This window comes from Novosphingobium profundi, assembly GCF_018491765.1.
GTDB lineage: Bacteria > Pseudomonadota > Alphaproteobacteria > Sphingomonadales > Sphingomonadaceae > Novosphingobium > Novosphingobium profundi.
Map to the genome: position 1 here is coordinate 57,672 of NZ_JABWCU010000019.1, position 57,671 is coordinate 115,342.

Annotated in this window: 44 protein-coding genes and 1 pseudogene (2 of these 45 cut by a window edge); 21 read left to right on the forward strand and 24 right to left on the reverse strand. The window is 67.2% G+C overall.

From position 1 onward, the window contains the following. Nucleotides 1–1,447, forward strand: partial view of a hydantoinase B/oxoprolinase family protein gene (locus HT136_RS20385; RefSeq protein ID WP_214201696.1) — the 3' portion only. 275 nt of this gene lie to the left of the window's left edge; only the last 1,447 of its 1,722 coding nucleotides appear in the window; the start codon falls outside the window, past its left edge; its stop codon occupies nt 1,445–1,447. A 79-nt stretch (nt 1,448–1,526) separates the two neighbouring features. Here HT136_RS20385 and HT136_RS20390 read toward each other — a convergent pair whose 3' ends face one another. After that, nucleotides 1,527–3,296 (reverse strand): M14 family metallopeptidase, encoded by a 1,770-nt coding sequence (locus HT136_RS20390; RefSeq protein ID WP_214201697.1) that lies wholly within the window; start codon nt 3,294–3,296, stop codon nt 1,527–1,529. A 52-nt stretch (nt 3,297–3,348) separates the two neighbouring features. Then, nucleotides 3,349–4,278: a LysR family transcriptional regulator gene (locus HT136_RS20395; protein WP_246544000.1), complete on the reverse strand. Its 930-nt coding sequence runs from the start codon at nt 4,276–4,278 to the stop codon at nt 3,349–3,351. 313 nt (nt 4,279–4,591) lie between these two features. Here HT136_RS20395 and HT136_RS26660 point away from each other — a divergent pair, with 313 nt between their 5' ends. Further along, nucleotides 4,592–7,183, forward strand: a complete 2,592-nt coding sequence (locus HT136_RS26660; protein ID WP_214201698.1) for a LuxR C-terminal-related transcriptional regulator — start codon at nt 4,592–4,594, stop codon at nt 7,181–7,183. A gap of 68 nt (nt 7,184–7,251) precedes the next feature. Here the strand turns inward: HT136_RS26660 and HT136_RS20405 are convergent, their stop codons facing one another. Genes HT136_RS20405 through HT136_RS20415 form a run of 3 tightly spaced genes read right to left on the reverse strand, consistent with a single transcriptional unit; the run spans nt 7,252 to nt 8,942 of the window. Continuing rightward, entirely contained in the window at nt 7,252–7,977 is a 726-nt protein-coding gene (locus HT136_RS20405; protein WP_214201699.1) for a hypothetical protein, read from the reverse strand. A 59-nt stretch (nt 7,978–8,036) separates the two neighbouring features. Next, nucleotides 8,037–8,441 carry a RidA family protein gene (locus tag HT136_RS20410; RefSeq protein WP_214201700.1) on the reverse strand — a complete coding sequence of 135 codons (405 nt, stop codon included), beginning with the start codon at nt 8,439–8,441 and terminating at the stop codon, nt 8,037–8,039. A gap of 12 nt (nt 8,442–8,453) precedes the next feature. Then, complete coding sequence (locus HT136_RS20415) at nt 8,454–8,942, reverse strand: VOC family protein (RefSeq protein WP_214201701.1); 489 nt, start codon at nt 8,940–8,942, stop codon at nt 8,454–8,456. A 294-nt stretch (nt 8,943–9,236) separates the two neighbouring features. Here HT136_RS20415 and HT136_RS20420 point away from each other — a divergent pair, with 294 nt between their 5' ends. Next, nucleotides 9,237–10,154 carry a LysR family transcriptional regulator gene (locus HT136_RS20420; protein ID WP_214201702.1) on the forward strand — a complete coding sequence of 306 codons (918 nt, stop codon included), beginning with the start codon at nt 9,237–9,239 and terminating at the stop codon, nt 10,152–10,154. Here the strand turns inward: HT136_RS20420 and HT136_RS20425 are convergent. From HT136_RS20425 to HT136_RS20435, 3 genes are read right to left on the reverse strand one after another with little or no spacing between them, the layout of a single operon-like run. Next, a complete protein-coding gene (locus HT136_RS20425) occupies nt 10,117–11,577 on the reverse strand; it encodes a sodium:solute symporter family protein (RefSeq protein ID WP_246544001.1) in 1,461 nt (486 codons plus the stop codon). The genes HT136_RS20420 and HT136_RS20425 overlap by 38 nt on opposite strands. After that, nucleotides 11,574–11,816: a DUF3311 domain-containing protein gene (locus HT136_RS20430; RefSeq protein ID WP_214201703.1), complete on the reverse strand. Its 243-nt coding sequence runs from the start codon at nt 11,814–11,816 to the stop codon at nt 11,574–11,576. The genes HT136_RS20425 and HT136_RS20430 overlap by 4 nt, the downstream gene beginning before the upstream one ends. Beyond that, nucleotides 11,813–13,666: a DUF885 domain-containing protein gene (locus HT136_RS20435; protein ID WP_214201704.1), complete on the reverse strand. Its 1,854-nt coding sequence runs from the start codon at nt 13,664–13,666 to the stop codon at nt 11,813–11,815. Before HT136_RS20435 ends, HT136_RS20430 begins: the two co-directional genes overlap by 4 nt. 430 nt (nt 13,667–14,096) lie before the next feature. On the opposite strand from HT136_RS20435, the gene HT136_RS20440 reads away from it, so the two are divergent. The 8 genes from HT136_RS20440 (at nt 14,097) to HT136_RS20475 (ending at nt 24,325) form a co-directional block, all read left to right on the forward strand. Beyond that, entirely contained in the window at nt 14,097–14,615 is a 519-nt protein-coding gene (locus tag HT136_RS20440; protein WP_246544002.1) for a hypothetical protein, read from the forward strand. Nucleotides 14,616–14,710: 95 nt separating this feature from the next. Further along, on the forward strand, nt 14,711–16,999 hold the full coding sequence (locus HT136_RS20445) for a TonB-dependent receptor (protein WP_214201705.1): 2,289 nt from the start codon (nt 14,711–14,713) through the stop codon (nt 16,997–16,999). 85 nt (nt 17,000–17,084) lie between these two features. Continuing rightward, nucleotides 17,085–18,926: a DUF885 domain-containing protein gene (locus tag HT136_RS20450; RefSeq protein WP_246544003.1), complete on the forward strand. Its 1,842-nt coding sequence runs from the start codon at nt 17,085–17,087 to the stop codon at nt 18,924–18,926. A 34-nt stretch (nt 18,927–18,960) separates the two neighbouring features. Further along, nucleotides 18,961–20,283, forward strand: coding sequence for an amidohydrolase family protein (locus HT136_RS20455; RefSeq protein ID WP_214201706.1), 1,323 nt, complete (start codon nt 18,961–18,963; stop codon nt 20,281–20,283). 185 nt (nt 20,284–20,468) lie between these two features. After that, on the forward strand, nt 20,469–22,745 hold the full coding sequence (locus HT136_RS20460; protein ID WP_214201707.1) for a bifunctional salicylyl-CoA 5-hydroxylase/oxidoreductase: 2,277 nt from the start codon (nt 20,469–20,471) through the stop codon (nt 22,743–22,745). Next, complete coding sequence (locus HT136_RS20465; RefSeq protein WP_343222260.1) at nt 22,742–23,500, forward strand: SDR family NAD(P)-dependent oxidoreductase; 759 nt, start codon at nt 22,742–22,744, stop codon at nt 23,498–23,500. Before HT136_RS20460 ends, HT136_RS20465 begins: the two co-directional genes overlap by 4 nt. Nucleotides 23,501–23,516: 16 nt before the next feature. Further along, a complete protein-coding gene (locus tag HT136_RS20470) occupies nt 23,517–23,939 on the forward strand; it encodes a RidA family protein (protein WP_214201708.1) in 423 nt (140 codons plus the stop codon). Beyond that, nucleotides 23,936–24,325 carry an acyl-CoA thioesterase gene (locus HT136_RS20475; protein WP_214201709.1) on the forward strand — a complete coding sequence of 130 codons (390 nt, stop codon included), beginning with the start codon at nt 23,936–23,938 and terminating at the stop codon, nt 24,323–24,325. The genes HT136_RS20470 and HT136_RS20475 overlap by 4 nt, the downstream gene beginning before the upstream one ends. An 84-nt stretch (nt 24,326–24,409) precedes the next feature. On the opposite strand, the gene HT136_RS20480 is transcribed toward HT136_RS20475, so the two are convergent. From HT136_RS20480 to HT136_RS20505, 6 genes are all read right to left on the reverse strand, one after another. Further along, nucleotides 24,410–24,820: an acyl-CoA thioesterase gene (locus HT136_RS20480; RefSeq protein ID WP_214201710.1), complete on the reverse strand. Its 411-nt coding sequence runs from the start codon at nt 24,818–24,820 to the stop codon at nt 24,410–24,412. Between the two features lie 21 nt (nt 24,821–24,841). Next, complete coding sequence (locus HT136_RS20485) at nt 24,842–25,333, reverse strand: MarR family winged helix-turn-helix transcriptional regulator (protein ID WP_214201711.1); 492 nt, start codon at nt 25,331–25,333, stop codon at nt 24,842–24,844. Nucleotides 25,334–25,523: 190 nt separating this feature from the next. Next, the gene (locus HT136_RS20490) at nt 25,524–26,693 is read right to left on the reverse strand and encodes a pyridoxal phosphate-dependent aminotransferase (RefSeq protein WP_343222261.1); all 1,170 of its coding nucleotides are present in this window, start codon (nt 26,691–26,693) and stop codon (nt 25,524–25,526) included. Nucleotides 26,694–26,734: 41 nt separating this feature from the next. Then, nucleotides 26,735–27,103, reverse strand: a complete 369-nt coding sequence (locus HT136_RS20495; protein ID WP_214201712.1) for a hypothetical protein — start codon at nt 27,101–27,103, stop codon at nt 26,735–26,737. Nucleotides 27,104–27,120: 17 nt separating this feature from the next. Then, nucleotides 27,121–28,404, reverse strand: coding sequence for an NAD(P)/FAD-dependent oxidoreductase (locus HT136_RS20500; RefSeq protein WP_214201713.1), 1,284 nt, complete (start codon nt 28,402–28,404; stop codon nt 27,121–27,123). A gap of 69 nt (nt 28,405–28,473) precedes the next feature. Next, nucleotides 28,474–30,714, reverse strand: a complete 2,241-nt coding sequence (locus tag HT136_RS20505; RefSeq protein ID WP_214201714.1) for a TonB-dependent receptor — start codon at nt 30,712–30,714, stop codon at nt 28,474–28,476. A 216-nt stretch (nt 30,715–30,930) separates the two neighbouring features. Between HT136_RS20505 and HT136_RS20510 the strand changes: the two genes are divergently transcribed. From HT136_RS20510 to HT136_RS20530, 5 genes are read left to right on the forward strand one after another with little or no spacing between them, the layout of a single operon-like run. Continuing rightward, nucleotides 30,931–32,985: a hydantoinase/oxoprolinase family protein gene (locus HT136_RS20510; RefSeq protein WP_214201715.1), complete on the forward strand. Its 2,055-nt coding sequence runs from the start codon at nt 30,931–30,933 to the stop codon at nt 32,983–32,985. Next, entirely contained in the window at nt 32,982–34,631 is a 1,650-nt protein-coding gene (locus tag HT136_RS20515; RefSeq protein ID WP_214201716.1) for a hydantoinase B/oxoprolinase family protein, read from the forward strand. Before HT136_RS20510 ends, HT136_RS20515 begins: the two co-directional genes overlap by 4 nt. A gap of 23 nt (nt 34,632–34,654) precedes the next feature. Then, the gene (locus HT136_RS20520; RefSeq protein WP_214201717.1) at nt 34,655–35,860 is read left to right on the forward strand and encodes an MFS transporter; all 1,206 of its coding nucleotides are present in this window, start codon (nt 34,655–34,657) and stop codon (nt 35,858–35,860) included. Beyond that, nucleotides 35,857–37,086, forward strand: a complete 1,230-nt coding sequence (locus HT136_RS20525; RefSeq protein WP_214201718.1) for a metal-dependent hydrolase family protein — start codon at nt 35,857–35,859, stop codon at nt 37,084–37,086. Before HT136_RS20520 ends, HT136_RS20525 begins: the two co-directional genes overlap by 4 nt. A gap of 16 nt (nt 37,087–37,102) precedes the next feature. Then, nucleotides 37,103–37,768, forward strand: coding sequence for a GntR family transcriptional regulator (locus HT136_RS20530; RefSeq protein ID WP_214201719.1), 666 nt, complete (start codon nt 37,103–37,105; stop codon nt 37,766–37,768). 33 nt (nt 37,769–37,801) lie between these two features. On the opposite strand, the gene HT136_RS20535 is transcribed toward HT136_RS20530, so the two are convergent. From HT136_RS20535 to HT136_RS20545, 3 genes and pseudogenes are all read right to left on the reverse strand, one after another. Continuing rightward, nucleotides 37,802–38,188, reverse strand: coding sequence for a Rid family hydrolase (locus HT136_RS20535; protein ID WP_214201720.1), 387 nt, complete (start codon nt 38,186–38,188; stop codon nt 37,802–37,804). Between the two features lie 81 nt (nt 38,189–38,269). Beyond that, nucleotides 38,270–39,421 (reverse strand): annotated as a pseudogene (locus tag HT136_RS20540) (pyridoxal phosphate-dependent aminotransferase); the annotation flags it as partial. A gap of 42 nt (nt 39,422–39,463) precedes the next feature. Then, on the reverse strand, nt 39,464–39,940 hold the full coding sequence (locus tag HT136_RS20545) for a MarR family winged helix-turn-helix transcriptional regulator (RefSeq protein ID WP_246544004.1): 477 nt from the start codon (nt 39,938–39,940) through the stop codon (nt 39,464–39,466). A gap of 85 nt (nt 39,941–40,025) precedes the next feature. Between HT136_RS20545 and HT136_RS20550 the strand changes: the two genes are divergently transcribed. From HT136_RS20550 to HT136_RS20560, 3 genes are read left to right on the forward strand one after another with little or no spacing between them, the layout of a single operon-like run. Continuing rightward, on the forward strand, nt 40,026–40,808 hold the full coding sequence (locus tag HT136_RS20550) for a cyclase family protein (RefSeq protein ID WP_214201722.1): 783 nt from the start codon (nt 40,026–40,028) through the stop codon (nt 40,806–40,808). Nucleotides 40,809–40,814: 6 nt separating this feature from the next. Then, nucleotides 40,815–42,959, forward strand: coding sequence for a ferredoxin family protein (locus HT136_RS20555; RefSeq protein WP_214201723.1), 2,145 nt, complete (start codon nt 40,815–40,817; stop codon nt 42,957–42,959). Between the two features lie 26 nt (nt 42,960–42,985). Beyond that, nucleotides 42,986–44,497: an indolepyruvate oxidoreductase subunit beta family protein gene (locus HT136_RS20560; protein ID WP_214201724.1), complete on the forward strand. Its 1,512-nt coding sequence runs from the start codon at nt 42,986–42,988 to the stop codon at nt 44,495–44,497. A 35-nt stretch (nt 44,498–44,532) separates the two neighbouring features. Here the strand turns inward: HT136_RS20560 and HT136_RS20565 are convergent, their stop codons facing one another. The 6 genes from HT136_RS20565 to HT136_RS20590 form a co-directional block, all read right to left on the reverse strand. Next, nucleotides 44,533–44,838 (reverse strand): type II toxin-antitoxin system RelE/ParE family toxin, encoded by a 306-nt coding sequence (locus tag HT136_RS20565; RefSeq protein ID WP_214201725.1) that lies wholly within the window; start codon nt 44,836–44,838, stop codon nt 44,533–44,535. Next, complete coding sequence (locus tag HT136_RS20570; protein WP_246544006.1) at nt 44,835–45,083, reverse strand: ribbon-helix-helix domain-containing protein; 249 nt, start codon at nt 45,081–45,083, stop codon at nt 44,835–44,837. Before HT136_RS20570 ends, HT136_RS20565 begins: the two co-directional genes overlap by 4 nt. Nucleotides 45,084–45,189: 106 nt before the next feature. Further along, entirely contained in the window at nt 45,190–46,449 is a 1,260-nt protein-coding gene (locus HT136_RS20575; RefSeq protein ID WP_214201727.1) for a glycoside hydrolase family 27 protein, read from the reverse strand. Beyond that, complete coding sequence (locus HT136_RS20580; RefSeq protein ID WP_214201728.1) at nt 46,446–48,923, reverse strand: glycoside hydrolase family 3 protein; 2,478 nt, start codon at nt 48,921–48,923, stop codon at nt 46,446–46,448. The genes HT136_RS20575 and HT136_RS20580 overlap by 4 nt, the downstream gene beginning before the upstream one ends. Before the next feature lie 28 nt (nt 48,924–48,951). Next, nucleotides 48,952–50,484, reverse strand: a complete 1,533-nt coding sequence (locus tag HT136_RS20585; RefSeq protein WP_214201729.1) for a tryptophan halogenase family protein — start codon at nt 50,482–50,484, stop codon at nt 48,952–48,954. A 104-nt stretch (nt 50,485–50,588) separates the two neighbouring features. After that, nucleotides 50,589–53,669, reverse strand: a complete 3,081-nt coding sequence (locus HT136_RS20590) for a TonB-dependent receptor (RefSeq protein ID WP_214201730.1) — start codon at nt 53,667–53,669, stop codon at nt 50,589–50,591. Nucleotides 53,670–54,050: 381 nt separating this feature from the next. Between HT136_RS20590 and HT136_RS20595 the strand changes: the two genes are divergently transcribed. Together HT136_RS20595 and HT136_RS20600 are read left to right on the forward strand one after the other, a co-directional pair. Next, entirely contained in the window at nt 54,051–55,226 is a 1,176-nt protein-coding gene (locus HT136_RS20595) for an ROK family transcriptional regulator (protein WP_246544008.1), read from the forward strand. Nucleotides 55,227–55,435: 209 nt separating this feature from the next. Next, nucleotides 55,436–56,356, forward strand: coding sequence for an ROK family protein (locus HT136_RS20600; RefSeq protein WP_214201732.1), 921 nt, complete (start codon nt 55,436–55,438; stop codon nt 56,354–56,356). 15 nt (nt 56,357–56,371) lie between these two features. On the opposite strand, the gene HT136_RS20605 is transcribed toward HT136_RS20600, so the two are convergent. Beyond that, on the reverse strand, nt 56,372–57,671 hold the 3' portion of the coding sequence (locus HT136_RS20605; RefSeq protein ID WP_214201733.1) for a carboxylesterase/lipase family protein. 200 nt of this gene lie beyond the right edge of the window; 1,300 of the gene's 1,500 nt are visible here — the last part of the coding sequence; its start codon lies off the right edge, out of view; its stop codon occupies nt 56,372–56,374.

A 57,671-nucleotide genomic window follows, 5' to 3' on the forward strand; every position in this document is an offset into this window, starting at 1 on the left:
CATCATGAACTACCCCTACTGGAACTCGGCGCACGCGCTCGACGCGACGCTGTTCGCGCCGGTCTTCGCCGAAGGGGAGGACAGGCCCTTCGCCTACACCTGCATCCGCGCGCACTGGATGGACCTGGGCGCGAAGGACCCGGGCTACGTGCTCGATTCGACCGACATGCACCAGGAAGGCCTGATCTTCCCCGGCACGCGCATCTACAAGGATGGCAAGCCGGTGAAGGACATCGTCGACATCATCAAGTTCAACTCGCGCATGCCCGGCCCGGTGATGGGCGACCTCGATGCGCAAGTCGCCGCGACGCGCACCGGCGTCGAGCGCCTGAACGCGATCCTGGCCAAGTTCGGCCGTCCTTCGTTCGACGAGGCGATCGGGCGTATCAAGACCGCGAGCGACAGCCTCGTGCGCCGCGCGCTCGCCGAACTGCCGCGCGGGACCTGGGAGGCGGGCGATCTCGTCGACGATGATGGGCTGACCGACGATCCGGTGCCGATCCACGTCAAGGTGACGATCGACGAGGAGGGCCTGACCTGCGATTTCTCGGGATCCTCGGACGCGGTGCGCGGCCCCATCAACATCCCGATCGGGCTCACCGAGACGATCTGCAAGTTCGTGCTCAAGTCGCTCACGTCGGCGCAGCAGCGCAACAACGCGGGCTCGTTCCGCGCGCTCAAGGTGATCGCGCCCGAGGGTAACCTGTTCCACGCGGTCTATCCCGCGGCGACCTTCACCCAGTGGCCCGCGCACCTCGCGCTCGAACTGGTCTACAAGGCGCTGGCGCAAGGCATGCCCGAGCGCATCGCGGCCTGCTCGGGCGGGGACACGCTGGGCTTCATGATGATCGGTACCGATCCCCAGACCCGCGCGATGTATGCGGTCTCGAACAACGAGCCGGTGGGCTGGGGCGGCAGCCAGGGGCTCGACGGCATCAACGCCACCAACCACATCTCGGGCAGCCTCGTGCGCAATACGCCGACCGAAGTGATCGAGATGAAGACCGGCATGATGATGGAGAGCTTCGAGATCGAGACCGATTCGGGCGGTGCGGGCGAACAGCGCGGCGGGGCCGGGACCCGACGCCTGATCCGCTTCACACAGGACGGCGAATTCCTCTCGATCACCAAGCGCTCCAAGGAAAAGCCCTGGTCGCTCGGCGGTGGGCAACGCCCGGAGACCAACGAGATGATCGTGCACCTGGGCGAGCCCGACGAGAAGCGCGTGGGTACCTACCGTATGGGCGTGAAGGTCGGGGACAAGGCCATCGCACGCGGCGCGGGCGGGGCGGGCTATGGCCGTCCCGAGCACCGCGATCCCGCCGCCGTGCTGGGCGACGTGCTGGACGGCTACGTCTCGCGCGAGGCGGCACGCGAGGTCTACAAGGTGGTGCTTGCCGGCGACGCGCTCGACCTGGCCGCGACGGTGGCGCTGCGCGCGGCCTGAGCGGGCGGCGCAGGCCGCGAAAGGGCCCGCCGGAGCGATCCGGCGGGCCCTTTTCGTTTCTCCGAGTCCGGCGCTGCGCTCAGGCGGGCACGCGGCCGATCGGGTAGAGCATGTGGCGCTCGTCGGCATAGGGCGAGCGCAGGTAGAACCACTTCAGCCGCGCCATCGGATCGGCGGCGAAGGCGTTGTCGCTTGCCAGCCTGGCGGTGAATTCGGCGCGCAGGACGGGATCGGTTTCCAGCATCTCGTCGGCCATCGGCGCGATGACGTAGGCCTCCATGTACTCGACCGGATCGAGCATGCCTGTAACGTACCCTTGCGCGAAGAAGGAGTCGGCGCAGACCGGCTCGAGCATGAGGATGGCAAGGTCGCCGAGGCGCTGGTCGGTCGGGACCCAGGCCGAGCCGGGCGCGAAGCGTTCGGTGCGTCGCTCGATCCCGGCGACGCGCGCCGACATCTTCACGCAGCGCTCGGAGACGGTGTCGGCCATGGTGAGTTCGCACAGTCGCTGGAGTTCGACCTCGACTTCGTGCCAGTCGGTCGTGATCTGCCGTTCGATGCCGTGCGCGGCAAGCCGGTCGAGCACTTCGCGCTCGCTGGCGGGCACCCAGTAGCCCCGTGGACGCTCGATCGTGATCGCGGGGGTCGAGCCGAGCACGGGGGCCTCGATCGCGGGCAGCGGCGTGCCCAGCCAGCGCACCTCGCGCGCGCCCGAGGCCGCAGAATCGTAGAACTCGCTGGCGATCGGGTGGAAGGTCTGCGTGCGGACCGGCTCTTCGGCCATGTCCCAGGTCAGCACGGCCGTCTCGGCACGGCGCGCGCGGTCGGCGCGCGAGGCGGTCCGCAAGGTCTCGGCGTGCTCCACCGCGGCGCGCAGCGAGGCCTCGATCAGCACGTACGTGCCTAGAATTCGCTGGCGTACGGGCTTGAGCGAGTGGTTCTCGACCAGCACCGTTGCAATGTGGCGGATGTCGCCCTGCCCGTGCGAGAAGCGCGGCGGGAAGGCGGGAAGCATGAGGCCGAGTTCGGGCCGGCGATCGTCCGCGGCCAGGATCAGCGGTCCGGGGATGTGGTCCTGCGCCGTCATCGCGGCGTTGACGCAGGGGCGATAGACCTCCTCCAGCCAGGTGCTGAGGGCGGGCGAGGTCGAATAGAGCGCATCCTGGAAGCCGAAGGTGATGTCGTACTGGTAGTCGAGCCCGTCGGTGACGTGGATGTCGAGGAACAGGTCGGGGTCGATCGTGCCCAGGAGGCTGAGCACCGCGCGCACTTCGGGTGAATGGGCCTTCACGAAGTCGCGGTTGAGATTGAGCCCCTGCGCCGAGGCGCGCCAGCCCTGTTCGAGCGGGCCGCGCTGGTTGGGGCGGCTGTAGACCGAGCGGCGTTCGTGCCCGTCGGGGTTGAGCACGGGCACAAAGTACCAGTCGCAGCCCGCGAGCAGATCGTCCTTGCCGCCCACCGCGATGTCGCGCAGCAGCATGAGCCCGGCGTCCTTGCCGTCGATCTCGCCCGGATGGATGCCGCATTCGACGTAGACGCGCACCGGTGCCCCTTCGCGCGGGCAGGCCATCGCGGCCTCATGGTCGCGGCTGGCAACGACGAGCGTGATCGCCCGGCCCTCGACCGAGGTGCCGCAGGCGTGGAGGCGGATCAGTGGCGAAGCGGCGGCGAGCCGTTCGAGGAAGGCACAGGTCTCGGCGTAGGTCGGGGTGGTCTCGAGCCCGTCGATCTCGGCGGGGGTGACGAAGGGATCATCGCTCGCGCGGATCAGCGCCTGGCTGCGCCCGTCCCAGGGCTGTACAGGGGGAAGCGGAGCGCGGCGCTCGGGTGGCCAGAAGGCGGGCGTCATTGTCGTCCTTTTCGATCGGTCGTGGGCAAGGACGCAGGAACCTAGCCGGGCTTCATTGCACCTGCGCAGTGATCATGTTGCGGGCCGAGGCTTCGAACGGAGAGGCCCAGCAGCGCATCTTGGCCTCGAGCACCGAGAGCATGCGCCCCGGTGCGCCTTCGAGCTGGCGGCCCAGTCGCGTGATGAGGTGGACCGAGAGGGGCTCGGCCTCGGTGTCGGCGAAGGGGATCGCGACGAGCCGCCGCGCGGCGATCTCGCCCAAGGCCGCGATCTGGGGCAGGACGGTGACGAAACGCCCCTCGGAGGCGAGGTCGCGCATCATCACGATCGAGGACGTGGTCTGCGCGGGTTCGAGGAAGGTGCCGGTCTCGGCCTCCATGTCGGCAAGGATCTGGCGGATGCGGAAACCCTTGGGGGGCAGGCACAGTTCGTGCTGCGCGAGATCGGCCAGCGTGACCTCGCTCTTGCGTGTGAGCGGATGCGAGGGGTGGACAAGGACCATCAGCGCCTGCGCGAGCGAGAGGCGCACGCGCACCTTGGGCTCGGGCTGGATCTGCAGGACGAGGCCCATGTGGACGTCGTCGTCCTCCACCATGCGCACGATCTCGCTGGTCGAACCCACCAGTGTCTCGATGTGCAGGCCAGGGTTCTTCTTGTGGAAGCCGTCGATCGCCTGGAAGAAGGCGCTCGACAGGAAGCCTTCGCCCACCGCGAGCCGGATCGAGCCCTTGCGCACACCGCGCAGGTCCTGGATCTTGCTGCGCAGGGTATCGAGCTCGGCGACGTGCCTGCGGTGGAAATCGTAAGTCAGGTGCCCGGCCTCGGTGAGCTTGACCGAGCGGCGTCCCTTCTCGACCAGGTTGACCCCGAGGTAGCCTTCGAGCTGGCCGATCTGCCGGCTGATCGAGGAGACCGCGACCCCCAGCTTCTCGCTCGCGAGGCGCATCGAACCCTGGTTCGCCGCTTCGTAAAAGTAGCGCATGGCTACGTCCATCAGCATATCGACAATCCCCGATCAGCGTCCCTGATGCATCGCAGCATAACGGACAGGCGGGGCGGCGCAGGCGGGAAAAACGGATAGGGTGGTGCAGAATTGGCCAGTCGGGGGAACGCGAACGGCTTGTGTTCGGCGCCCTTGGCGCGCTATCGCGTTCGCCCATGCAGCAGACCTTGGGCCCGCGTTCGAGATACTCGCTTCGGGGCGCGGCGATTCGCGCGGGGCACCCGTGCGCATGAGCGAGGGAAGCGGCAAACTCTCCCTAGCCTGCTTCGATGAAGGATCGAAGACAAAGAGTGTGCAAGCGGCGCAAATTGCTCCGGGGCAGGCGCGTCTGCGCTTCGCGTTGCCACCTTCGCTGACCCCCGACGTGCGGCTTGATCGCCTCACGTCCGAGCTGGTGCCGCAAGGGCCCGCGCGCCTCGTCCAGGTCTGCGGGCCAAGCGGTCTGGGCAAGACCACGCTGATGATCGCGCACGCCCACGCGCTGGTGGAACAGGGCATCGACGTGCGCTGGCTCGACCTGGCGCTCGGCGACGTGGCGGGCGAAGTGGCCCTGCGGTCGGTGCTCGAAGCGGCGCTTGCCGGTCGCAGCGGGACCTGCGTGCTGGTGATCGACGCAGGCGAATGCGAACTGGGCCCGCTCGGTGCCACGCTGGCGGATCTGCTCGCGGGCAGCGACGGGGACATCCACATCCGCCTCGTCGCGCGGCGCAGCAACGCCGCGCTGCTCGGAAGGCTGCGTTCGGCGCACCGGGTGCGCACGCTCGATCCCGCCTCGTTGCTGCTGACGGCCGGGGAAGTCGCGCGCTACCACCACCTGCACGCCCCGGCCGATGCGCTTGCGCCCGGCCTGACGGACTGGCCGCTCGCGCAGGACATCGCGCTGGGCGGCCGCAAGGCAGGGGTCTCGCTGGATGTCGGGAGCTTGCTCGATCTGGATGGCGGTCTGCTGGAGGCGGCGCTGGAAGAGGGGGTGTGGCGCCCGCTGGCCGAGCCGGTGCGCCGGGTCCTGGCCCAGACGGCGATCTTCGACCTGGTCGAGCATGGCTTCCTCGCGCGCCAGATGGAGCCGGGCGCGCTGCGCGGCCTGCTGCGCGAGATCGGGCAGCTTGCGCCGTTGGCCGAAGTTCGCAGCGGAACGGAAGGAGGCTTTTCGCTGCATCCGCTGCTTCGCGGCTTCGTTGCGCGCAAGTGGGAAATACTCGCGCCCGAAACGCGTGAGGCGATCTACCGCGAGGCCCTGCTCCATTACGCCGAGCGCGACGCGCCCGAGGCGGCGGTGGCGCTGGTCGGGCGGGCCGGCGACCAGGTCCTGGCGCAGATGGCGGTGGAGATCTTCACCAGCACCGACTTCCTGCGCACCGCAGGTGCCAGCGGTCTGCGCGCGGCGATGGCGCAGATCGCACCCGGCTCCCGTCCCGAATCCGCGCAAGTGCGCGTCAGCGAGGCGACGGTGGCGATGAAGGAAGGGCGCTTCGTCGATGCCCGGCGTACACTGGAGGAGGTGCGCGCGAGCTTGAGCGAGGAACTGGCCTTCCGCTCCCCGACCGTATCGCGGGTCTTCGCCGATTTCGTCATCGCGCAACACGTCCTCGCGTTTCACTCGCACACCAAGCTGACCGAGGAGGACCTCGCGCAAGGTTACTTCTGGTCGACCTACACCAACGATCGGGGCAACGCGGCCTTCGTGAACGCCTTGCGCAGCCTGCACTACTTGCGCCGAGACGAGCTCGAACTGGCCGTCCAGCAGGCAGATATCTCCAAGCGCGAGTTCACCGCGGCGCATTCGTATTACGGGCTGATCTCGGTGGTGCTGGTCGAAGGCCTGATTGCGCTTGCGGCGGGACGTCTCGACGATGCGGGGCGCGATGTCGGTACGGCGCGTGCGCTGCTGGCCGAGCACATGCCGCTCGAGACCGGACTTTTCGCGGTGGCGCAATGCATCGAGTGCGCGATCGATCTCGAGCAGGGGCGCACCGAAGGGCTGCTCGGGCGGGTCGATGGGGCCTTGCGCGATCTGGAGGCGAGCGATGGTTGGCCGGACGCCTTCACCATCGGCTATCGGGTCGGGGCCTGCGCGGCGCTGGCGGGAGAGGATGTGGGCCGCTCGCTGGCGCTGCTCGACCGGGCGCGCCGGCTGATGCGCGGACGAGGCCTGCTCGACCTCGCGCGCTTCTGCGCGATCCTCCAGGCCAAGGTCCGCGTGCAGGTCGGCGGGGCGTGCGAGGGCGACTGGCGCGGCGCGGCGGGGTTGCCCCTGCATGGCGAGGGGGGCACGGACACGCAGGAGGAGGCCTGGCCCGAAACCGACGAGACCCAGGCCCTCGACGCCTGGCAGGCGTTGCAGGCGGGCGACCATGCGCATGCCTCGAGGCTCGCGCGCCGGCTCCATGACCGCGCTCGCGCGGCGCAACGAACGCCGGGCGAAGTGCGCGGGCTCGTGCTGCTCGCACGCGCGCACTTCGCGGCGAAGGACCTGCCCGGCGCTCTCGTCGAATTCGGCACGGCGGTTTCGCTTGCCGAGCCGCAAGGGCTCGCTTTCGTGTTCCTCGAGCAGGGACCTGCGATCCTGCCGCTGCTCGAGGCCTTTCGGCACTGCGAGGCCTATCGGGGCGAGACGCGCCGCGTGCGCAGCTTCTGCAGCGGCTTGGCGCGCACGTTCGCGAGCGAACTCCAGAAGGAGGTCGCCGGTATCGACCTGACCTTGCGCGAACTGCAGATCCTGCACGGGCTGAGCCTGCGCATGGCGAACAAGGAAATCGCGCGCAGCGTCGATCTCTCGGTGAGCGCGATCAAGTTCCATCTCGGCAATCTCTACGCCAAGCTGGGGGTCAACAAGCGCTCCGACGCGGTTCTCGCCGCGCGGCGGCTGGGGATCGCACTCTGATCGCTCCAGGCCCTATTTTGGGCGCATTTTCTGAACCGTCAGGTGATCCCACCTGACTGGAAAATGCTTTAAGGCACCACGGTGAAGCGGTGCCCGTCACCAAGGTCGAGGGTCGTTCCGTCGAAGCGGGCGGTGATCAGCGCATCGGCACGGATCTCGGCGCTTGCTTCATCGCTTACGGCCCAGCGCTTGGCGTGGAGCGTGAGCGTATCGCCGGTGCGGTCGTAGAGGCCGTAGCCGCTGACCGAACCTTCGGGCGTTCCTGCGACAAGCAGGAAGCGCGTGTCGGCGAGCACCAGGCGTCCTTCGGCGAAGGCATAGGCGCGCAGGTGTCGCACCGGGATGCGGGTGAAGGTCTGGACGGTTCCGCTGCCGAAGGTCAGCGTGAGATGGTCGCCCGTGTTTTCGGCCTTCAGGAGATGGTGCTGGTCGGCGCGAAACGCGTTTGCCGTGGCGGTTGCGGGGGCAAGCGCGATCTGTTGTTCGGCGGTCAGCGCCACGCCCTCGGCGGTCTTCGTGAAAGGTCCGGTGTGGGCCATGGCCTCGGTTCCCGGGGACCCCGGCGTGCCCATCACGGCCTGCTCGATGAAGACGCCGTCGTGAAACAGGAACAGACCGTCGAGTGGGATGTCCTTGCCGTTCGAGGCGACCAGCGTGTCGTGGTTCCAAAGGCCCTCGACTTCGTGGCTGGCGTGCGCAGGTGCCACCTCGCGCATTTGCGCCTGCGAAAGTCCGGGCACGATCGCCGCCGCGAAGGCCAGCAGGAAAGCGAAGGAAACGGTCGTGCGCGGCATTGGGGCCTCCGGGTCTGGCCGGGGGCGGCGTTCCGGCCACGCCCCCGGCGAATGCTGTCTCAGTCGATCGCGGCGGTGGCCTCGATCTCGATCAGGAACTCGGGCATTGCCAGCGCGGCGACGCCGATGAAGGTGTTGGGCGCGGGCTCGGCCCCCTCGAAGAAGGCCCCCACTTCGGGCAGGACGATGCCGAGCTTATCCGGGCTATGGTTTACCACGTAGGTGCGCAGCCGCAGGATGTCGGCGGGGGTCGCCCCGGCCGCGGCGAGCACCGCCTTGAGGTTGGCGAGCACCTGGCGCGTCTGTGCGCCGAGGTCGTCGCCGCCCACCACGTTGCAGGCGCTGTCCCAGGCGACCTGTCCGGCCAGGTGCAGGGTCTTGCCGCCGTCCTGGAGGGTGGCGTGCGAGAAGCCGAAGGCGAGCGAATCGTAAAGTTCGGAGGGATTGATGCGAGTAGTGGTCATGGCGTTGCTTTCTTAGTCCACGATTTCGAGGCTGTGGCCGAACGGATCGGTCATGTAGACGTTCTTCTTGCCCGCCAGCGGCCCCTCAGGGATGACGATGGTCTCCATCGCGGTGCAACCGTGCGCGGTCAGGTAGGCGATCGCCTTGTCGACGTCGTCGACCCGCAGGCCCAGGTGGTGGCCGCCGCGATCGCAATTGCGCGGCAGGTCCTGGCGGCGATCGTCGGGCTTGTCGTACTGGACGAGCTGGAAGTTCATGGTTTCGGTGAGCTTGAGCATGACCAGCGTCAGCCGCGCGCCCGCCACGTTGACGTGCGTTTCCATCCAGTCGCGTCCCTGCGCGTCGCGCGGCATGTCGGCGGCGTCGAGCGGGCCCATGCGGAAGAGCTCCTCGGCGCCGATGACCCCGCAATAGAATGCGAGCGCCTCCTCGAGGTCGGGCACCGTCCACGAGATGTGGTCGACGGCCAGAAAGTTCGGCTTTTCGGGGACTTCGCTCATGTCGGGGGGTACTCCGCTGGCTCCGGCAAAGCAAAAATGTGCCCAAGCCAATGGGTGTTTACAATGCGCCGGACACAACGATTGCGTTGCGGTGAGCGCAAGATAGCCCTTGCGAGAAGACCCTGCCGTCCAACGCTTCCTGGTAGGAACACGCCTGGGGCACCCGAGGCTCTCCCTGCAAGATTGACAATGAAGTTACACTTTTGTTGCGCTTACCGCAAAAAGAGTGTGTAGTTCTTCGGGGGCTATCGTGAACACCCCTCTCTGACCCTGGTAGCCGGGAGGTGTCTTTTCGTGTGGGACAACGCTCTTAACTATTTCTACGAGGCCGCGAAACTGGGATCGATGCGGCTGGCGAGCGAAAAGATCGGGGTCGCGGTGTCCTCGATCAGCCGACAGATCAGCCAGCTCGAGGCGACGCTGGGCACCGCGCTGATCGAGCCGGGACGCCGCTCGATCCGTCTGACGGCGGCGGGCCAGCACGTGCTCGATTACCACCGCAAGCAGCTTTCGGACCGTGAGAGCCTGATGACCCGCCTCCAGGAGCTGCGCGAGGTCAAGACCGGGCGCGTGGTCATGGCGATCGGGGAGGGCTTCATCGGCGATGCCTTCGCGCGCACCATCGAGTATTTCCAGGTGCGCAATCCGGGCATCGAGATAGCGCTCGAGATCAGTTCCTCGACCGAGATCGTGCGCAAGGTGCTCGAGGACGAGGTGCACATCGGCATGATCCTCAATCTGACCGACGAACCCAAGATCCGCACCCGGCTGAGCGTCGAGCAGCCGCTTGCGGTGCTCTGCGCGCCCGACCATCCCGCAGCCCGGCTCGAAGCGGTGACGATCGAGGACCTGATGGGCTTTGCGCTGTGCCTGCCACCCAAGGGCTTTCGCATTCGTGCCTCGCTCGCCGCCGCCGAACGCCGCGCGCGCCTGACGCTCGAGCCGATGCTGGTGACGACCTCGATCCAGCTCATGCGCGACATTGCGCGCGCGGGTCGGGCGGTCTGCGTCCTGCCGCGCATTTCCGCGCTCAGCGAACTCACCGAGGGCACGCTGGTGGCGCGCCCCTTGCACGATCCCGAGCTCGACGATGCGACGGTAAGCCTGATCTACCGACTCGGGCGGCAACTGGAAGGCGCGCCCGCGCGGCTGCTTTCGCTGCTTGAGAACAACCTCAAGTCGTGGTCGCACGTGCCCGAGGTCGCGCGCTGAGCCGTTCCGCGAGGAGGCAGGCAGGCACGGCGACCGCGACGTTGACGATCATCGCGACGAGCCCGGTCTCCCAGCCTGGCAAGAGCCCGCCCCACATCGTGGCAAAGGCGGGCAACAGCGCGAGGTAGCCCGCGACCATTCCGGCGAAGACGCCCAGCGCATTGGCGCGCTTCCACAGGAAGGCGAGGTAGACGCCCGGAGCCAGCATGCCCACTGCGGCGTAGGCGGAGAGGCCGATCTCGACCAGCGAGCGCGATGCACCCAGCGTCAGCCACACCGCGACCGCGGCGAACACGACCAGCGAAAGCCGCGAGGCGAGCAACTCTCCGCGCGCCGAGAGGTGCGGGACGAAGGGCTTGAGCACGTTTCGGGCGAACAGCGAACCGGCGGTGAGCAGCAGCACCGATCCCGGGACGAGCGCGAGCAGGCAGGCGGTCCCGGCGAAGAGCCCGACGATCCAGGCGGGGTAGTGCTGCGAGACGAAGCTGATCAGCACCGCGTTGCCGTCACCGCCGGGTGGCCGGGTGTCGGCGAGGAGAGCCGCGAAGCCCAGCATGATGATGAAGATGTAGGAGAGCGAGTAAAGCGGCTGGAGCACTGCGTTGCGGCGGATGGTCTTGCGCGAACCGGCCGAATAGCAAAGCTGGAACAGGTGCGGCAGAACCCAGTTTCCGAGCGCGACGTTGAGCGAGGAGGTCATCAGCCAGACGGTGCCAAGGCCCGCCTGCGGGTCGCGCCCGGGCAGGCTGCCGATGCCGGGATGGAGGTCCTGCACCCGCGCGAAGATGTCGAGCATGGAGCTGGCCCCGATCCGCGAGGCGGCGCTCGCGCACAGCAGCACGACGACGACGAGCATGAGCACGTCCTTGACCCCGGCTGCGAAGGCCGCCGAGCGCAGGCCGGCGAGAAAGACGAAGGCGACCATCAGCAGCGCCGCGAGCCCCGAGGACCAGGTGGGCGAGATGTCGTGGCCCAGCGTCAGGCGCAGGATCAGGCCGAGCGCGGTGATCTGGATCTGGACATAGACGATCAGCGCCAGAATTCCGGCGATCGCCACGACCACGCTGAGCCAGGTTGCCCGGTAGTGTGCGGCAAAGAAGTCGGCTTGGGTCACCAGGTCGTGGCGGTGGCCTTCGGACCAGATGCGGGGCATCAGCCAGTAGCCGATTACCGCCGAAAGCGAGACCGAAGTGAGCGCGAGATAGGCCGGCGCGCCATAGGCCCAGGCGAAACCCGAAATGCCCATCACCGCGAAAGTGGTGTAGATCTCCCCGGCGTTGAGAAACCAGAAGATGAGGATGCCGAAGCGGCGTCCGCCGACTGCCCATTCGGTGATCGTGCGCGCGCGGGCTTGGCGCTGGCTGTAGAGAAAGGCGCCGGCGACCGTTCCCAGGACGATGGCCAGGGTGAGGATCTGGATCATGTCTCGGGTTCGCTGTTCTGGGCACCGGCAGCCCCGGCGGCTTCGGTGGCCTCGTCGAGATGGAAGACGATGGCGATGACGATCGAGGTGAGCACGATGCCGGCCAGTTGCCAGGTCATCGCGAAAGGCAGTCCGAACAGCCGCCAGTCGATGTCGTCGACGAGCGGCACCGCGCCGACCTGCCAGGCGAAAGGCGCCAGCAGCAGCCAGCGGTGGTGGTACTTGGGGGAGGGGGTCATGTCGCGATGCTCCGGCCGTTCGTGGCAATCCAGGTGTCGATCTTGGCCTCCAGCACGCCCATCGGCAGGCAGCCTGTACCCAGTACCTGCTCGTGGTAGTCACGGATGTCGAAGCGTGCGCCGAGCGCCTTGGCGGCGCGCTCGCGCAAGGCGCGGATCCGCAGTTCGCCGATCTTGTAGGCGCAGGCCTGGCCCGGACAGGCGATGTAGCGATCGACCTCCACCGCGACGTCGCGCGGCGCCATCGAGGTGTTGGCGAGCATGAAGTCGATGGCCTCCTGACGGCTCCAGCGCAGCGCGTGGAGCCCGGTGTCGACGACCAGGCGCACCGCGCGCAGCATTTCCATGTCGTAGTGGCCGAAGAGCTGCATCGGATCGGTGAACAGGCCCAGTTCGGGGCCGAGCGATTCGGCGTAGAGCCCCCAGCCCTCGACGAAGGCGGTCGCCGAACCGTACTTCAGCAGGTCGGGCAGCGCGGTGTTCTCGCGCGCGAGCGTCATCTGGAAGTGGTGGCCGGGAATGCCCTCGTGCAGCGTCAGCGTTTCGAGCGTGGGGATCGGGCGGGTGCCGAGCATCGCCATGTTGAAATAGAGGACGCCCGGCGTGGTGCCATCGCCGGGGCCCGCACGGTAATAGCCGGTGCCGCGCTGGTCGCCGAGCGCAGGCAGTGCGCGGACCTCGAAAGGCGCCTTGGGCTGGTGGCGGAACAGCCGGGGGATGGCGGGCCAGATGCGCGCCTCGATCGCCGCGAAGCGGCCGAGCAGCTCCTCGCTGGTCTTGCAATAGAATGCAGGATTTGTGCGCACATATTCGAAGAAATCGCCAAGCGATCCGGCAAAGCCGACTTCGCCGCGCACGCGCTCCATCGCGGTACGGATGCGGGACACTTCCTGCTGGCCGAGGGCATGGATCGCTTCGGGCGCGAGGTTCGTCGTGGTGTGTCGGGCAAGCTCCCAGGCGTAGAGCCGCGCGCCGTCCTTCATCGCCCAGCGGCCCGGCTCGGCGAGCGCTTGGGGCAGGTATTCGTCGCGAAGGAACGCCTGCCAGGCCCGGTACCCGGGCAAGACGCGTTCGGTGATGCAGGCGCGATACCGCGCGGTGATCGACGCGCGTTCAGTGGCCGCGAGACTGTCCGGAAGGTGCGTGACCGCAGTCCAGAACGGGCTCTCCTCGAGCGGTGCCGCGAGCATCGCGTCGACTTGCGCGAGGACGTTGGCGATCAGCACGCGGGGCTGGCGATAACCGCGCGAGAGCCCGGTTCGCGCCCACTGGATGGCATTGGGCAGGTAGCTTGCGAAACCCTCCAGGCGCGCCAGGTCGCGCGCGTAGTCGGCGGGTGTGGACAGCCCCGGCGCGGCGTTCGCGGCGTAGTCGGGGAACTCGACGTGAAGGCCGAAGGAGGGATCGAAGGGCGCCATGCGCTGCACGTCGAACAGGTCATCATCGAACAGCGCTAGCGTGCGCTGCAGGTTGAAGGCAAAGACGTCGCGGGCGAGCGCGTCGAGCGGGGGCAGCGCGTCGCGATCGATCGCGGCGAGTTCGGATTGCTCCTCGCGCCGACCCGTGAGCAGCGCCACGCGGTAGGGCTCGCCGAGCGGGTCGACGAAGGCACCACCCGGCATTCCCGCCTCGAGTGGAAAGTCGAGAGGGGCGCCGGGCGCAGCGGCGAGCGGGTCGAGACGGGCATCGAGCGCGGCGCTGCGCGCGAGCAGTGCGCGCAGGCGCTGCGCCGCTGACTGTGCGCGCGCCTGCAATGGGGCCGCGAGAGGCAGCGTCGCGCCGAACGCGGCGAGGGCGGTCGTCGCGAGGGCCTGACGCCGGGTCAGGGCAGAGCGTGTCTGCGCGGGCATGTAGCACCTCCGAAGAAGGATGAGCGGATGCATGATGGTAGCGCGGTAAAGGCGATCCGCCAGCCCCTGTGTTGCACTGCGATATTCATTTAATTAACTGAAAATAAGTTGTTATTTTTGAAATTTCGATGCTTCGCGCGGTTATCTTGCGGCCAGCGCAACGAAATGCCGACGCCTTTTGCATCGATCGGGCACGCGTTTGCGCGCGCGGGGACGTCTTTGCGCCGCAGAAGCGCAGCGTAGTCGGCGCGGGTTGCCGCAGTGCCGGGGATCCACGGGCAAATCGGCGAAAGGATGGAGCAGGCTAATTTGCATTGAGGGCAACGGATCGCCGCAGTCAGTGTCATTGAAACAAATATGTAATTGGCGGAAGCTTCGTTCCGTAAGCGCGAGAAAGCGTGTTCATGGGCCCGCACTTCAGGAGCAGTTGATGGCACTTTCTTCCCGTTTCTTGGCTTTGTGCAGTGCAACGTCGCTGGCCTTCGTGCCGCTCGGCGCGGCTTGGGCGCAAGGAGTGGCGGCCCGCGAGGCACCGGCAGCCCACGAAGACCAGCTGGCCACCATGTTCCGCTGGTGGAACGAGGCGATGAAGACGCCGGGCGCGCTGACGCAAGCCAACTTCGCGCGCTTCTTCACGCCCGACGCCACACTTACGCTCAACGGCGTAGAGGTGATCCAGGGGCTCGACGACTGGGTTTCGCACTTCACGAAGATCCAGGCGAGCGGGGCTCGCGTCGAGATCGTGGTGCCCTTCAAGGCAAGCTTTCGCGAGGGCGATCGGCTCTACACCTATCACGTCATCCGTTCGCGCCGGGATGGCGCGGTGTCGTGCATGCTTGCGGCCGGGCACGCGACGCTGCGCGAGGGCAAGATCGCCGCGATCGTTCTCCTACGTGCGCCGCTCGACATGACGGCGGGTCCGGTCGATCCGGCCTGCTGGACGCACTAGCGCCGCGGTTCCCGGGGTTTCGCGCGATGCAGGGGGCAAGTCTGCACGCGCCTTGAAAGAAAAGCTGCGATCGCAGCACATACAGGGGGTTAGAAATGAGGTCCTATACACGTCACGTCCTTGCGCGCCGTTTCCTTGCAGGATCCGCACTTGCGGTGCTGGCCAGTCCGTTGCTCGCAATGCCTGCGCTCGCGCAGGACGAAGCCCCGTCGTCGGCACCCGCCGCCGCCTCGACCGATATCCTGGTAACCGCGCAGCGCCGCTCCGAATCCATCCAGGACGTGCCGATCGCAATCACCGCCATCGGTGGCGAGCAGCTCAAGGACCAGAACGTGCGCGGGGTCGAGGATTTCTTCGCGATGACGCCGAACGTCGCATTCCAGTCGAACGGTGCGCGCGATCGCAAGGACCTTGCCATCCGGGGCATTTCCAATCAGCTCAACCCTTATGCCGACGTGCGCCAGTCGAGCTACGCCTTCTACATCGACGAGTTCAGCGTGGCCTCGGGTACCAGCAATCCGCAGATCGTCGACCTCGAGCGGATCGAGGTGCTGCGTGGGCCACAGGGCACTTATTTCGGGCGCAACGCGGTGGGCGGCGCGATCAACGTCGTCACCAGGAAGCCGGTCAACGAATTCGAGGGCAATGCCGAGATCGGATACTCGAGCTTCGACACCAAGCGCGCGCAGGGCGTGCTCAACGTGCCCGTCATCGATGGCCTTCTGGCGGTGCGCGCCTCGGGTCAGTACGAGAAGTCCGACGGCTACATCCACAACGTCAACCCGATCGGGGGCGGTAACGATTCCAAGTACTATACCGGGCGTATCGAGGCGCGGCTGACCCCGCTCGACAATCTGACTTGGGACTTCACGTATAGCTATTCGAACGAGAAGAACGGCATGCGCGCCGGCGTGCCGACCGGCTTCGTGACGCGGACCTGGGCCTCGGTCTACTACGGCGCCTCGGCCGGCATGATCGCCGATGCGGACGGGGTCGGCTTCTACCCCGAAAACACCAACGAGGTGAACTTCGATCGCCCGCAGGAAGTGGGCAGCAAGTTCCAGTATCTCAGCACCCATGCGGTCTGGGACTTCGGCCCGGTCGAGGCGACCCTCGTTGCGGGGCACCTGACGTCCGACTTGTACAACTACGGCGACGTCGACGGTGGCAGCTACGACTATTTCTACGAGGACCTGTTGCTTAAGCGCAAGTCGACCAGCGGCGAGCTGCGCCTGCAGTCGACCGGATCGCATGTCTTCGACTGGAGCGTGGGCACTTCGGTGGGCAAGGATTCGGGCCGCATGGACCAGTCCACCTACCACGGCGCCGATAGCCCGCTGTGCCCCAGCTCGTACAACGGCAGCTGCGAGGGGCTCGAGGTCACCGGTGCCGACAGCCACAGCACCTCGCGTTATTTCGCGATGTTCGGGCAGGGCACCTTGAACTTCACCGATACCCTCTCGGCCACCGCGGGCCTGCGCTATTCGTGGGAAAAGGTCACCAATGTCTCGCAATCGCGCTCGAACGCGATCGTGACGGGCAACAACGACCGCTCCGCCGATTTCGAGGACCTTTCGCCCAAGTTCACGCTGACCTACCGCCCACAGCCGGGCCTGATGGTCTACGCCACCGCCTCGCGCGGCTTCAAATCGGGCGGCACGCAGACCAGCAACTCGGACCAGCTCTCCAACGAATTCAAGCCCGAGACCTTGTGGAATTATGAGGTCGGCACGAAGTTCGACCTGTTGGACCGCCGCCTGCGGGTGGACGTCACCGGCTTCTACATGGACTGGAGCAATGTCCAGCAGACGATCCGCTTCCAGTACATCGACGAGAGCACCGGGCTGCTCAAGGGGGTCAGCGGGATCGCCAATGCCGCCTCGGCCGAAAGCTATGGCGTAGAGGCCAGCTTCAATGCCCAGATCACGCCCCGTTGGACGCTCGCAGGCCAGCTTGGTTACAACAAGACCAAGTACAAGGACTATCCCAACGCGCTCATCGACAACACCGTTCTCGACTTGTCGGGCCAGGCCCTGACGAGCGCGCCCGAGTGGACCGCCGGCGCGCAGAGCCAGTACACCGTTCCGCTCGGTGGCTTCGATGCCTTCGGCCGGGTCGAGTGGAACTTCCGCTCCAAGATGATCTCGAACCCCTACTACTATCTCTATAAGGACGTCGCGGGCGAACCGTTCCTCAGCCCGAGCTACCACAACGTCAACCTGCGGGTGGGGATCGAGAACGAGACCTATCGTCTCGTGGGCTACGTCGAAAACCTGTTCAAGGCGAACTACTATGCGAGCGCCTACGAAAAGGCCTTCTACAGCGGTGTCCAGGTGGAACCTTCGTTCCGCGAGTTCGGCGTAAGTTTCGGCTATTCGTTCTGACCGGTACGGGCAAGCCGGTGGCGTGGCCACCGCGCTTCCCCGTGTCCGGACTGCTGTCTATCGACTGGAATGGGGATGTGCCGTGTTGACCGATCGCCGAAAGTTGCTGGGTGTCGCCGCGTCCGCGGGTGTTCTGCTGGGGCCTGCCGGGCGGGCCTTCGGCCGGGCAGGCGGACGGGCGCCAGGCCAGGCGGGGCCGGTGGGGGATGCCAATGCACGGCTCGAGGCCGTGCTGCAGCGCCACTGCGAGGCCTTCCTGCGGCGGTCACCCGAGGAAGCGACCGGGGTGGGCTTCGACACCGGCGCGAACGCGGGGCTGCGCGCCCGGCTCGACGATCGCTCGCTGGCGGCGCTGGCACGCGATCGCGAGAACATCGAACTGGCGCTGCGCGAATTGCGGGCGGTGCCCGGCGCTGACCTTTCGCCGCGCGCTCAGCAGGACCGCGACGTTGCGCTGTACGTCTACGAGACCTTGCACCGGCTCCTGGGCTTCTATGGGTACGCGGATATCAACCTTCGGCCGAGCCCTTATGTGGTGAGCCAGATGAACGGGGCCTATTACTGGCTGCCCGACTTCATCGGCGCACGGCATCCGATTGCCGATACCGCCGACATCGAGGCCTGGTTCGCGCGACTGGGGGCGCTGGCCAGCGCACTCGACCAGGAGTCGGAGCGGATCGCGCACGACGCGGCGAAAGGCATCGTCCCGCCCGACTTCGTGATCGACAGGACCATCGCGCAGATCAAGAGCCTGCGCGATGCCGCACCGCTCGGCTCGGCGCTGATCGCGCCCGCCCTGGTGCGAATGGCCGGGATTGCCGGGCCGGGCACGGGCCCGCGCGCCGAGGCGCTCTTTCGCAAGGTTGTCGCGCCCGCGCTCGCGCGCCAGATCGAGGCGCTCGAGAAAGTGCGGGCGCAAGCCGTCTCCACACCCGGTGTCTGGCGCCTGCCCGAGGGCGAGGCCTATTACGCAAGCGCGGTCGAGGCCAATACGACGAGCAAGATCGACCCGCACGAACTGCACCGGCTCGGCCTCGAGCAATGCGCTGAGCTGACCGCGCGTATCGATGTCCTGCTGCGCGCGCAGGGCCTGGACCGAGGCAGTCTGGGCGCGCGCCTCAAGGCTCTGGACGCCGACCCGCGGCTTCGTGTCAGCGACGACGATGCGGGGCGCGAGAGGCTGCTCGATCTGGCGCGCGGCTACATCGCCGAGGTTACCGCGCGCCTGGGGCAGGCCTTCGGCCAGGCCACCGTCGATCCGATCGTGGTGCGCCGTATTCCCCCCGCGGTCGAGGGCGGCGCGCCCGGAGCCTTCTACACCGAGGGTGCCAAGGGCGAGCCGGGGATCTATTCGCTCAACCTGCAGCATCCGGGCGAGCAGTCGCTCTGGCGTCTGCCCACGCTCACCCACCACGAGGCGGTGCCCGGACACCATTTCCAGTACAGCGTCCTTGCCCATGCCCCCGCGCTGCCGATGTTTCGCCGCATCGTGCGCTTTTCGGCCTATACCGAGGGCTATGCGCTCTACGCCCAGCAGGTCGCGGCCGAACTCGGGGTGTTCGAGGGCGATCCCTTCGGCCGCATCGGCGAACTGCAGTCGCAGCTCTTTCGCTCGGCCCGCATCGTCGTCGACACGGGCCTGCACGCCAAGCGCTGGACGCGCGAGCAGGCGGTGCGCTGGATGGTCGAGAACGCGGGCGAGCCGCCGCTCGCAACCGAGCGCGAGGTGATCCGCTACGCGGTCTATCCGGGGCAGGCGTGCAGTTTCAAGATCGGCGCGACACGCATCGTCGCGGCGCGCGAGGCCGCGCGCGCGGCGATGGGCACGCGCTTCGATGTGCGCGCCTTCCACGATCTCATCCTTACTTCGGGCCCGATGCCGATGGCCGTGCTCGAGAAGGCCGTCGCGCAATGGGCGCGGGCCTGACGCGATCTCGATGTTTGCAAGCGGAGTTTCCAGAATGAAGATACGACAATTGCGGCGCTGGGCGATCGGCCTCGTGGCCGGTCTCGCTGCGGTCGGGGCGCAGGCGCGCCCCAATGCCGAACCCGTCAAGACCGATCCGGGCAATGCGACGATCGTCCTGACCGGCGGCAATGTCGTGGGGATCGATGGCGAGGGCGCCATTCGCGATGCCGTCGTTGTCATCCATGGGGACAAGATCGTTGCGGTGGGGCCCGCCGGTTCGGTCACGGTGCCGCAGGAGGCGCGCATCGTGCCGATGGACGGCAAGTGGCTGATCCCCGGGCTCATGAACATGCACGTCCACCTCGGGCTCAAGCTTCCCGGCGCCGAGGGCGCTGCGCTTGCCAGCGAGACCGACCCCGAACTGGCGCTGCGCATGGCGGCGAATGCGCGCAAGTCGCTGCTCTCGGGGGTGACGACGGTGCGGCTGGTTGGCGAATCGCATGGGGTGGACTTCGCGCTGCGCCGGGCGATCCAGCGCGGCGAGGTGATCGGCCCGCGGATCAAGACCGCCGGCGAGATCATCGTGCCGACGGGAGGCCACGGCTCGCTCGAGACCGACGGGCCCTATGGCTTCGCCCATGCCGCGCGCGAGCAGATCAAGCAGGGCGCGGACTGGATCAAGATCGCGATCTCGGGCGGCATCGCCGATACGCATGGCAGCATCGCGGCCGCGCCGATGACCGACGAGGAGCTCTCCACGCTGATCGAGGTGGCCCATCGCAACGGCATCCCGGTCACCGCGCACAACGGCTCGCCCGCCGCCGCCGAACAGTCGCTCAGGCTCGGCATCGATTGCTTCGAGCACGGCTACTACCTCACCGAGGCCAATCTCAAGGAGATGAAGGCCAAGGGCAAGTGGCTGGTGCCCACGATCGTCGTCTCGCAGGCCGGCGCGCGCGAGTTCTACAAGAAGATCGGCTCGCCCGAGTGGTACCTCGAGCGCGTCGATTCGACCGGGCAGGAGCATTGGAAGATGCTGCAGACCGCGATCCGGATGGGCGTCAATATCGCGCTCGGCACCGACCAGTTCCCCTATGAGCCCAATGGCGGCACCACCGCCACGGTGGCCGAGGCCGAGCTTTACAACAAGGCCGGCATGACCCCGCTTCAGGCGCTGCGCGCCGGCACGGTCGAAACCGCGCGCCTGCTCAGGATCGAGGACCAGGTCGGCCGCATCAAACCGGGCCTCTACGCCGACATCGTGGCGGTGGAAGCCGACCCGACGGCCGACATCTCGGCGCTGCGCACGATCGACTTCGTGATGAAGAACGGCGTCATCTACCGCGACGACGCGCATGGCGTGATGGCGGACTGAGCGGGCACGCGGCGGTTTGCCGCGGCGAAGGATGAAGGGGCTCCGGTGTGTCCGGGGCCCCTTTTCCGTAGGCGTCGGCGTGCGGCCTCAAGCCTTCGCACCTGCAAGATAGTTTAAACTTGAAATAATATCCGGCTCTGCGCATAGTGGCGCCACCAACGGGAATGGCTTCAAGGGATCCGAAGATGAAAGTTGCGGTAATGGGTGGTGGGCCGACGGGGCTCTATTTCGCGATCTCGATGAAGCTGCGCGACCCGAACCATGAGGTCGCGGTCTACGAACGCAACCGCAACGACGACACCTTCGGCTGGGGCGTGGTGCTCTCCGACGAGACGCTCGCTGCACTTTATGCCAACGATCCGGTCAGCTCGGAGACGATCCGCAGCCACTTCGCCTATTGGGACGACATCCGCGTCGTGCGCGGCGAGGAAGATGTCTCGACCAGCGGGCACGGCTTTTGCGGCATCGGGCGCATGCGCCTCCTGCTGATCCTGCAGGAGCGCGCCCGCGAACTGGGCGTGCAGCTCCATTTCGAGCACCCGATCGACGACGCCGAGTTCGACCGCATCCGTGCCGAGAGCGACATCGTGATCGCCGCCGACGGCCTCAACAGCCGCGTGCGCAGCCGCTTCGAGGACGCCTTCAGGCCCGACATCGACGTGCGCCGCAACAAGTTCGTCTGGCTTGGCACCAGGCAGACCTTTGCCAAGGCCTTTACCTTCATCTTCGAGAAGACCGAGCACGGCTGGATCTGGGCGCACGCCTACCAGTTCGACGCCGACACCGCGACCTTCATCGCCGAATGCAGCGAGGAGACCTGGAACGGCTTCGGCTTTGGCGAGATGAGCAAGGAGGAGAACCAGGCGACGCTCGAGCGGATCTTCGCGGCGCACCTGGGCGGGCACACGCTGATGTCGAACGCCAACCATGTGCGCGGCTCGGCCTGGATCAACTTCCCGCGCGTGGTCTGCGAAAACTGGTTCATGGACAACGTCGTGCTGCTGGGCGACGCCTCGGCGACCGCGCATTTCTCGATCGGCAGCGGCTCGAAGCTGGGCATGGAAAGCGCGATCTCGCTGGCGAACAAGCTCAACGGCGAGGGCACGCTGCCCGAGCAGCTCGCCGCGTACCAGGAAGAGCGCGCGCTCGACGTGCTGCGCCTGCAATCGGCCGCACGCAATTCGACCGAGTGGTTCGAGGACGTCGAGCGCTACCTCGATCTCGACATCGTCCAGTTCAACTATTCGCTGCTGACCCGCAGCCAGCGGATCAGCCACGAGAATTTGCGGCTGCGCGACCCCAAGTGGCTGGGTGAGGCCGAGGCCTGGTTCCAGCGCCAGGCCGGCTCCAACGCCCAGCGCCGCCCGATGTTCGCGCCCTATGCCTTGCGCGGGCTCACCCTCAAGAACCGCCTCGTCGTCTCGCCGATGGCGCAGTACAAGGCGGTCGACGGCACGCCGACCGACTGGCACCTCGTCCACTACGCCGAGCGCGCCAAGGGCGGTGCGGGCCTCGTCTATACCGAGATGACCTGCGTCAGCGCCGAGGGTCGCATCACGCCGGGCTGCCCGGGCCTCTACGCCCCCGAGCACGAGACGGCGTGGAAGCGCCTGACCGACTTCGTCCACGCCGAGACCGACGCGGCGATCTGCTGCCAGATCGGCCACGCCGGGCGCAAGGGCTCGACCCGGATCGGCTGGGAGGGCATGGACCTGCCGCTTGAAGCGGGGAACTGGCCGCTGGTCTCCGCCTCCCCGATCGCGTGGAGCGCGAAGAACGCGGTGCCTGCCGAGATCACCCCAGCGCAGATGGACGAGGTGACCGCGCAGCATGTCGCTGCCGCGCAGATGGCCGAGCGCGCCGGGTTCGACATGATCGAACTGCACGCGGCCCATGGCTACCTGCTGTCCTCGTTCATCTCGCCCGCCTCGAACCAGCGCGGCGACGCATTCGGGGGCAGCCTGGAAAATCGCCTGCGCTTTCCGCTCGCGGTGTTCACCGCGATGCGCAGAGTCTGGCCGCAGGACAAGCCGATGTCGGTGCGCATCTCGGCCAACGACTGGCTGGGCGCGGAAGGGGTTACCCCCGAGGAAGCCGTGGCGATCGCGCAGGCCTTCCGCGCGGCGGGAGCCGACATCGTCGATGTCTCGGCCGGGCAGACCAGCACGGACGCACGGCCGGTCTATGGGCGCATGTTCCAGACCCCGTTCTCCGACCGCATCCGCAACGAAGGGCACATGCCCACGATGGCGGTGGGCAACATCACCGAGCCCGATCACGCGAACTCGATCCTGCTCGCGGGCCGTGCGGATCTCGTCTGCCTCGCGCGTCCGCACCTTGCCGATCCCTATTGGACACTCCACGCGGCGATCGAACTGGGCGAGCGCGACGCGAGCTGGCCCAAGCCCTACCTCGCCGGACGCGACCAGGCCGAGCGCCTTGCCGAACGGGCGCGCGCGTGAGCCTGGACCTGACGGGCAAGCGCGCGCTGGTCACCGGCGGCGGCACCGGGGCGGGCGCCGCCATGGCGCGCGCGCTTGCCGCAGCGGGCGCCGAGGTGGTGATCTGCGGGCGCCGCAAGGCCCCGCTCGAGGTTGTCGCCGCGCCGCACGCGGCCATCACCGCGGCGGTGTGCGACGTGACCGACGAGGCGGGCGTCGCGGCGCTGTTCGAGGATCACGGGCCGTTCGATGTCGTGGTCGCCAATGCGGGGATTGCCGATAGTGCCCCGCTCGATCGCACCGAAGTCGGCGCGCTTGAGCGGCTGATGCAGGTCAATGTGACGGGCACTTTCCTGACGCTGCGCGAAGCGGCGCGCAGCATGAAGGCGGCCGGGCTGTCCCAAGGGCGCATCGTCGCGGTGGCCTCGACGGCGGCGCTGAAGGGCTACGCCTATGCCGGGGCCTACGCCGCGAGCAAGCACGCGGTGCTCGGCCTGGTGCGCTCGGCCGCGCTCGAACTGGCGGTCAAGGGCATTACTGTGAATGCGCTGTGCCCGGGTTTCATGGACACCGAGATGACCGCGCAGTCGGTTGCCAACATCACCGCCAGGACCGGACGCAACGCGCACGAGGCGCGCGCCGCGCTGGCCGCGTCCAACCCGATGAACCGGCTCGTCCAGCCCGGCGACGTGGCCGAGGCCCTGCTGTGGCTCTGCGCGCCGGGCGCGGCGATGGTGACCGGACAGGCCATCGCGCTGGCTGGCGGCGAAATCTGAAGGATCAGGATAAAGCATGACCTCCCCCCACTCCTTTCTCAATCCCGAAGGCTGGGCGCCCGCCAAGGGCTATGCCAACGGCATGATCGCGGCCGAGGGCCGGCTCGTGGCGCTGGGCGGCCACATCGGCTGGAACGGCCAGCAGGTCTTCGAACATTTCGACCTCGTCGGCCAGTTCGAGCAGACTTTGCAGAACATCGTCGCGGTGCTGGCCGAGGCGGGGGCGGGGCCCGAACACCTCGTTCGCCTGACCTGGTACATCACCGATAGAGACGAATACCTCGCCCATCTCAAGGAGATCGGCGCGGCCTACCGCCGTGTGCTGGGACGCCACTTCCCGGCCATGGCGGTAGTGCAGGTCGTGGCGCTGATGGAAGAGGCCGCCCGCATCGAGATCGAGGCGACCGCGGTCCTTCCGCTGGTGGAGACCGCGGCATGAGCGCGGCGCACACGGGCTATCCCGAAGGCGCGGTCCCGGCGATTGCAACACTGGTCCTGCCCGATGTCGCCAATCTCCACGGCGGCGCCTTCGGGGGCTGGATCACGGGCCAATGCGATCTCGCGGCGGGCATATTGGGTCGCCGCCATGGCGGGGCCTGCGTCACCAAGTCGGTGCAGGAAATGGTCTTCCACGCCGTTCTGCAGGTGGGCGATGCCTTCATGATCCACGGCGCAATCGTGCGCGAAGGGCGCACGTCGATGACCATCGAGCTGACCGGCTGGCGCGAAAGCGAGGCGGGGCTGCGCGAAGCGGTCGTCACCGCGCGCTTCGTGATGGTCTGCATCGATGAGCAAGGACGCCCGCGCGCGCTTGGCCGCAATTGACTTTGCCCTTTCGGGTCGCACCGTAATGGCATGAAGAGGGGGCGCTGGCAGGCGTCCCCTTTTTTGCGTGGGTACTGTCAGCGCTCAGGCGGCCACGACTTGCGGGGCGATCGCGGCGCGCAGGTCTTCGGGCCAGGGCATTGCGCGGTGGCTGGCAAGGTCCATGCACACCAGTACCAGTTCGACGCGAAGTCGCGCCGCGCCAGCGCAGGAGAACGTTACTGCAAGGCGGCAACTGCTTTCGCCCAGGGTCAGGGGAACGATCGCGATCTCGAGCACGTCGCCAAGCCGGCTCGGCGCCTGGAAGTCGACTTCGAGGTGCACGGTCGGCGTACCTACCTTGCGTCCCAGGTGCAGGCTGGCGAAACTTTGTCCCACGGCGTCCTCGAACCAGTCCTCGACCGCGCCGTTGAGCATCTCGAAATAGCGCGGGTAGAATACGATCCCCGCCGGATCGACGTGGGCGAAGCGCACTTTGGTGGACGTGGTGAACATGCGGGAAGGGACCTTGCGAGATCAGGACAAGTGGGAGCGCAGCTCGGTCAGCAGATCGAGAAGCTGCGCGCGGTGCTGGGCGGGCATGGGAGCGAGGCTTTGCGCCACCCACTGGCGGTGCGCCTCGGCCAGCAGGGCGAAGCGCGCGGCGCCGGTCTCGGTCAGCGAGACGAGGGCCGAGCGCGCATCGCCCGGCGCGGGTTCGCTGCGCACGTAGCCCTGCTCCTGGAGCTGGCGCACGACGTGGGTGACGTTGCCGTTGGAGACGAGCAGCGCTTGCGAGAGCGCCCCCATCGGCACCGGCTCGCCCGCGCGGTCGAGTGTCGCGAGCACGTCGAAGCGGGGCAGGGTGGTGTCGAACTGCTCGGCGAAATTGCGGCGCAGGCGCTTCTCGATCACTTTGGCGCAGGCCAGCAGCCGCACCCAGACGCGCAAGTTCTGCGCGTCGTCGCCGGACGTGCCGGTGGCGCCTTGCGTGTGGTCCGTGGTAATGTTCGCGTCCGCCTGAGCCATGGGCCTTTCCATAACCGGGGGCGAACCTGTTCTCCAGCGCCGGGATCGGCGGGAGCACGGTGGCCGGCGAACCGGCGCATGGCGGACCTCCCCCGGGCCGCTCTGCCATGGCCTTGCCCTAGGCGCGAATTCCTTGAACATGCAAGTACATTTGCGCCGGGGCCGGGGGAAGCCGCCCGAGGGGCGAGGCCTAGAGCGTGTTGAAGAAGCGGGTGAGACGCTCCATCGCCAGCGCCACGCGCTCGGTGGTTTCCGAGCCGAAGCACAGCCGCAGGTGCCCTTCGCCCGCCGGACCGTAGAATGCACCCGATTCCACCACGACATGCGCCTCCTCGAGAATGCGCTCGGCGATCTCCTGCGAGCCGAGCCCGGTCGCGGTGATGTCGGGGTAGGCGTAGATCGTGCCTTCGGGCGAGGCGCAGGTCACGCCGGGCATCTGGTTGAGCGCCTGGACCACGATGTCGCGCCGCGCCTCGTCTTCGGCGACCATCTCGAACACCGGTTCCTGGCTCTGCGTCAGCGCCGCGGTGCCGCCGGCCTGGATGAAGGTGTTGACGTGGGTTACCGCCGACGTCGAGATCGTCATCAGCCCGGGCATCAGCGCCTTGTCGGCCACCGCATAGCCCAGCCGCCAGCCGTCCATCGCATAAGCCTTGGTGAAGGCGAAGAGCGAGATCGTGCGCTCCTTCATGCCCGGCAGCGAGGCGATCGAGATGTGGCGGCAATCGCCATACGTGATCATTTCGTAGACTTCGTCCGAGACCACCGCGAGGTCGTGCCGGATGGCGATGTCGGCGAGGCTCTGGAGTTCCGCGCGGGTATAGACGCGGCCGGTCGGATTGGCCGGGTTGACGAGCACGATCATGCGCGTGCGCGGTGTGATCGCCGCCTCGATCGCGGCGGCGTCGATCGCGAAGTTGTTGGCCTTGTCGAGCGGGACCATCACCGGCTTGCCACCGGCCAGTTCGATCTTGCCGATGTGCTGGGGATAGTAGGGCTCGAGCAGGATGACTTCGTCGCCCGGATTGATCAGCGCGAAGAAGGCCGCGAACGAGGCCTGGGTCAGGCCGTTGGTGACGAGGATCTCTTCAAGACCCACCTCGAGCCCGTTGAAATCTGCGAGCTTGGCCTGGATGGCGCGGCGAAAGGCGCTGGAGCCGGGCATCTCGCCATAGTGCACGTCGCCCTGGTTAAGCGCGTCGATGGTCGCCTGCTTGATGTGGGCGGGGGTATCGAAGATCGGACGGCCGAATTCGAGGTGGATGAGATCGACACCGGTCGCCTCGAGGCGCTGGGCGCTATCGTACATCCCGTAGGACTTCTTGGAACTCGAGGTAATGCGGTCTGCGAGCGGGATCACCGGGGTGTCCTCCTTGGCGCTGGAATGGGGTTGAGGAAGGCTCAGGCGGCCATCGGTGCGACGAGGAAGCGTGCGATCTTGCCCGCACGCAGTTCGGCGCAGGCCATCGCCTCGTCGTCACGCGTCACGCCCTTCTCGGTGACGCGGGTGAAGCAGTGGACGAAGGCAAGCGTTTCGCTCGCCAGTTCGTGCTCGACCGGAAGCACCATCGCGACGGCCTCGCAGCGCGCGGCGATGGCCGCGTAGTGGGGCACCATCTCGGCGGGGCACGAGGCGCGCAAGTTGTTGTTCACGTAGATCCGGGCATCGGACGTGAAGAAGCGCGCGAAGTTCTCTTCGGTGAGCTGGTCGGGGTTGGCCATGGCCTCGTTCCACCAGGTGAAGAAGGCGATGATCGGGTTCTGGGTCATGGTTTCTTTCGCATCAGTCAGCGGTTGCGGGCACGGCGCTCTTCGTACCAGTCGAGCAGCGGCGTGAAGTGGGCGTAGAAGCGTGCGAGCTTCGACTGGATCGAGGCGGTCGTACGCTTGTTGGTGTCGAGCACCGGGAAATCGGGAAGGGGTGCGCCACGAGCGTGGTCGGCGAGAGCCTCTCCCACCGCGAACGACAGGGCGATGCCGCGCGCGTTGCACGAGGAGGCGGCGAGGATGCCGCCATCGACGACGAGCGAGATCGGCAGGCGGTCGGCCGAGATCGAGCTGGTGCCCGTCCAGACGTAGGGGATCTGCGGCAGTTCGGGCAGGCGCAGCATCGTGCGCAGGCGCGCCGCCATGCCGCGCGCGGCGCGCGCGCCATCGACCCCGAAGGCATCGAAGGTGCCGGTGATGAGGCGCCCGGCGACGTCGAAGCGGTAGGTGAACAGGTTGTGGCGTGTGTCGGACAGGCACTCGCCGCCCTGGAAAAGGTGCCTGCGCTGCTCTGCGGGGATCGGCGCGCTGGCGCATTGCCACACCCGCATGGGAATGAGCGTGCGCGCGAGGGGGGGGACGAGCTCGCCCGCAAGGCCGTTGGTGCAGACCAGGACCTTGGCGGCCTTGATGCAGCCGCGCGCCGTGTCGACGCGGTAGCCACCCGGCACGCGCGTGATCGACTGCACGGGGGAATGCTCGTGAACGCGTGCGCCTTTCTCGCGCGCGGCGCGGGCGAGTTCCTGGCACAGCCGCAAGGGGTGGACAGTCCCTCCGCTCGGAGCGAACCACGCCGCCTGGTAGCCTTCGACGCCGGTGCGCACGGTGGTCTCGTGCGCGTCCAGGAGATCGCAGGCGAAACCCGCATCGGTCCATTCGGTCCGCGTGCGTTCGAGCCGCGGCAAGGCGGCGCGGGTTGCGGGATGGTACCAGCCGTCCTGGCGTGCGTCGCAGTCGAGGCCCAGTTCGCGCACGCGGGAGAAGAGGTTGTCGGCCGAATGGCCGACGAGCCGGACGAGCGCGCTGCCATGCTCGCCGGTGCGCGCGACGATCTCGCGCGGGGAGCCGACGCTGAAGTGGGGAACGACGAAGCCGCCCGGGGTGGACGAAGCGCCCGAACCGATGCGCCCGGCCTCCAGCACCACCACCTGCGTTCCGCTCGCGGCAAGCCGCACCGCGGCGCTGGTCCCCATGATCCCGCCGCCGATGATGACGACATCGCTCGTCGAAGCGGTTTCGAGGGCGGGGGTGGGAGGTGCGGGGTGGGCGGTTGCCCACCACATGTTTTCGGTTCGATTGATCATGAAACACCGGCTGTGCCGCTGCGCCCCGCGACGGGAGGAGGGGGGACGCAGCGGCGGTAGGGGAAAGGCTCAGAAGTTGTAGGTCACTTCCACGCCGTAGGTGGCCGGATCGCCGAGGTAGTTCTCGCTCGGGAAGATGCCGCCCCAGTTGTCGTAGGACGAGCTCACGTAGAGCTTGTTGAAGATGTTCTTCCCGAACGCGGCGACTTCCCAGGTGTCGGCATCGTTGTGCACGCCGATGCGCCCGTTGACGAGCCAGTACCCCTCCTGTCCGCTCAGGATGCGGTTGGCGAGCGAGTAGTAGGTGGTCGACTTGTAGGAGGCATCGCCCATCACGTAGACGCCGATGTCGTTGACGTGGACCGGCAGTTCCCAGCGGGCCTGCGCGGACATCGTGAAGTCGGGCGCGTTGGCGAGCTTGTTGCCGGTGTAGTCGTCGCCGCCTTCGGCGTTGTTGAACCTGACGATCTCGGAATGCATCAGGTTCGCCGAGGCGCGCAGGCTGAGCGCGTCGGTGGGCTGGAAGTTGAGTTCGCCTTCCACGCCGTAGATATGCGCATCGCCCGCGTTCGAGAGCACGATCACGTTGACGCCGCTGCGCACCTCGGTGACCATCGCCTGGAAATCCTTCCAGTTGTTGTAGTAGCCCGCGAGGTTGAAGGTCATGCGTCCGTCGAGCAGGGTGGACTTGAGGCCCGCTTCGTAGGCGTAGACGGTCTCGCCCTTGAACGGGTCGGTCTCGGCCTCGGAGAAGGCGATCGCGGCCTTGAAACCGCCGCTCTTGAAGCCCTTCGAGGCGCTGGCGTAGAGCAGCAGGTCGTCGCTGGCCTTGAAATTGATCCCGACCTTGCCCGAGAGATTGTCCTCCTTGAGGCCGTTCTCGATCCCGGCGACCAGCGCGGGAAGCGTCGAATCGCCATAAGGGTCGAGGTCGACCGCGTCGTAGTCGTAGCGCTTGTTCTCGTGGGTGAAGCGCAGGCCGCCGACGAGCTCGAGCTGCGGGGTGAGGTGGTAGCCGATCTGGCCGAAGCCGGCGACGGCATCGGTCTTCTGGACGTAGGACGTGTCGGCGCGGGTGTGGAAGAAGGTGTCGTCAAGCGCCTGGAGCGCGCTGCCGGCAACGCGGTCATAGGAATAATAGAGACCCGCGACGTAGTTGAACGGGCCATCGCCGTTCGAGGTGGCGCGCAGTTCCTGGGTGAAGGATTCGATGTCGTCGGTGTAGAGCGAATCGAGCTCGATCAGGTTGCTGCCGTCCGAATCGTCGCCGAGCGTGCGGTGGAAGTCGTTGTACGCGGTGATCGAGGTCAGCGTGGCCGCGCCCAGATCGTAGTTCATGGTCAGTTGCGCGTTGTACAGGCGCGAATTCTGCTGGTGGCCGTAGAGCTCGCTGTCGTCGACCGTGCGCCGACCCGGGCTGGTATCCTGTGCGCCGAAGAAGTCCATGCAGTTCGTTTCGTCGCGGACCCCCGCGAGCGCCGAGGCGCAATAGTCGCCGCTGCCGTCGGTGGCGTAGAAGCCGACGTGTTCGCGCAGCTGCACGTCCTGCTTGGTCTTGGTGTAACCCAGCTTGAGCGTCGCATCGAAGGCGTCGGTCGGCTGCCACAGCAGCTGTCCGCGCAGCGAGGTCTCGTTGACGTCGCCGATGGTCTCGCCGGTGGCGGTGTTCTTCTGCCAGCCCCCGCGCTGCTGGGTGGTCTTGAAGGAGAAGCGGCCGGCGAGCGTGTCGGTGATGCCGCCGCCCAGCGCCCCTTCGATCTCGGCGCGGTCGAAGCGGGCATAGCTCGCCTTCACGTAGCCCTGGCGCTCGAAGGTCGGCGCGCGCGAAATGATGTTGATGGCCCCGCCCGTGGTGTTGCGCCCGTAGAGCGTGCCTTGCGGGCCCTTGAGCACCTCGACGCGCTCGACGTCGTAGATCTGGCCCGACATCATCGGCGTGAAGGGCTGGATGACGTTGTCGAGGTAGAGGCCGACGGTGGGATTGTTGTTGCCGAACGTGTCGTTGAGGCTGAGGCCGCGGATCGAGATGATCGGGTTGGAGCCGCCCTGCACAGCGTTGAACGAGACACCCGGCGAAAGCGCGGCGAGATCGCTGGTGTCCTTCACGCCCAGCTCGGTGAGCTGCTTGTTCGAAAAGGCGTTGATCGAGATCGGGACGTCCTGGACCGTTTCCTCGCGGCGCTGTGCGGTGACGACAATCTGGTTGCCCGACGAAGCGGCCGGTGCGGCTTCGGTCTGCGCCTGGGCGGTGCCGGCGAGCAGCGCGGCCATGGATGCGCCGGCCAGCATGAAGGAATGCATGCGATTCATCAAAAGCTCCTCATCGCGCCCGCCCCCCGTGTTTGGCTCGGGGCAGGCCTGGTGCGCCGTGACGCTTTTGCGTTCGCGGCTGGATTTCTCCCTGCGAGGGTTGTTCCCCTAGCATGGAATAAAATTGGATCCAATATCCATTATCCCACTTGCAGACGAAAAAGTTTTGGCTAGGTTCGCGGGCAAATTCCGCAATTCCCAAGGAGGTTCACCCGGATGGAAGCATCCCGCGCCTATGTCGGCATCGATGTCGGCGGCACGTTCACGGATCTGGCCATGTACGATTCGGGCTCGGGCCTGTTCTCGACGGTCAAGGTCCCGTCCTCGCCCCCCACGTTCTGGCCTTCGGTGATCCAGGCGCTCGACGCCGCGCAGATCGACGCGACCCGCGCGGCCACGGTGCTGCACGGCACGACGGTCCACCTCAACGCCTTCCTCGAACGGCGCGGCGCCCGCATGGCGCTGGTCACGACCGAGGGCTTCCGCGACGTCTACGAGATGCGCCGGGGCAACCGTCCGCAGCCCTACGACATGCATTTTCGCTATCCCGAGCCGCTGGTGAAGCGCCGGGACATCTTCACGCTCGCCGAGCGCACGCTGGCCGACGGAACGGTTCAGCGCGCGCCGGACCCCGCCGCGATGGCCGCGCTTGCCAAGGATCTGCGCGCGGGCGGCTACGAGGCGGTGGCGATCTGCTTCCTCCATTCCTACCGCAACCCGGCCAACGAAAAGGCCGTCGCCGAGGCCCTGCGCGCGGCAATGCCCGAGGCCATGGTCGGCCCCTCGCACGAAGTCTGCCGCGAATGGCGCGAGTACGAGCGCACCAGCACCGCGGTGATCAACGGATATGCCTCGCCCGTACTCAAGCGCTATCTCTCGGACTTGCTCACCGCGCTCCGGGAGAAAGCCAATACCCGCCTCTTCCTGCTCCAGTCGAACGGCGGCCTGATGCGCGCCGAGGACGCGGGTGACCGGGGCATCCTGTCGCTCCTTTCCGGGCCCGTGGGGGGCAACGTGGCCGGGCGCGCGCTGTCACGGGAGGCGGGCTTTCCCAACCTCATCTGCATCGACATGGGCGGCACCAGCTTCGAGGCGAGCCTTGTCATCGATGGCGAATCGGTCGTCCAGAACGAGCGCGAGGTGGGCGGCTTTCCCGTCCTCTCGCCGATGGTGGACATCCACACGATCGGCGCGGGCGGTGGTTCGATCGCCTGGAACGACGCGGGCGCGCTTCGCGTCGGGCCGCAGAGCGCGGGCGCCCGGCCGGGGCCGGCCTGCTATGGCCATGGCGGCACCCAGCCGACCGTGACCGATGCCAATATCGCGCTTGGCCGGCTCGAGGACGGCTGTGCCTTCGGCGATCTCAAGCTGGACGCGGGCAAGGCGCGCGCCGCGATCGCGGCGTTCGCCGAAGGGTTCGCAATGCCGGGCAACCAGATGGCGCAGGGCATCCTCGACGTGATCAACGAGCAGATGGCCAACGCGATCCGCACCATCACCGTGCGTCGCGGCATCGATCCGCGCGAATTCGCGCTCGTCGCCTATGGCGGTGCGGGTCCGATGCACGCAGCCGACATCGCGCGCCTGCTCGGCGTGGGACAGGTGGTGGTGCCGCGCGCGGCGGGGGCCTTCTCGGCCTGGGGCATGCTCCAGTCCGACCTCGTCCACGACCATGCCGAAACCGTGCTCATGGATGCGCGCGACGTCGACTGGATCGCGCTCGACCACTGGTTCGCAGAGGCGGCGCGCGAACTGGGCGCACGGCTTCAGTCCGAGGGCGTGCCCGAGGAGCGCGTGGCCTTCGAGCGCATGGTCGACGTGCGCTACGCGGGCCAGGAAAACACCTTGAGCGTGACTCTCGAGCCCGCGCTCTTCGCGCAGGGCGAAGCCTGCGGCGCGGCGCTTCGCGCCCGCTTCGATGCCGACTACGTCAAGGTCTTCGGGCATTCCAACCCGGACGAGGCGATCGAGATCGCCACCTTGCGCCTGCGTGCGACGGGGCGCAGCGCGCTCGATGCGCGCACTTTGCTCGAGGCGGACGACGCGGTGCCCGAAAGCGCCGCGCCCGAGCGGACCGGCACCATCGTCTTCGACGGTGCCCCGCGCGAGACCCGCTTCGTCTCGCGTGGGGCGATGGCGGTGGACCAGGTCTTCGCGGGTCCTTGCGTGATCGAGGAATCGACCACCACCACGATCGTCCCGCCCGACTTCTCGGCCCGGATCGACGGCCTTGGCAATCTCATCCTGACACGCGCGGAGACGGCACAGTGAGCGCAGCACTCGACCCCATCACCAGCGAGGTGATCCGCAACGCCTACAACGCGATCGCCGACGACATGAGCGCGATGATCGCGCGCTCGGCCTACTCGCCGATCATCTACGAGGCGCACGACTACGGCATCGCCCTGTTCGACCGGCAGGCGCGCCTGCTCGGCCAGTATGCTGGCTTGCCGCTGTTCACCGGCGGCCTCGATGCAGGCCTCAAGGCCACCATCGCGCGCTACGGGCTCGAGAACCTGAAGGCCGGTGACGTCTATACCGTCAACGACACCTTCATCACCGGCGGCCATCTCAACGACGTCGACGTGATCGGTGTCATTGCCGACGAGGGCGAGGTCCTGGGCTTCATCGCCATCCGCGCGCACTGGGCCGACATCGGTACCGCCGAGCCGGGCTTTCCGGTCAACAGCCGCAACATCTTCCAGGAAGGCGTGCGCTGGGGGCCGACGCGCATCGTCGAGGGCGGTGCGTTCGTGCGTGACGTGATCGACCTGCTGTGCCTCAACAGCCGCGTCCCGCGCACCCTGATGGGCGATCTCAAGGCGCAGCTTGCCGCCATTCGCCTGGGCAGCGAGCGCATGATCTGGCTCAAGAACCGCTTCGGACAGGACACCATCGAAGCCTGCGCCCAGCAGATCTTCGACACCACCGAACGCAAGTTCCGCGCCTTCATCGCCTCGATCCCCGACGGTGTCTACACCGCCGAAGGCTGCTCGGACGACGACGGGGTGACCGACGATCCGGTCGAAGCCAAGGTTACCGTGACCATCGCGGGCGACACGATGACGGTCGACACGCACGGCTCTTCCAAGCAGCGCGCGGGCAACCTCAACACCGGTTTCGCCAACACCGTCTCGGCGGTGCGCCTCGCGCTCGCGCTGCTCTACCCCGACGCCGAGCCCGACATCAACGACGGTTCGTTCCGCGCGATCGAGGTCCTTGCCGAGCCGGGATCGATCTACGCCGCCGAGGCGCCCGCGCCCTGCATGCGCCCGCACCCGGTGATGCTGCTGATCGACCTCATCATCAAGGCGCTGTCCGACGTCCTGCCCGAACACGTCGCGGCGGGCCTGCCGGGCGATTCCTGGAATATCTTCCTGATGGGCACCGACCCGGCGAGCGGAAAGCGCTTCACCTGCGGTGAATCGCTCGACGGGGGCTGGGGCGCCAGCGCCAGGGGCGATGGACCGAGCGCGGTGATCCACTCGGCTGCGGGCGATTTCCGCAACATGCCGGTCGAGACGCTCGAACACAGCGCGCCGGTGCTGATCCGCCGCCTGGAACTGGGTGTCGACAGCGGCGGCGCGGGCACCTACCGAGGCGGCCAGAACTGCGTGAAGGAGTACGAAGCGCTGGCCCCGATGACCGCCACGCTGCACTTCGACCGTGCCAAGACCCCCGAATGGGGCCTGTTCGGGGGCGAGGACGGCGCGCCTTCGTGCGTCACCGTCTACACCGCCGAGAAGCCCGAGGGCTTCATAGTGCGCAAGGTCGAGCAGCTTCCGCTTGCCAAGGGGGACCGCTTCGTGGCGGAAACCGGCGGTGGCGGCGGCTATGGTCCTTACTCCGAGCGCAGCGCGCAGGCCCGCGCGGCAGACCTTGCCGACGGCATCGTCAGCGCCCCTGCCAGCACCTGATCGAACTTGTCCCAGGAGATCCCGTGAGCACGACATCGTCTTCCAGTCCCGCTGGCGAGTTCAGCCGCCTGCAATGGGCCGCGATCCTGTTCGTCGTGTGCTGCGGGTTCTCTTCGCAGATGGTCTCGCCACTGTGGGTCTCGGCGATCATTTCCGACTTCGGGCTGAGCGAAGCCGCGGCCGGCCGCGTGAGCTCGTTCGAGTTCATGGCGGTCGCCGTGGTCTCGGTGGTGGTTGCACTCAACATCACCCGTTTTCCGACGCGAAAGACGGTCATTGCCGGCATGGCGCTTCTCCTAATCGGCAACTTCGCCTCGGCCTTCACCCCCGATGAAAATGCCCTGACCCTCGCCCGCATGGTGTGCGGGGTCGGCAAGGGCCTGGTCGAGGCGGTTGTCTTCAGTCTCGTCGCCGGGACGACGAACCCGACACGCAGCTTCGCCACGCTCAACGTGGCCTATGCGGTGTTCTCGACCTTCTTCTACCTTTGCGTGCCCTACACGATCGTCTGGGAAGGCGCGGCGGGTGCCTTTCACACGATGGGCTTCGTCGGCGTCGTCGGCGCCCTGTTCCTGCCCTGGTTCCCGGAGCGGCCGCTGGCGCGCAGCGAGATCACCGGTTTCAGCCTGCGCGCGATTCCCGCTTATGGCATCGCGGCCTTCGTCGCACTGATCATCCTGTGGTCGGGACAGAACGCGATCATGACCTTCATCGACAGGATCGGTTCGCACCTGGGCATGAGCGGCACGGGCGTGGGACGCATCCTTTCCTTCGCCGCGCTGCTGACGATCGCGGGTCCGGTGCTGGCGCGGGTGATCGACACGCGCTTCGGCTTCACCGCGCCGCTGATGATCGCGATCGTGCTCGAGACCCTGGTCACGCTGCTGCTCGGCTATTCGCTCTCGACCACCGCTTTCACTTTGCTGGTCCCGGTGTTCATGCTGATGCCGCTGATCGTGACGCCCTACCTCATGGGCGTGCTTTCGCTCGCCGACCCCGCAGGGCGGCTCTCGGCCGCCTCGTCCGCGGCCATGACGGCGGGCAGTTCGCTCGGCGCGTGGCTGGGCGGCATGGCGCTGACCGGGGCGGGCTACACCGCGCTGTCCTGGACCGCGTCGGCCCAGTTCCTGGCCTGCGCACTTATCTTCCTGTTCATTGCCCCTGTCGCGACCCGGCTTGGCGCCCACGCGCGCGCTGCCGCCAGCGGCGCCTTTGGAGACCCCGAATGATCCTGTTCACCAATTGCCGCCTGATCGACGGCACGTCCGACACCGTGCGCGAGGGCATGCATGTCCTTGTCGAAGGCAAGACGATCAAGGAAGTCTCGGACGTGCCGATCACGGTCGAGGGCGCGCAAGTCTTCGACCTGGCTGGCAAGACGCTGATGCCCGGCCTGATCGATGCGCATTCGCACGTCTATTCGATCCACCTCAACTCCGCCAAGGAGCGGGGCATGCCGCACACGCTGATGATGGCGCACGCCGTTCACCGCGTGCGCGACATGCTGATGCGCGGTTTCACCACCGTGCGCGACGTGGCGGGGGGCGACTGGGGGATCAAGACCGCGGTCGAGATCGGCCTCGTCGAGGGCCCGCGCCTCTACGTCTCGGGCCGTGCGCTCAGCCAGACCGGCGGCCACGGCGACCACCGCGAGATCACCGACGAGACGATCCCATGCGCCTGTACATCCGCGCTCGACATCGCGACGCGGCTTGCCGATGGCCCGGACCAGGTCCAGCGTTTCGCCCGCGAGGAGCTGCGCAAGGGGGCCGATCACATCAAGATCATGGTCTCGGGCGGGGTCGGCAGCCCCTCGGACAAGCTTGAAAACACGCAGTACCAGATGGACGAGATCCGCGCCGCCGTGCTCGAGGCCGAGGCGCGCGGCACGTATGTCTGCGCGCATTCCTACACCGCCAAGAGCACGCGCCGCGCGCTCGAGGGCGGCGTGCGCACGATCGAGCACGCCAACTTCATCGACCTCGAGACGGCGAAGTTCGCGGCCGAGAAGAACGCCTTCATCGTGCCCACGCTGATCTGCTACCGCGAGTCCGCCGACAATGCGGACGAATACGGGCTGCGCCCCGAGGTGAAGCAGAAGCTTGCCGAAGTGAACGAGGCGGGGCTGCGCATGCTCGAGATCTGCGACGAGGCGGGCGTGGCGATGGGCTTCGGCACCGACCTCATGGGCGAGATGATCGCAGCGCAGTCCAAGGAGTTCGCGCTGCGCGCCAATGTTCTGAAGCCCATGGACATTCTCAAGTCCGCCACGTCGGTCAACGCCGAGATCCTCAACGAAACCGGGCGCCTGGGATGCATCGCGGTGGGCGCCTTCGCCGACCTCCTGGTGATCGACGGCGATCCCACTCAGCGGATCGAGTTGCTTGAACCGCGCTACGGCGCTATCCTCGCGATCATGAAGGGCGGCCGCTTCCACAAGCAGGCGATCGACTGATAAAGGAAGCGAATACATGGATTTGGCGGGAGATAGCAAGTTGGTGCGCAGCACCACGGCTATTGATGTGGCGCGTATTTTGCGGGCGCGTATTCTCGCTGGCAACTACGCCGCCGACGAGTTCATCCGCCAGGAAGTGATCGCCAAGGAGCTGGGGGTAAGCCGGATTCCGGTGCGCGAAGCGCTCGCCCAGCTCGAGGCCGAAGGGCTGGTGATCCGCCAGAAGTACCGCGGTGCGCTGGTCCCCAAGCTCTCGATCGGCGAGATCGAGGAAATCTACGAGGTGCGCGGCATGCTCGAGCCCTATCTGCTCGAGGCCGCCATCCCCAACATCACCCCCGAGGCCATCGCCAAGCTGCGCCAGGTGGTGGAACGCTCGCGCACGGCGCGCGACATGACCGAATGGGCCGGGCTCAACATGGAGTTCCATCAGGCGCTCTACAGCCTCGCGAACAAGCCGCTCTCGGTGCAGGTGCTGGAAAACCTGCTGACCCGTGCCGACCGCTACCTCAAGATGCAGCGCTTCCTGTCGAGCGAGACACAGGAGGAAAGCGACGCCGAACACCAGCGGATCCTCGACCTGATCGAGGAGGGCGACGCGCAAGGGGCGGTCAAGGCGCTGCGCGAGCACATCAGCTGGAACGCGCAGGACTTGCGCCGCACACTCGGCCTCGACACCTGAGCGCGGCGCGCCCGGCGTCGAGGCGGCGGGCGTTCAGACCGTGCGGCGGCGTGCGGTGATCTCGATCTCGACTTTTGCGCCCGGTGCGGGAATGCCCGTCAGCAGCGTGGTGTTCGCGGGCGGGCAGTCGGCGAACTTCTCGCGCAGCACACTGCACACGTCCTGAAGCCAGGCGATGTCGGTCAGGAAGACGCGATTGCGGATCACCATGTCGAGCCCGCTGCCGTGGGCCTCGAGCACGGGCTCGATCACGCGAAAGATGTTGCGCGCCTGCTCAAGGGCGCTCTCGGGCATCTCGCCGGTCGTGGGATCACCACCGACGGTGCCGGACAGGTGGATGTAGTCTCCCTCGACGACGGCGCGCGAATAGGCGGCCAATGTCTCGAAACGGGAGCCCGACGAAATGCGCTCGATGCTCATGAAACCTCACTTTAGGATATTGGATCCAATATCGCTAGCCGATTTGCGTCGACCGCGCAAAGGCGAACTTGGCCCGCAGGGCTATTCGGAGTCGAGCGCGTCGAGAAGGCGCTCCATCGCGGTTGTGACCTCGGCGGGATCGCGGGCGTAGCACAGGCGCAAATGGCCTTCGCCGCCGTGCACGAAGGCTTCGCCCGGCGCCACGCCGACCCCGCGCTCGATCGCGCGCTGCGCCATCGCGACGCCGTCCGCCATGGCCTCGATCCGGGGGAAGAGGTAGAAGGCGCCCTGCGGTTCGGGCACCGTGATGCGCGGTGAACGCGCGAGCACCGCGAGCGCGGCCGTGCGCGCTGCGTCGAGCCGGCGGGTCTGCTCGGCGAGGAAGCGCTCGCCGGCCGGTCCGAGCGCGACCAGACCGCCGCGCTGCACGAATGTCGGCGCGCACGAGGTGTTGAACTCGATCAGCTTTTCCAATGTCTGGATGAGTTCGCGCGGGGCCGTGATCCAGCCCAGGCGCCAGCCGGTCATGGCCCAGGACTTGGAGAAGCTGTTGATCGCGACGATCCGGCGGCTCTCGTCGAAATGGGCGAGGAACGAGGTGGGACGCGTGTCCTGCGGCACGATCCGCGCATAGACCTCGTCGGCGAGCAGCCAGATGCCGCGCCGGTCGAGCTCCGCCACGAGGCGCGCCATGTCGGCCTCGGGCATGCGCCAGCCGGTCGGGTTCTGCGGGCTGTTGATCAGCACCACGCGCGTCTTCTCGGTGCAGGCGGCGAGGATATCCTCGACCGGCAGCGTGAACTTCGTGCCTTCCAGCCGGATCGGCACTTCGCGCAAGGCGGCGCTCAGCACCTTGGGCATGGCGACCAGGTTGGGCCATGTCGGCACCGGCACCACCACTTCGTCGCCCGGATCGACCAACGCGGACATCACCAGCAGGAGCGCGTTGAGCCCCGAACTCGTGACCGCGACGTTGTCGAGCCCGGCTGAAGTGGCGAATAGGCGCTGCTGGTAGCGGGCGAGTTCGGCGCGCAGTTCGGTGAGCCCGAGGTTGGGGCCATAGTGCGTCTCGCCCATGAGCAGGCTTTCGCGCGCGGCCTCGGCGATCTCGGGCGCGGTGGTGAGATCGCTCTCGCCGAACCACAGCGGGATCACGTCGCTCTTGTCGAGATTGGCGTTGGCGAGCACGCGGATGAGCGAGCCGGGAAGTTCACGGGCGATCGGTCGCAAGGCAGGTCTCGTATCGGTTGGGGTGAGGAGCCGGGTCGGGAGGGTTCAGTCGAGGTTTTCGTAGAGCCGGTCGAGCAGGGCGAGCAGCTGGCCGAAGTCGTCCTGGGAGAAGCCCTTGATGATCTTTTCGTAAAGCGGTGAGGTGGCTTCGCGCGCGGCGGCGAGTTTCTGCGCGCCATGTTCGGTGAGCGCCAGTTCGCGCACGCGCCCGTCGCTGGCGCTGGGCGCGATCGTGACGAGGTTGGCCTTGGCCATGCGCTCGACGATGCGCATCATCGTCGAGAGGTTGATCACCGCCGATTTGGAGACCTGGCCGATGGCGAGCGGCGCGCGCTCGCCCAGGATCATCAGCACGCGCCAGGTGGGGATGTCGATCTCGAGCGGGCGCAGCACCGACTCGATCGCCACGTTGTAGCGGCTCGCCACGCGGTTGAGCTGGTAGAAGGGATAGGCATCGACCCGGAAATCGGACGAACCGGGATTTCCGAGCGCACGCAGATCCTCACGCATTGTCGTGTCCAAGGGCATTTTCCCGTCTCATATTATTTTTGTTGCAGATGCAACTAAATTCGATAGGTTCGATGCCATAGGGCCAAAAGGAGACACCATGTCCAGCACCGATGTTCTCGCCGCGTTTTCCCAAGCTCTGGCCTCGGGTCACATCCAGGTCGTCGATCTTACCCAGAATCTGAGCGAGGACACTCCGCTGCTGGTGCTGCCCGAACCGTTCGGCCAGACTGCGGCGTTCGCGCGCGAGGAAATCTCGCGCTACGACGAGCGCGGCGTCGCCTGGCACTGGCACAACTTCACGGTGGGCGAGCACACCGGCACGCATTTCGACGCGCCGGTGCATTGGGTCTCGGGCAAGGACCTGCCCGACAACACGGTCGACAAGGTGCCCGCGGAGAAGCTTGTCGCGCCCGCCGTCGTCCTCGATTTTTCGGCCGAGTGCGCGGCCGATGCCGACTTCCTGCTGAAGGAGGAGCACGTGAAGGCCTGGGAGGCCGAGCACGGCGCAATTCCGGCGGGCTGCTGGGTCCTGTTCCGCAGCGATTGGTCCAAGCGCGACGTCGCGGCCTACACCAACCGCCGGGAGGACGGCGCGCATACGCCGGGCCCGGATACGTGCGCGATCCGCTATCTGATCGAGCAGCGCGACGTGCTCGGTTTCGGGGTCGAGACGATCGGCACCGACGCGGGCCAGGCGCACCTGCTCGAGCCCGCCTACCCGGCACATACGCTGCTGCATGGAGCCGGAAAGTACGGTCTGCAGTGCCTCGAGAACCTCGACAAGCTGCCGGCCACGGGCGCCATCGTGATAGCCCCGCCGCTCAAGATCGTCGACGGTTCGGGCAGCCCCTTGCGCGTACTGGCGCTGGTTTCGGAGTAAGCGCAAGTGGCCGAGCGTTCGTTCAAGTCCGAAGTGAAGAAGCTGACCGCAGGCGAGGGCGAGATCTTCACCGGCGAGGGCATCCTCGCGGTCACCAAGGCGCTGCTCCAGTCGGGCGTCGCCTATGTCGGGGGCTACCAGGGCTCGCCGATCAGCCACCTGATGGACGTCTTTGCCGACGCCGACGATCTGCTCAAGAGCCTGGGTGTCCACTTCGAGGCCTCGGCTTCGGAGGCGACGGCGGCGGCGATGCTGGCGGCCTCGGTCAACTACCCCTTGCGCGGGGCGGTGGCTTGGAAGTCGGTGGTGGGCACCAATGTCGCTTCGGACGCGCTCTCCAACGTCTCTTCGGGCGGCGTCACCGGCGGCGCGCTGGTGATCGTTGGCGAGGATTATGGCGAGGGCTCCTCGATCATGCAGGAGCGCACCCACGCCTTTGCCATGAAGTCGCAGATGTGGCTGCTCGACCCGCGCCCGAACCTGCCCTCGATCGTCGATTCGGTCGAGCAGGCCTTCCAGTTGTCCGAAGCCTCGAACACCCCGGTCATGCTGCAGCTGCGCGTGCGTTCGTGCCACATGACGGGCTCGTTCACGGCGAAGGCCAACAAGCGCCCGCCGATGACCGTTGGCGAGGCCGCGGCCAACCCCAACCGCGACACCGACCGCATCGTCCTGCCGCCCGCCAACTTCCTGCACGAAGTCGAGAAGATCGAGAAGCGCTGGCCCGCCGGCCTCGCCTTCGTGCGCGACAACAAGCTCAACGAGTGGTTCGGACCCGAGACCGTCGACGAGGGCATCGGCATCATCGTCCAGGGCGGGCTCTACAACAATCTCAACCGCGCGATGGAACTGGCCGGGCTGGCCGACAGCTACGGCACCTCGAAGCTGCCGATCTACTGCCTCAACGTCACCTACCCGCTGATCCCCGAGGAAGTGGCCGCGTTCTGCCAGGGCAAGCGCGCGGTGCTGGTGCTCGAGGAGGGCCAGCCCGAATTCATCGAGCACGAGCTCAACACGCTGGTGCGCCGCGCCAGGCTCGACACGCGTATCGCGGGCAAGGACGTGCTGCCGCGCTCGGGCGAATATACCGCCAAGGTGATCGGCGATGGCCTCGCCAGGTTCCTGCGCGAGGAAGCGCCTGCGCTCGCCCCGGCCGAAGTGACGTCCGACCCGCTGCCCGCGCCGGTTGCAAGCCAGATCCCGCAACGCCCGGCGGGCTTCTGCACCGGTTGCCCCGAACGCCCGATCTTCACCGCGATGAAGCTGGTCGAGCGCGAACTGGGCCCGGCTCACGTCTCGGCCGACATCGGCTGCCACCTGTTCTCGATCCTGCCGCCCTTCAACATCGGCAACACGACGATGGGCTATGGCCTGGGTGCGGCGGGGGCCTCGGCCTTCAAGCCGAAGGAGGGCGCCGGCTCGAAGCGGTCGATCGCGGTGATGGGCGATGGCGGCTTCTGGCACAACGGGTTGACCTCGGGGATCGGCAACGCCGTCTTCAACAAGGACGACACGGTCACCCTGATCATCGACAACGGCTATTCGGCGGCGACCGGGGGGCAGGACATCCTCTCCTCGCGCGCCAAGAACGCCAACCGCGTCACCAACAACCCGATCACCCGCGCGGTGAAGGGCGTGGGCGCGAAGTGGGTGCGCGAGATCACCCGCACTTACGACGTGCCTGCGATGCGCGACGTGCTTCGCGAGGCCATGACCAGCCCCGAGAAGGGGCCCAAGGTCATCGTCGCGCAGTCCGAATGCATGCTCAACCGCCAGCGCCGCGAGAAGAAGCAGAAGTCCGCCGCGCTCAAGGCCGGCCAGCGGGTGGTGCGCGAGCGGTTCGGCGTGGACGCGCAGACCTGCACCGGGGACCATTCGTGCGTGCGCCTTTCGGGTTGCCCCTCGCTGACGATCAAGCCCAACCCCGACGCGCTGCGCCAGGATCCGGTCGCGCATGTCGAGAACTCGTGCGTGGGCTGTGGCCTGTGCGGCGAGGTGAGCCATGCCGCCGTGCTCTGCCCCAGCTTCTACCGGGCGACGATCGTTGCCAACCCCTCCCGGTTCGAGCGCTTCAAGGCGAAGCTGGCGGGGGCCGTGATCTCCCGCTGGCAGGCTTCGGCCGAACGCAACCGCGCCGCGCGCGCTTTCTGACCCGACACAGGCAGGACCTTTCTTCCATGACCGCCCCCCAGGCCCTGAACACCGACCGCATCACCATCGCCATCCTTGCCCTGGGCGGGCAGGGAGGCGGGGTGCTGGCCGACTGGATCCAGCACGTCGCGCGCCAGGAAGGCTGGCTGGCGCAAGGGACCTCGGTTCCCGGCGTCGCGCAGCGCACCGGCTCGACCGTCTATTACGTCGAACTCTACAAGGACGACGGCACCGGCCGCCTGCCGGTCCTGGCGCAGATGCCGCTGCCGGGCGACGTCGACATCGTCATCGCCTCCGAGCTGATGGAGACGGGGCGCGCGCTGCTGCGCGGGTTCTCGAGCGCGGGGCGCACGACCCTCATCGGCTCGACCCACCGTATCTACGCGATCGGCGAGAAGCAGCAGATGGGCGACGGGCGCGGCAACGGCGCGAAGATCATCGAGGCCGCGCACCAGCGCTCGAAGCGCTTCATCGGCTTCGACATGGAGGCGGCGACCGACCGTTCGGGCAGCGTCATCAGCGCGATCATGTTCGGTGCGCTGGCGGGCAGCGGCGCGTTGCCCTTCCCGACCGAGACCTTCCGCGCCGCGATCGAGCACGCCGGCATTGCCGTTGCCAGCAACTTCAAGGGCTTTGCCGAAGGCTTCGAGCAGGCGCAGGCGCCTGTCGCGATGCCCGAGGAGATCGTCCACACCGCCCCCGTGCCGACCAGCGAGGCAGGCCGGGGGCTGGCCGCGCGGATCGCGCGCGAACTGCCCGAACCGGCGCAGGACAACGCGCTTCACGGCGTCGCCCGGCTGATGGACTACCAGGACGCAGCTTATGCGGGGCTTTATCTTGACCGCCTCGCGCAAGTCGCCGCGCGCGATGCCACGCCCTTCGAACTGACGCGTGAAACCGCGCGCCACCTCGCGCTCTGGATGAGCTACGAGGACACCATCCGGGTTGCCGAGATCAAGACCCGCAAGGACCGCCTCGCCGAAGTGCGCCGCGAGGTGAAGGCGCAGGACGACCAGTTGCTCAGCGTCACCGAATTCATGCACCCGCGCCTGCGCGAGGTCTGCGAGACGCTGCCGCGCGGATTGGGCGAGCGCATCCTCAAGAGCGCGCGCCTGAGCGGTATGCTCGAAGGCTTCTTCACCAGGGGGCGCCATGTCGAGACCACCAGCCTGCGCTGGTTCCTCGTGCTGCGCACGCTCGCGGGCATGCGTTCACTGCGCCCGCGTTCGCTGCGCTACGCCGAGGAACAGGCGCGCATCGAGGCCTGGCTGGAGGCGGTGTGCGCCGAGGCGCGGTTCGACCGTAATCTCGCGCTCGAAATCGTGCGCTGCCAGCGCCTGATCAAGGGCTATGGCGACACCTTCGAACGCGGCCTTGCCAACTTCGAAAAGATCATGACGCGCCACGCCGAGGCGCGGCTGGGCGCTGCGCACGTCGCGTCCTTGCGCGAACTGGCCCTGTCGGACGAAACGTGCGCAGCGCTCGATACCGAGCTGGCCACGATGGACCACGGTGTTGGGAAAGCCGAGCGCGCCTGAGCCGCCGCCCGGGGGGCGCGGCTCCGCAACGCAGCTCAGGTAATTTCGAGAGCCGGTGTCAGATCGCGCGGAGCGCTGATAATGCGCTGTACGGTGACCACTGCCCCGTGCACGGTATAGGCGATCTGGAGCCGGCGTTCGAAGGTGAGGGTCCGCAGACCTTGGATCAGGTCGTCGCGAGGGGAACCGCGGTGCGGAAACTCTGCCAAGGATGCGACACGTTCTTCAATCCTGGCAAGATAGCCGTCTGCCGTGGGCCGATCGGCTTCCAAGCTCAGCCATTGGTGAAGCGTTATCAGGTCTTCGATCGCCAATGCCGACAACTGGACGCCATAGCTCATGCCTTGGCGATGGACGCGCGCACCTTGGCAAAGGCCTTGTCGAGGGCCATTGGGGGGCGAGGATCTGCCAGGGCCTCGGCAACGCGAACGCGAACCACTTCGTCGAGTATCGCCTCTTCACGGTCCAAGGCACGCAGGCCAGCGCGCATGACCTCACTCATCGAAGCATATCGACCAGACGCCAGGTGGCGTTCGGCATGCGATGCCATCTCGCCGAGCGTTACCGTAATTGCCTTCGCGGCCATGCCGACCTCCATTCGATATGATTTTATCATATCGTTCCGTCAGCGCGCAAGCCGGCGGATGGCCGCATTCTCACCCGCGGGTCAAGAGCGCGATCGGGAAGCGGCTTCAGCGCGCCCGGCCCGCGCCAGGAGGGGCCAATCGGATCATGACCACGTCGTGGGCGGGCACTTCGGCTGACCATTCCCGTCGCTCTGTGCCGAGATCCTTTTGCTTCCACAGGTCGCGCACGGCAAGCGGGGTCTCGGGGGCATAGTCGAGCAAGCTCCAGTCGAGCGTGATGCGCAAGGGCTGCTCGCCCCGGTTGAACAGCAAAGCGGCGCGTTCACCATTTGCGAGCGTGCGCACCCAGACCTCGCCGTCACCCTCGCGCCGTACCCGGCGGCCCTGGCGGCCGAGCGGATCCTGGTCGATGGCGATGACCTCGCGGTTGAGCAGGATACTTGCGGTTGCGGCGTCCATGTTGGCAATGTCGTTGCCCGCGATCAGCGGCGCCGCCATCATCGCCCAGAGCGAGAAGTGCGCGCGGTATTCGGCGGTGGTCATACCCCCGTTGCCGACCTCGAGCATGTCGGGATCGTTCCAGTGGCCGGGACCTGCATAAGGCCAGAGCGGTTCGTTCTGGTCGACGATGTCGAGCATGCCGTAGGCGTAGCCGTGCTTGCCCGACCACTTGTCGGTGATGTCCCCGGTGGTTCGCCACATGTTCCCGATCTTCGCCGCCCAGAGCCAGGGCCGGGTGCTGCCCCATTCGCACAGCGAGAACACGATGTCGCGCCCGGTCGCGCGCAGCGCGTCGGCCATCAGAGCATAGGCTTCCTCGGAATTGCGCGTGCCGCTCGAGCACCAGTCGTACTTCAGATAGTCCACGCCCCAGGCGGCGTAAGTCTGCGCATCCTGGAACTCGTGACCCTGGCTGCCGGGGCGCCCGCCGCAGGTCTTCATGCCCGCGTCGGAATAGATCCCGAACTTCAGACCCTTGGCGTGGATATAGTCGGCCAGCGCCTTGATGCCCGAGGGGAACGCATTGCGGTTGGCCTGGATGAAACCTTGCGCGTCGCGCGTGCCGTGCCAGCAATCGTCGATCACCACATAGGTATATCCGGCATCGCGCATGCCCGAGGCGACCATCGCATCGGCGGTGTCGCGGATGGTCTTCTCCGAGATCTTGCAGGCGAAGCGGTTCCAGCTGTTCCAGCCCATCGGCGGGGTCTGCGCGAGGCCGTTGGCATGGCGCGCGGGATCGAGCGAGGGCGGCATGCGGTTGGGGTCGATGGCGTCCTCGGCGTGGGCAAGGGCGAAGGGCTGCGCCAGCACGACGAGGGCGACGAGCGCCAGTGCGCGGGCCAGGTTGCGAAGCGATGTCATGGCCGGGTCTCCAGTGGGCAGACGGCGTGGCTGGGATCGGCGTCGAGCTCGACGTTGGCGATCGCGATCGTGGTGCCGGAGGTTCCGGCAAGAACGAAGGGACGCGCAAGCGCGCCCATCTTGGCGCCCGCCTTCTCGAAGCAGGCGAGGGGCACCTTGACGCTGCTCCAGGTGCCTGGCGTGGCGGTGAACAGGCGCTCGGCGGGCAGTCGCGCGGTGCCCATGCCAAGCTGCAGGTCCTTCGCCGAGCCGGCATCGAGGCGATAGGCGACGCGCAGGGAGAGTTGGGCGTTGCTCTGGCGCGAGAGGTCGACCGTCGGCCCGGCGATGGTGACACTCCCCGATCCGGTGAAGGCGAAGCGGCGCGCGCCTTCCTGCGTGCCGCCGCCATCGACGTTGGTCACGCGCACCGCGCCGCTGGTCTCCAGCTTCCAGGGCGGGAGCACCCGGCCCGGGCGGTAGTAGATCGAAATGTTGGACAGCGAGGCGTCGAGCCCGGCCACTTCGGACAGGGCCGGAATCTCGACATGGTCGGAATAGCTCAGGCCGTAGCCATAGGCGAACTGCGGGTCGTAGTCCGGTTGCCCGACGTTGTTGGCGAACTGCGCGGCGTTCTTCGGCCAGGAAAAGCTGAGCTTGCCGCGAAAGTCCGCGTTCGGCGTGCCATCGGCCCGGGCGACGAGCACATCGGCGACGCCTTCGCCTTGCGAGCCGGGCAGGAAGGCGGCGACGAAGGCGTCGGACTGGTTGATCTCGGGATTGACCCAGAGCGGACGTCCCGAAAGGAACACCGAGACGGTGGGAATGCCCTGCGCCTTGAGCGCCTTCAGTTGCGCAAGCGCCTCCTTGTCGCCGGGCTGGAATTCGAGCGTGGAAATGTCGCCCACCATCTCGGCATAGGGTGTCTCGCCGAAGACGACCACGGCCAGGTCGGGCCGGGGGCCTGCGACCTGCCCGTCGGGGGCGAGCGTGGCGGTGCCGCCGGTCTTCTCGATCGCGGCTTTGAGCCCGGCCCAGATCGTTGTCGCGCCGGGAAAGTCCGCGTTGGTGTTGCCCGTGCCCTGCCACGAGAGCGTCCAGCCTCCCGATTGCAGGCCCACGTCGTTGGCGTGGCTGCCCGTCACGAGCACGCGCGCGCCCGGCCGGATCGGCAGCAGGTTGCCGTTGTTCTTGAGCAGGACGAGCGATTGCGCGACGGCCTGGCGTGCGACGGCGCGGTGCGCAGGGGTGCCCAGCTGGGCCATCTGTTCGTAGGGCCGGGCCGGGTCGAACAGCCCGAGCTTGAACTTGACGCGCAAGATCCGGCGCACCGCATCGTCGATCCGCGCCATCGGGATCGTGCCGTTCTTCGCCTCGGCCAGGGTGTTGTCGAAGAGCGCCATCCAGTCCTCGGGCACCATGGCCATGTCGAGCCCGGCGTTGAAGGTGGCCGGGCAGTCGCCGTTGGTGCAGCCCGGAATCTGGCCATGCGCGTTCCAGTCGCCCACGACGAAGCCCTCGAAGCCGAGCGCGCCCTTGAGCACGCCGGTCAGGAGGCTCGTGTTGGCGTGGTTCTTCACGCCGTTCCACGACGAGAAGCTGGCCATGACCGTCATCGCACCCGCATCGATGCCACCCACGTAGCCGGGCAGGTGGGTGGTAATGAGCGTGTCTTCCGAAACGCGCGCATCGCCCTGGTCGATCCCGTCACGGGTGCCGCCGTCGGCGAGGAAGTGCTTGATCGAAGCGGCGACCTGGCCGTGCTGGATGCGCCCTTCGCCGGGCGCCCCTTGCAGACCGCGCACCATGGCCGCCGCGTAGTCGCGGGTGATCTCGGGTCGCTCGGAATAGCCTTCGAAGGCGCGGCCCCAGCGGTCGTCCTGCGGGACGGTGACGGTGGGCGCGAAGGCCCAGTCGAAGCCCGAGGCGGCGCTTTCGGCGGCGGTCACTTCGCCGATCTTCAGGATCAGCGCGGGATCGCGCATGGCGCCAAGGCCGATGTTGTGCGGGAAGACGGTGGCGCCCAGCACGTTCGAATTGCCGTGGACCGAGTCCATGCCGAAGATGGTCGGGATCGGCACGTGGCCGGGGCGCTCCTCGAGCGAGACCGCGCGGTAGGCATCGGCGGTCGCGATCCAGTCGCCCACCGGGCCGCGATCGTTGCCGCTGAGCGGCGGGTCGTTGCCCCCGCCCAGCACCGATCCGAGCGGGTAGCGGCGCAAGTCTTCGGGTTTCACCGAGGCGATCGAGCCCTGGATCATCTGGCCGACTTTCTCGCGCAGCGACATGCGCGCCATGAGCGCGGTGATCTTCGCCTCGGTCTCGGGATCGACGAGCCCGACGCTGTGCGCGCGGGGCCAGCGCTCCGGGTGCGCCACGGCGGAGGGGCTGGAGGCCTTGTCGCTCGCAGGTTTGTCGCCTGCATGTGCGGGAGCGCCGGCAAGGACTGCAAGCGAAAGGGCCAGCGGCGCGGCGAGGGAGCGGGGGATCGTCAAGGCAAGGTCCTCGTCTTGGGGGCCGGTCTCAGGCGGGGACGGCGTGCGCGGGGCGCGTGGCCGCGCCGCATTCGGCCAGGAACTGGGCGTGGGGGACGGCGAGCGCGGCGGCCCTGGCGATGGCTTCGCGCATGCGGGCGAAACTCTGGGCCAGGTCGGCGCTCGACTGCCGGTCGGCGAGAGGGTCGTGGCGCGGAGGGAGGAGGCCGAAACCCGCGAACATGGCCAGCCAGCTGGGCGGCTGGAAGGAATCCCATTCGAAGCGCGGAAGCTTGCCTGCCCCGGTGAAGGCGCGGATGCGCTGGGCGAGGCTCTCGGGCAGGGTGCGGGCGCGGCAGGCGTCCCAGAAGGGCTCGCCATGGCGGCGGTTGGCCCAGTAGTGGAGCACGAGGAAATCGCGGATGCGCGCGTATTCGAGGCGGGTGATGCGGTTGAACTCGTCGGCAAGCGAGGGATCGAAGCCACGGTCGGGGAAGTGCGCGAGCAGGCGCTCGATGCCGCTCTGGATCAGCGTCAGGCCGGTCGATTCGAGCGGCTCGAGGAACCCGGCGGCCAGGCCGATGGCGACGCAGTTGTGGCTCCACACCTTGCGGCGATGCCCGGTGCGAAAACGGATCGTGCGCGGGTCGGCAAGCGGTGCGCCCTCGAGCCGCGCGAGCAGCTTGGCACAGGCCTCGTCCTCGGAAAGGTGCGCGCTCGAATAGACGTAGCCGTTGCCGACGCGATGCTGGAGCGGGATGCGCCACTGCCAGCCCGCCTCGTGCGCCTGCGAGCGGGTATAGGGCGAAAGTTCGAGTTCCTGCGTGCAGGCTACGGCCACGGCGCGGTCGCACGGGAGCAGGTCGCTCCAGTCCTCGAAGGGCTCGCCAAGCGTCTGGCCCAGGAGCCGAGAGGCGAAGCCCGAGCAGTCGATGAACAGGTCGGCACTGAGGCGGCGCCCGTCGGCGAGCGTGACGGCGCGCAAGTTGCCGTCTTCACCGTCGCGTTCGACGTGCGTGACAGTGCCCTCGATCCGCGTGACGCCAAGGGTGGCCTGCGCGCGGGCGCTGAGGTATTTCGCGAAGAGCCCGGCGTCGAAATGGAACGCCCAGTCGAACACGCCCAGGTCGTTGGCGGGCCGGTCGGGCGGGAGCAGGACCTTGCCCGCGCGGGCGACCGCGATCGGCAGGCAATAGTCGCCAAGCGGGGTCGGGTCTGCGTGCGCGCGCTGCTTGAGCCAGTACTGGTGAAAGGGCACCGAGAAGGCATCGACCCCGAAGCGTCCGAAGGGATGGAAGAACGAGGTGCCTGGCCCGGCCCAGTCCTCGAACGCGATGCCCAGCTTCACGGTGCCTTCGCTGGCGCGCATGACTTCGAAGGCATCGACGTCGATCGCGCGCAGATAGTCGCGGATGGCGGGCACGGTGGCCTCGCCCACGCCCACGGTGGCGATCTCGGCGGATTCGATGAGGGTGATCGCAATCGGCAGGCCCTTGAGGCGGGTGGCCAGGAGATTGGCCGTCATCCAGCCCGCGCTGCCACCTCCGACGATGAGGATCGCGCCAATCGGATCGCTCGGCATGTTTGCGCCCCTTCCTCTCTTTGTCTTTTTCCTGGTCTGACCTGCGCTCCGGGCAAGGCCCCCGCCTGTTGGAGGAGGGGCGGGGGCCCGCCCGGGAGGGACGGTCAGAACTTCATGCGCACACCGGCCGTGTAGCGACGTTCGAAAATCTTGTTGTACGCGTTCTCGTCGGGCCAGGTGATGTAGTAGTGCTCGTACTCGCCGGTCAGGTTCGAGCCTTGCGCGTAGATCGTCACCGCGGGGGTGATGTCGTAGCTGACCGAGGCATCGACGTAGTTGGTCGGCGCCTGGTAGAGCTCGAGCCCGGCGATGCCGCCGAAGTCGGACTGGACCGCGCGCTTGGAGCGGTAGTTCCAGGCGACGCGGGCCTGGAAATGCGAGTCCTGGTAGAACAGCGCCGCATTGGTCTGGAACTCGGAATTGTCCTGGAAGGGGATCTTGTTGCCGGCCAGGTCGGTCTCGCCCGAGTCCGAGGGCGACCAGGTGAAATTGGTGTCGACGCCGAAGTTGCCGAGGAAGTCGGGCATCCACGCCATGTCGCTGAACGCCAGCTTGGCACCCGCTTCAAGGCCCTTCAACGTACCGCCGGATCCCTGCACCGGGGTGCTGATGGTGACCGTGCGGCCGCGCACCACCCCGTCGTTGTCGGGCAAGTCGTCACGCGTGATGTTGCCGCTCTGGATGAAGCTGTCGACGTCGATGTAGAACAGGCCCAGGCTCAGCATGCTGGCATTGCCCAGGTACCATTCGAGCGAGGCGTCGAGGTTCATCGCGCGCCAGGGATCGAGCTGGGGGTTGCCGCTCTGGCTGCCGCCGGTGACCCGGAACACGGGATTGCCCGGGTCGCTGGTGTCGATCGCGTAGTTGGGGGTGAGGCCACCGCCCCATTGCTCCAGGTCGAGCAGCGTCATCGTCTTGGCGAAGGCGAAGCGCAGCTTGACGTCGGAAGAGAGTTCGAAGGCAAGGTTGAGCGCGGGCAGGATGTCGGTGAAGTCGCGCTTGGTCTCGACCGAACCGGCCAGCGTGTTGGCAAGGCCATAGGGCTGCGGGCTGCCGGTCACGTACTGGGTGATGTCGAGCCGGGTGTTGATCACCTTGACACCGCCATTGCCGGTCATCGGAATGCCGAACAATTCGCCCCGGAAGTCCATCTGGGCATAGCCCGAGATCTGCTTGATCCCGACCTTGAACGAGGCGCCCGGGTTCATCACCTCGACGTTGCCGGGATAGAACGAATTCTGGAAGTCGAGCACGTTGTCCATGACCGAGGGATCGAGCGCGTAGAACGAGGGGATGCCCTTCACGCCCGAATTGTAGAGCTTGACCATGTTGTTGAAGCTGGAGTCGCTCGCCTTGCGGGTCAGTCCGGCGGTGTAATAGCCCGAGGCGTCACCCGCGCTGCAGCTGGAATCGCTCATCGGCACGTCGAAGGCCTTCCACTTCACCAGGCATCCGGCCGGATTGCTGGCATCGCCGGCGTAGAGCGGCGCGGCGCGATCGAAGGCGAAATTGTCGACCGAACGCTCCGAATAGCGCCCGCCGAAGCTGATCTTCATGTCCGGGCTGGCCTCGTAGGCACCGTCGGCGCGCAGGACCTTGAGGTCGGCCTTGCGCCGGTAGTTGCCTTCCGAGGAAATCGTCTTGAGCGCGTAGTTGTTGATATCGCCCATCTCGCTGGTGAGCGCGGACGGCAGCGTGAAGACCGGCTGATTGCCCGAGAAGTCGACCGTGGCGGGCAGCGAGTCGAGCCCGGCGATGGTGTTCACCGTGTAGCCGTTCTCGTTGAACACGCGGTCGCCGCTGGGATAGTGGCCGATGCCGTCGGTCTGCCACTGCGCGCCGTTGCTCAGGCTGAACTGGATGTAGCTCTGGTCGAAGTACTGGTGGGCCTTGCCGTAGATTCCGCGAACCGAGGCGGTGAACGGGCCACCGTTGTCGTACTTGAGCTCGAGGTTGTAGTTCTGCGACTGCGACTGGTAGCGCAAGTTGCCCGAATTGGCGTCGAAGTTGCCGAGGTCGTAGTTGTACTGCTGGACGGTGTTGATGTTGTAGGTGTTTCCGTCCGAGCCGACCGTCGTCGCCCCGGTATCGCGCGAGACACCCGGCACGAATTCCGCCGCCTGCCAGTTGATGTCCTGCATCTCGATGCCGACGGTGCGGTCGTGCTCGTCCTGGTGGGTGTAGAAGAAGTCGCCGTTCAACGTCAGCGCGTCGTTGACCATCCACTGCATCGAACCATTGATGCCCAGGCGCTGGCGCTGGTCGATCTCGTGCGAGGAAAGGAACCCCTGCGGCACGAAGAAGGCGTCGTTGGCATCTCCGTCACCGTTGACGTCCACCCCGCCGGCCACCGGCGTGCCGCGCGAGCGCCACGAAGGCGAAAAGCCGCCGGTGGAGGTGGCATCGGCGGTGCCTTCGTTGTGCAGCGCGACGCCGTAGCCGCTCTGGATACCGTTCTTCGAGTTCGACAGGCGCACGTCCGAATAGGCGGCGGAGAGCATGACCCCGAAGTTGTCGTTGTGCCAGGAGATCAGACCGTTGAAGTTGGGATCGAACTTGTGCTTGGCCTTGTCGCCGTAGGCACCCTCGGCGGCGGCCGCGAGGGTGAGGCCGGGCTTGAGGTCGAAGGGACGGCGCGTGCGCAAGTTGACCGTGCCGGTGATGCCGGCGTTGAGCTGGTCGGCGGTGGTCGACTTGATGACGTCGGCGCCCGAGAAGAGCTGCGAGGGAATGTCGTTGAAGTTGGGCTGGACGGTCGTGATCGACTGCGCGCCGAGGTAGGTCTCGCCGTTGAGCAGGGTCGTGACCTGCGGCAGGCCGCGGATGTTGATGGTCGAGCCTTCGCCCGCGCTGCGCAGGATCTGGACGCCCGGGATACGCTGGAGCGAGTCCGAGATCGTCACGTCGGGCAGCTTGCCGATGTCCTCGGCGGAAATCGAATCGACGACCGAGGTCGCCTCGCGCTTGGTTTCGATCGCACGCCGTTGCGAACCGCGGATACCGGTGACGATGATCGCCTGAGCCGCAGCGGGATCATCGGACCAGTTCCCGTCGTCCGCGGGGCTCTGGGCCGAGCTGTCGGGTGCCGGTGCGGCTTGCGCCCAGGCGCTCTGGCACAGGCCGATGGTAATGAACGATGTCGCGGCAAACAGGGCGGCTCGATGCACGCAATTGTGGCGGATCATACCCCCAAACTCCTCTCCTGGTGCGCATTTCCTGCGCTGGTGATCTTTTTTTCTCGGTGGAAGGCGAGGCGCTGCGGGTGTCTGCATCCGGCCCGTGCCGCATACAGGCTCGCGTTGCCGCGTCGATCCGGGGTCACGGGTCGTCTTTTTCCGCCTCGTGCCCTGAGTACCGATCATCTGCAGTTTCCCGAGTGCCGTCAACTTAAATAATTTAATTTTTGTTACTCGACGGCAACGAATGGAGGTAGATAATGGAGTCCAAGGAGAGCGTTCGTGCCGATGAAAGACAGTATTCCTGCCGCTTCGCGCGGAGAGGCAGGCCAGAAAATCCCGAATAACGAAGAAGCAACATTGGCGCCGCGGCAGGGCTTTGCGCAGCGTTTGTCCATCTCTCTTTCGGGCACGAATCTTGCCCGCGCAGGTGACTACAACCAGCGCATCGTCCTCCAGGCCATTCGACTCGCCGGCGAGACGACCCGCCAGATGCTCGTCAAGCAGACCGGCCTGACGGCGCCGACGATCGCCAACATCGCCGCGCGACTGGAAGACATGGGGCTGATCACCCACGCCGGGCGACACCATGGCAGCCGTGGCCAGCCCGCTTTGCGCCTGGCGATCAATCCCGACGGCGCCTTCGGAGTCGGTCTCAACATCGACCGCGACCATGTGACGCTCGCACTTCTCGACATCGCCGGAGCGGTGCGTGGCACGGTTACGCGCGAAGTGCGCTTTCCGATGCCGCGCGACGTCGTCGCGATCATCGAGGAGGAACTGCCCCAGCTCATGGAGCGGGGTAAGGTGTCGCCCGAGAGGGTCTTGGGCGTCGGCGTCGCGCGGCCCGACGGACTTGGCAGCATAGCCATTCCGCACCGGCCTGAAGCTTTTGAAATATGGAATAAAACAGATTTTCCGGCGCTTCTCGGTGAAGTCATGCCCTGGCCGATCTACATCGACAACGACGCCGCGGCCGCCGCGCTCGGAGAGGCCAAGGGGATCGGTGGCGAACGCATCGGCAGCTTCTTCTACCTGCTTGTCAGCGCAGGGCTTGGCGGGGCTCCGGTGATCGATGGCGGCTATTACCGAGGCGCCCGCGCGCGCAGCGGCGAAATCGGACTGATGCCCGATCCCGGCGCGGGGCATCCGGGCGCGGTGGTGCAGGACACCGTCTCGCTTTCGGCGATCGCGCAGCGCCTCGAAGAGGCCGGCAAGCCCATGACCGCGCTGGACGACCTGCTCGCGCTCGATCCGGTGACGGCGACGAGCGTGGATCGCTGGATCGCCGATTCGACGCGCGCGCTGACCGCGCCGCTGGTTGCGGTCTCGTGCCTGCTCGATCCCGAGGTGATTCTCGTCGGCGGCCGCCTGCCCGCGCTCCTGATCGAGCGCCTCTGCGCGCGAGTGGATGCCGCGCTCGCCGAAGTCGCCATGCCCAACCGGGTCCCGGTCCGGCCTGCGCGCATGGCCGGCGCGGCGCCCGCCATCGGGTCGGCCTTGCTGCCGTTCCAGGACCAGTTGCTGCCATCCGATGCGATTCTGATGCAGGCGGAGCGCTCCTGACCCGCTTCGCGCCCCCCTTGAGGAATTTTAAGAAAAATAATTTGAGTTAATGTCCTTTCCCGCGCATCATGTCCGGCACAAGGAACAGCGCGGCATGCGCGCGGCTGGAGGGAAGAGGCTATGGCCAAGGGCACCATCGTCGGGACGAGATCGACGGTTCGGGCGGACGATCGGGACGCAACGCCGCCCGTCATTTGGCGAGCCGCGGCATGAACGTGCGGATCGGCATCGATTTCGGTGGCACCAAGGTCGAGGCGGCAGCGCTCGACCTTGCGGGCAACGTGCTCACCCGTATTCGCACGGCAACGCCCGGCAGCTACGAAGGTGCGCTGGCGGTCCTGGCAGGGCAGGTCGAGGAATTGGAGAGCCGCCTCGGCAAGGCCGGCGGAGTGGGGATCGGTACGCCCGGCTCCGCACTGGCCGAAACCGGCCTGATGCGCAACGCGAACACGCTCTATCTCAATGGCCGGCCGCTGCAACGCGATCTCGAGCAACGCATGGGGCGCGCGGTGCGCTTGGCGAACGATGCCAATTGCTTCGCCCTCTCCGAAGCGGTCGATGGTGCGGCCGCCGGAGCGGGCAGCGTGTTCGGTCTCATCGTGGGTACCGGTTGCGGCGGCGGTCTGGTGGTCGGCGGCACGATGTTCGGCGGCGCGCACGGTCTGGCCGGTGAGCTCGGGCACATGCCCCTGCCCGGGCCCGAAGCCGACGAGCTGCCGCCACCTGCGTGCTGGTGCGGTCAGAAGGGGTGCATCGAGAGCTGGATCTCGGGCACCGGATTCCAGCGCGCCTACCGTGAGCTGACGGGTGAGGCGCGCGGGGCCGAGGCGATCGTGGCCGCCGCGAAGGCGGGGGACGCGACCGCGGGCCAGGCGCTCGACCGCTACCGCGATCGCCTGGCGCGTGCCCTCGCGATTGTTGCCAATCTGCTCGACCCCGAGGTGATCGTGCTGGGCGGGGGCATGTCCAATGTCGAGGCGCTTTACGAAGGGCTGGCCGAGGCGGTGCGCGCGCGCAGCTTCTCGGGAGGCTGGAGCGGCCGCGTGGCCAAAGCGCGTTGGGGCGACAGCTCGGGCGTGCGCGGCGCTGCGCTCCTGTGGAGCCGCGAGGAGGTCCTGGCCTCGCGCTGACGCGCCCGCGCGTCTCTAGGGCGCCGCGCGCAAGGCGCAGATGGGCGCGTTCAGTCCGGTCACGAGTTTGGCCCCCGCGCGCGTGAATTCGAGCGTGTGACCCTGTGCGCCGAAGCGCGGCCAGGCGGGCAGGCCCGCGCCCTCGGGGTCGCCAGTACGGGCAAAGTTCACCCAGTAAGCCGCGAGCGGCGCCGGTGCATCGGGTGCCGCGCCTTCGGCGCCCAGCACATAGCGGATTTCCGAACCATGGGTCACGCCCGCGCCGTCCGGCCCGTCGAGGTCGAACTGGTAGTGCCAGGTCCGCGCACCGCCGCGCGCCGCGCGCTGGGCGGCGACGTGGAGGGAGGGGCAGCGAAAGGTAAGGTCATTGGCAAGCCGAAGGTTCAGATCGGTGGGCGGCGTGCCGCCCGGCGCAAGGCCGTAGAGTGTTCGCGCCGTGTCGGCATTCTCGGCAAAGCCACGGGCAATGGCCCGCTCGGGGCTCCCGTAGAGGCCGAGTTCGTGCAAGTTGTTGCCGATGATGAGGGGAATGTCCGTCCCGTCGCCCCGCGCGAGCGCGGCGGCGGGGCTGCGTGGCAGGACGCTCCCGTCGACCACGGCCTGGAGCCAGATGAAGCTGTCGTCGTCGAGGTTGGGGACGTCGGTGTGTTCGGCGGCCTCGATCAGCGCTCCGGCGGGCAGCGCGCGCAACTGCGCGGCGCTGGCGTGGGGCGGCGCGCCGGCGGCGCGGGTGATCGTCTCGCCCAGTGCCTCGTTCTGCGCGAGCGTGCGCGGCGGCAGGCCGAAGCCGGGGGTACCGCTCTCGGCGATGGCCTTGGCGAAGAGCCCCCGGGCGCCGGGCGAAAGCAGTTGCAGGCCGACGTCCTGCGCGCCTGCGCTCTCCCCGAAGATCGTGACATTGCCGGGATCGCCGCCAAAGCGTGCAATATTGGCCTGGACCCAGCGCAAGGCGGCCTGCTGGTCGAGCAGGGCGTAGTTGCCCGAGTGGGGACCGAGCGCGGTGTGCGACAGGAAACCCAGCGCGGAGAGGCGGTACTGGAGGCTGACGAGCACCACACCGCGCGCGACGAGCGGCGAACGGACCGTGCCCGCACCGCTTCCGCCGCGGTTGCCGCCGCCGTGGATCCACACCATGACCGGCAAGGGGTGGGCGGGGTGCAGTTCGGGGCTGGCGACGTCGAGATAGAGGCAATCCTCCGACTGGTTGGCGGCCGCGGCGTGGTTCCAGCCATAGTCGATCTGCCTGCAGGCCGGGGCTTCGTGGCGGGCCTCGCGCACGCCGTGCCAGGACGCGACCGGGGCCGGTGGGCGCCAG

Bases quoted from the DNA above. Each gene is read 5' to 3' on its own strand.
- HT136_RS20390 (WP_214201697.1), bottom strand. From the start codon at position 3,296: ATGACGCCCGCCTTCTGGCCACCCGAGCGCCGCGCTCCGCTTCCCCCT.
- HT136_RS20395 (WP_246544000.1), bottom strand. From the start codon at position 4,278: ATGCGCTACTTTTACGAAGCGGCGAACCAGGGTTCGATGCGCCTCGCG.
- HT136_RS20405 (WP_214201699.1), bottom strand. From the start codon at position 7,977: ATGCCGCGCACGACCGTTTCCTTCGCTTTCCTGCTGGCCTTCGCGGCG.
- HT136_RS20410 (WP_214201700.1), bottom strand. From the start codon at position 8,441: ATGACCACTACTCGCATCAATCCCTCCGAACTTTACGATTCGCTCGCC.
- HT136_RS20415 (WP_214201701.1), bottom strand. From the start codon at position 8,942: ATGAGCGAAGTCCCCGAAAAGCCGAACTTTCTGGCCGTCGACCACATC.
- HT136_RS20425 (WP_246544001.1), bottom strand. From the start codon at position 11,577: ATGATCCAGATCCTCACCCTGGCCATCGTCCTGGGAACGGTCGCCGGC.
- HT136_RS20430 (WP_214201703.1), bottom strand. From the start codon at position 11,816: ATGACCCCCTCCCCCAAGTACCACCACCGCTGGCTGCTGCTGGCGCCT.
- HT136_RS20435 (WP_214201704.1), bottom strand. From the start codon at position 13,666: ATGCCCGCGCAGACACGCTCTGCCCTGACCCGGCGTCAGGCCCTCGCG.
- HT136_RS20440 (WP_246544002.1), top strand. From the start codon at position 14,097: ATGGCACTTTCTTCCCGTTTCTTGGCTTTGTGCAGTGCAACGTCGCTG.
- HT136_RS20445 (WP_214201705.1), top strand. From the start codon at position 14,711: ATGAGGTCCTATACACGTCACGTCCTTGCGCGCCGTTTCCTTGCAGGA.
- HT136_RS20455 (WP_214201706.1), top strand. From the start codon at position 18,961: ATGAAGATACGACAATTGCGGCGCTGGGCGATCGGCCTCGTGGCCGGT.
- HT136_RS20460 (WP_214201707.1), top strand. From the start codon at position 20,469: ATGAAAGTTGCGGTAATGGGTGGTGGGCCGACGGGGCTCTATTTCGCG.
- HT136_RS20470 (WP_214201708.1), top strand. From the start codon at position 23,517: ATGACCTCCCCCCACTCCTTTCTCAATCCCGAAGGCTGGGCGCCCGCC.
- HT136_RS20475 (WP_214201709.1), top strand. From the start codon at position 23,936: ATGAGCGCGGCGCACACGGGCTATCCCGAAGGCGCGGTCCCGGCGATT.
- HT136_RS20480 (WP_214201710.1), bottom strand. From the start codon at position 24,820: ATGTTCACCACGTCCACCAAAGTGCGCTTCGCCCACGTCGATCCGGCG.
- HT136_RS20485 (WP_214201711.1), bottom strand. From the start codon at position 25,333: ATGGCTCAGGCGGACGCGAACATTACCACGGACCACACGCAAGGCGCC.
- HT136_RS20495 (WP_214201712.1), bottom strand. From the start codon at position 27,103: ATGACCCAGAACCCGATCATCGCCTTCTTCACCTGGTGGAACGAGGCC.
- HT136_RS20500 (WP_214201713.1), bottom strand. From the start codon at position 28,404: ATGATCAATCGAACCGAAAACATGTGGTGGGCAACCGCCCACCCCGCA.
- HT136_RS20505 (WP_214201714.1), bottom strand. From the start codon at position 30,714: ATGAATCGCATGCATTCCTTCATGCTGGCCGGCGCATCCATGGCCGCG.
- HT136_RS20510 (WP_214201715.1), top strand. From the start codon at position 30,931: ATGGAAGCATCCCGCGCCTATGTCGGCATCGATGTCGGCGGCACGTTC.
- HT136_RS20525 (WP_214201718.1), top strand. From the start codon at position 35,857: ATGATCCTGTTCACCAATTGCCGCCTGATCGACGGCACGTCCGACACC.
- HT136_RS20530 (WP_214201719.1), top strand. From the start codon at position 37,103: ATGGATTTGGCGGGAGATAGCAAGTTGGTGCGCAGCACCACGGCTATT.
- HT136_RS20535 (WP_214201720.1), bottom strand. From the start codon at position 38,188: ATGAGCATCGAGCGCATTTCGTCGGGCTCCCGTTTCGAGACATTGGCC.
- HT136_RS20550 (WP_214201722.1), top strand. From the start codon at position 40,026: ATGTCCAGCACCGATGTTCTCGCCGCGTTTTCCCAAGCTCTGGCCTCG.
- HT136_RS20560 (WP_214201724.1), top strand. From the start codon at position 42,986: ATGACCGCCCCCCAGGCCCTGAACACCGACCGCATCACCATCGCCATC.
- HT136_RS20565 (WP_214201725.1), bottom strand. From the start codon at position 44,838: ATGAGCTATGGCGTCCAGTTGTCGGCATTGGCGATCGAAGACCTGATA.
- HT136_RS20570 (WP_246544006.1), bottom strand. From the start codon at position 45,083: ATGGCCGCGAAGGCAATTACGGTAACGCTCGGCGAGATGGCATCGCAT.
- HT136_RS20575 (WP_214201727.1), bottom strand. From the start codon at position 46,449: ATGACATCGCTTCGCAACCTGGCCCGCGCACTGGCGCTCGTCGCCCTC.
- HT136_RS20585 (WP_214201729.1), bottom strand. From the start codon at position 50,484: ATGCCGAGCGATCCGATTGGCGCGATCCTCATCGTCGGAGGTGGCAGC.
- HT136_RS20590 (WP_214201730.1), bottom strand. From the start codon at position 53,669: ATGATCCGCCACAATTGCGTGCATCGAGCCGCCCTGTTTGCCGCGACA.
- HT136_RS20600 (WP_214201732.1), top strand. From the start codon at position 55,436: ATGAACGTGCGGATCGGCATCGATTTCGGTGGCACCAAGGTCGAGGCG.